This window comes from Micrococcoides hystricis, from assembly GCF_042434215.1.
Lineage (GTDB): Bacteria > Actinomycetota > Actinomycetes > Actinomycetales > Micrococcaceae > Micrococcoides > Micrococcoides hystricis.
The window spans coordinates 1-57,423 of the sequence record NZ_JBHLUB010000002.1 but is presented as its reverse complement, the minus strand read 5'-3'; the positions used below and the strand labels follow the sequence as shown (position 1 = coordinate 57,423).

The following is a 57,423-nucleotide window of genomic DNA, read 5'->3' as shown; positions in this document are numbered from 1 at the left end:
TCACGTCCGCGAACACGGTCGGTTCCACAAAGAAACCTGACTCGAGATCGCCCTCAAGCTCGGCCGGTTTGCCACCGGTGACGCAGCGTGCCCCTTCAGCTTCAGCCGAGTCGATGTACTCCAGCACCGTCCGGTACTGTGACTCGGTGGCGCAGGGCCCGAAAACGGTCCCGTTCGCCAGCGGATCGCCTTGGACTGAACCGCTGATCTCCTCGGCCACGAGCTGTACGATCTCCTCATACCTGGAAGCCGGAGCGATCAACCGCGTCGAAATGTAGCACGTCTGACCGGTATTACGCAGGCAGGAGCGCACAAGATTAGCGCGCAAGGTTTCGGTATCAACGTCCGGCAAAATCACGGCCGACGACTTGCCGCCCAACTCAAGGGTGACCGGCCGCAACAACTCACCGCAGGCAGCGGCGATCTTCCGTCCTACCGGAGTCGACCCGGTGAAAGCCACCTTGGCGACGTCGGGGTGCTTGACGAGCCTGTCACCTAGCTGACCGGAACCCGTCAGCATGTTCACCACACCTGCCGGCACGCCGGCGGCCGCAATGGCGTCCATGATGATGCGGATCGAAAGCGGGGTTGGCGAAGCAGGCTTGATGACCGCGGTGCAGCCGGCCAGCAGGGCTGGTGCCAGTTTGATCACGACTAGGTTAATGGGGAAGTTCCACGGGGCGATCAGCGCGCACACCCCGATCGGGTCCCGCTTCACGGTGGAGGAAAACCCGCCACGCGGAGCCGGCCGCACATCCGGTTCGTCGATCACGTGCGCCAGCGTCGAAAAATATCGGAAGATACCGGCGGCGTTGGCCGCAGCGCCCGCGGTCTCCGCGAGCGGGGAGCCGTTTTCCAACGAGTTCGTCCAGGACAGGATGTCAGCCCGGGCCTCGATCTCATCGGCGATCCGGTTCAGGTACTGCGCCCGTTCGGCGGCCTGAAGCCCGGACCAAGTTCCCGCATCGAAGGCAGTCTTGGCAGCGCTGACGGCCGCATTCAGGTCTTTCTCGTTCCCCTGCGGGACCGAACCCCAGACCTGACCGGTTGCTGGATCGACCACGTCGGCTCGGTCGACGGCATGAGCTTGCACCCACTGCCCGCCGATAAAGTGGGTGTCCACGTGCCGGTAAGGGATGGGCAGCTCCGCTCGCATGCTGCGTGGACTGCTGTGCAGGTTGACGGTACTCATCGCAGAATCCCCGTCTGCAGTAGTTCCTTGCTGCGGGCCAGATCGGCGGTGCCCATTTCGAAGCCCGCCTGCGTCAGCAGCTCCGGGACAATCTCGACCGTCAGTCGGTCGGTGTACCAGGCCGGGTCTTGGCTAAACCAGGAGGCGGCCAGCGCGATGCCCGCGTGGTCGAAGCGCCATAGCCGGTCGGCGTCGCGCATCAGCGCATCTTCCAAACTGTAGGCCACCGGACGAGTGTCGTGTCCGTCGATGATCTGGCAGACCTTTTCGATGAACTCTTCCGAGTAGTCGAGCTCGGCGAGCACCCGCCGGGCCACCTTGCAGCCCTGCTCTTCGTGCTCGTAGCGGATGGCGGCCTTACGCCAGTTGTCGCCGAAGCCCTCGGACAGGATCCGGGACTCATCGACGTGGGCCCACCCGGTGTCGTGCAGAATCACCGAGATCATCACCAAGTCGCGGTCCGCCTCCGGGTAAGCGTCGCACAACCGCTGCGCGAAACGCAGCGAGATCGGCAGGTGAATGTCATTGCCGCGGGTGCGAGACTCCGGAACGATCCGCTCCCAAATCGGGTTGTACTTGGCCAGCTCCTCTGCCGCGTCAGGGCTGAGCGGGCTGGAGATCGGGTCGGTGTTGATAGGTTGCTCGGTGGGGATGGGCCGGACCGGGTAGGCTGCTGCGAACGCCTTGGCCCGTGGGTCCGCCACCGCGGTGGTTTCTTCAGTGGTCGTCATGATGGCGCTCCTTAGCAGGTAACTTTCTTCAGCATGGTGTTCGGATCAGCGGCTGCGTCCGCGGGAATGTTCTTCCCTGCGGTCAAGGCCTGCCGAACGGCCATGAAGTCCAGGGGTGCATTGATGCAGTCTGCGGCTAGTAGCTCGTTGCCGCGGTAGTACAATACGGTGTGTTTGTTCTTCTCCGGTACGGACCGCGTCACGGTGTCGGTGTAACCGTCTTTCAGGCCCGCAATCTGCAGCCGCAGGTCTGCCTGGTTGGACCAGAACCACGGCACCGATTCGTAGCGAACGTGGCGGCCAAGAATGGTCTGGGATGCGGTCTTAGCCTGTTCGATCGCGTGGTTGACTGACTCGATCCGCACCTGATCGCTAGCAGGGGTGCCATGTACCGGCGGCACTTTCAGATGATCCGGCAGCGGGTTCGGCAGGGTGGTGCAGTCACCGACCGCCAGGGTGTGACCGTCGGAGGTACGGGCGTATTCGTCCACGACGATCCCGCCGTCCACCTTCAGCTCGAGTTGTTCGGCGAGTTCGGTGTTGGGGATGACCCCGATCCCGACCAGCAACAGATCGGCCGGGACCCGGCCACCGTCACTGAGATTCACCGCGGTGATCGAGTTGGTGTGCTGATCGACTTCGACGACTTCAAGCCCAGTTTCCAATCGGATGTCGAGTCCGCGTTCGCGGTGCTTATCTAGGAACAGTTCCGCGACTTCGGCCGAGACCGCCCGTCCGACGAGTCGGGGTCCGGCTTCGATCACGGTGACCGTCTTGCCCATGCCGTGCAGCGAGCAGGCGGCTTCCAAGCCGATGAACCCACCGCCGATGACTACGACGTGCTGCACGTCCGGCACAGCGGCCTTCAATTCCAAGGCATCGTCTGCGGTCCGCAAGTAGTGCACTCCGCTCGGATCGGTTTCCAGCCCCGGGGCGATCAAGGTTCGGGCGCGAGCACCGGTAGCCAAGACGAGCCGACCGTAGCGAATCTGCTCACCCGTATCGGTAGTTGCGGTTTTGGTGGTGCCATCCACCGCGGTGATCCGGGTGTTCTTGAGCAAGGTGATGCGTTGCTCGGCCCAGAACTCGTTGCTGCGGAAGATCAGCTGCTCGGATTCGACTTCCCCGGCCAGGAACTCCTTGGAGAGGGCCGGGCGCTGGTAGGGGCGGTGGTTCTCTTCGCCCACCATGGTGATGGTGCCGGTGAAGCCGTCTTCGCGTAGCGAGATGGCCAGCTGCACCCCCGCCTGGGAGGCACCGATGATCAGCACATCCGTTTTCATGTCTGTGTCCTAGATTCTTACTGTCGGCTAGACCTGGGTGGCCGGGGTGGTGATGTAGAGGGTTTCGGCAGCGTCGGCCGGCAGCTGGCAGGAGAGCCGGGAGTTGTCTTCCCGGTCCTCGGAGGTGCCCCAGAGCATCTCGTCTTCCAGTTCTTCCATGGGTTCGAATGCGTCTTGGCTGCGTTCATCCACGTACACATGGCAGGTGGCGCAGGAGAGCGACCCGCCGCATTCGGCGGTGATCCCGGGGATGCCGTTGCGTTTGGCGGTCTGCATGATCGAGTCTCCGGCCTGAGCGGTCGCGGTACGTTCCACGCCGGAAGCGTCCGTGAAAACTACGGTGCTCATAGTGTGTCCTTCCTTGAAATAAGAACAGTTCGAAAAGGTCTTTAGATGAATTGACGGCCGCCGTCGACCACCAGGGTCTGGCCGGCGACGTAGCCGGCCTGATCGGAGGCGAGGAATAGGGCGGCGCCGAGCATGTCTTCGGGTTCGGAGGCCCGGCGCAGCGCGCCACGGTCTACCCCGTAGTTGGCTGCGTCCTCCATCAGGCCCAGCGATGCTTCGGTGAGCGTGAAGCCAGGGGCGAGGGCGTTGACGCGGATATTGCGTCGACCCAGTTCCTTGGCCAGCACGCGGGTCAGACCGATCACCCCGGCCTTGGAGGCCACGTAGTGGGCCCATTGCTCGGAGCCAGAGTAGACGGTGGCCGAGGCAAGGTTCACGATCCGGGCGCCGTCCTGCATGTGCGGTGAACAGGCCTTGGACATCAACCAAGGCCCCTTGAGGTTCACGGCCATGACCTGGTCCCATTCGGCCGGATCAATGTCTTCGAACGGGGTTCGCGTGATGGTGGCGTAGATGGCCGCATTGTTGATCAACACATCGATCTTGCCGTCCCCGAACTCGGCGGCTGCGCTAGCGCAGGCCTCCGCCGACTCCGGATCCGTCACATCGACCGGAACGCCGATCGCACGATTGTCACCCTGTTCGGCGTTGACCAGCGCGGCGGTCTCTTCTGCGCCGGCCAGATTGCGGTCGGCGCAGACCACCCGGTAGCCGGCGGCGGCGAAGCCGAGCGCGAAGACTCGGCCTAGGCCGCCGGCTGCCCCGGTGATCAGAGCGGTTTGTGGGGAAGTGGCACTCATTAGAGCACGGCCTCCGCAACAGCTGGGTCAGTCACGGCATCCTCGGAGGTCGGTCCGTCCAGGATTTCCACGGTGCCGGCGGTGCCGTTCACGCGCAGGTACTGGCCTGTTTGGATGGTGGTGGATGCCGAACCGGTCCCCGTGACAGCCGGTAGCGCGTATTCGCGGCAGACGATCGCGGCGTGGGACATCATCCCGCCGATGTCGGTGACGGCGGCCTTGATCTTGCCGAAGATCGGTCCCCAGCTCGGAGCGGTCACCGGCGCCACCAGGATCTCACCTTGCTGGACTTGGCCGATGTCATCGGCGTCCATGACCACCCGGGCGTAACCTTCCACGGTGCCCGGGGAAGCGGCCATGCCCTTGAGTCCGGATTCGGCGTCGTCGTCCCCGGCCAGCCACTGTTGGACCTGTTCGGTGGTGATGCCCCAGAGCATGCGGGTGAAGGGCTCGGTGATGGCCTCCGGTGGCGTGTTCAATGCTGGTGCCGGTCGGGCCTGTTTCAGCGCGGTGACGATCTCCTTGCGTTCGGCGACGACATCCGGCCAGTACACCGGTCCGATCGCCTTGGCGCCGATCCCGTGTCCGTTGATCAGATCGAACAGCGCATCCCGGACCTCGTTGCGGGACAGGTAGAGCATGTCGTCGTCTTCAGGCCAGAAACCGGCCTCGGCGAACAGCTTGGACAGGGCGCGCACCTTGCGCCAGAAGATGCCCATGGTCCAGTGCTCGATGTAGAAATTGTGGTTCTCCACGTACGGGTAGGCGGTGGCGGCCAGCGCGCGTTTAGCATCGAAGACCGCGGCGGTGTCCGCGTCCAGCAGCTCCTGGTATTCGGCAACGATGCGCTCGCGTTCGGCCACCAGCTCGGCCATCGGGCGCAGAATCTGCTGGCCCTGATCCAGCCGGTGGATGTAGTCGGCGATGAAGCCAAGCGGGATCTCCAAGTGATCGCGCCAGTACTTGTCGTGACCGTAGAAGCCATTACCGATGGTGAAGTTGAACCACGGATCCTGAGCCTGTTCCCACTGGTCCAGCCATTCCTGACCGCCCTCGGCAGCAGCAATGGCCGCCAAGGTGGCTTCCACGTTATCCGGGTCGGTGAAGTGCTTCTGCAGGTTCAGTTCTACGGCCTTCACCGCGAGCTGTTTGAGCTCGTCGTCAGGGCGGAACAGTTCCATGTCTTCGCCTTGGACCATGACGGCGATGTTCTGGTCCGGAATGTTCGGGAAGACCTCCTTGCAGAAGTTGAAGAAGTCCAGGTAGGCGATGTACCCCAAGTTCAGGAACTCAAAGTGGTACTGCCAGTTCTGGTAGGCCAGCTGAATGAGCCGGTCGTAGTTTTCCAGCAGCTTCTCGGAGCCATCCTTGCCGACCCCGTCCAGAATGTCCTGCATGGGCACAATGTCAGGGGCGTGCTCGAACTCGAGCGCCTCCATCTCATACAGGGTGTCCTTGACCTTGGTGTGCCACTGGGCCAGCAGCGACTCCCAGTTCTGGAAGTAGTGACCGATGCGGGCCTCGAATTCCGGTACACGGGCGGGAATGTCCTCTTCCGGCACCGGGATCGGTGACATGTAAAGGTAGCCCAAGTGGATGCGGTAGTCGATGCCTTGGGCGGTCGGGATCATCAGGTGCCGGGCGTTGTATTGGCCCAGACACTTCACGGCGAACTCGGCGCCAATGGTCTCGAACGGTTTGAAGACGGTTGGCCAGTGCTGCGAGTCGCAGAACCAGAACTTTTCATCTTCTTCGGCCTTCAGTTTGTCCTGGAAGACCAGATAGTACGGGTAGATTTTCTCCCAGCCTTCGGCCCCGGCAGGGACCGGTAGCTCGGACGGCTTTGGAAAGGACTTCATCGCCATGGTGGATTCCTTAGTTTTTGATAAAAGCGGAGGTGATGGAGGACAGGGCGAACGCGCCGACGCTGCCGCCGGCCCCGGTCAGATTCGCGGCGTAACCGCCTGTGCTGACGGGCTTAGTGGCGGGTGCCTTGGCGGAGTGGACGGTTTCCGGGCGGGACTGTAAGAGCAGCAGGTTTTCCCCGTCCGGTAGGTCAGCATCCAGCGCCCACTCGATATCTTGCGGGCAGCCGTAGTGCTTCTCAGCACGCTTGGCCATGGTTGCGACCTGGGTGAGTTCCTCATCGTTCAGGGAACGGACGGCGCGGCGTTCGGCGCTGACTTCCTTTTCGATCAGGGTCTTGGCGCCGAGGTCCGGAACCAGTTCGGCGTGCTTGTCGCCGATGTGTTCGGACACCAGGCCCATGGTGACTTTGTCCACCATGATGTTGTCCGGGGTGACTTGGCCGGAGACGACCATTTCGCCCACGCCGTAGGAGGAGTCGACGGTGATTTTGGAACGGTCCCCGGTAGCCGGATCGAGGGTCATGGCGACCCCGGAGACTTTGGCGTTGACCATCTTTTGGACGACCACGGCCATGGAGAGCCCCTCATCGGGGATGTTGTTTTTCAGGCGGTACAGGATGGCTCGCGCGGTGTAGAGGCTGGCCCAGCATTTGCGGATGTGCTCGCCAACCGTGTCAAAGCCTTCTAGCCACAGGTAGGTATCCTGCTGGCCGGCAAAGGATGCGTCCGGTAGGTCTTCCGCGGTTGCGGAGGAACGCACGGCTACCGGGACGGGAGCATCGAAGCGGTCCATCAGGTCTTGGTGTGCTTGCCGGGTCAGTTCGGAGGAGGCCGGCGGGACTGGGGCGGAGAGAATTTTCTCGCGTACCTTCTTGGAGATCGCTTCAACCTCGTCAACATCCTCCGGGTCCAGACCCTTGAGGGCTTCCTGGACTTTCTCGTGGAGATTGTGCGCGGCCATGAACTCGTCGAACAGCGAGCAGGTGACCACGAATCCGGGCGGGACGGGCATGCCGGCAGCGGTCATGGAGACGAGGGACGCGCCCTTACCGCCTAGCTGCTCGAGCTCGGGCTCGATGCCGCCGTCAAAGAACTGGATCAACTCGTTAGATTTCATCGTTGAAAACTCCTTGTAGTTAGCTGTCCCAGCGCACAGGCACGGACTCGGGGACGCGGAAGGAAATGTTCTCCCGGAAGGTGATCTCTTCCGGGGCCACCAATTGCAGATGAGGGGCGATCTTCACGATCTCTTCCAGCGCGATCTTGGTCTGCAGCCGGGCCAGCATCTGACCGAGGCAGTAGTGGATGCCGTAACCGAAGGACAAGTGCTCGGAGGCGTTGGGCCGGGAAATGTCGAACTCTTCGCCGTTCTCGAACTGGCTCTCATCACGATTGGCTGAGCCCATCACCAGCAGCAGTTCGGCACCCTCAGGGATGGGCACACCCCCGACCTCGGTGTCTTTGAGGGCCTTGCGACGCCACGCGACGATCGAACCCGAGTAGCGCAGCACCTCGTTGATGGCACCGGAGATCTTCTTGGGGTCATCAATCAGGGCTTGCCACTGTTCCGGGTGGTTTAGCAGCACACGCATGGCGTTGGAGATCAACGTGGTCGTGGTTTCGTGGCCGGCAAACAGCAGCGAGTACAGCACGGATGCGATCTCGTGATCGGTGATCTCAGCCCCGTCTTCTTGGGCCTTGACCAGATCAGCCGTGAGGTTGTCGCCGCCGTTGGCATGCGCCTCGGCTACCAGACGTTGGCACTCCTGCCAGTACTCGACCAAGTTGTGGGCGTGCGGGATTTGTTCTTCATCGCTCAGGTCGCCCCATGTCATGGCGGCGCGCGAATCTGACCAACGTTTGAAATCGTCAATCTTCTCAACGTCTGCGCCGATCAAGGTCAGGATGGTGATGGTGGGCAAATCGTAGGCCAGGTCGCGCAGGATATCGCCCTGGTTTTCCGGGTTTTCCAGCATGGCGGAGAGCAAGTCGACCACGTTCTGCCGGATGAATGGTTCCATCACTTTGTAGCGGCGCGGGGTGAAAGCCTTCTGCACGATGGAGCGAATGCGGGTGTGCTCTGGCGGGCGGCGAGCCGACAGACCGGAGTAGGCGGTAAAGCCGCCTTCTTCCATGATCTTGGTGGCCTGTGGGCCCCGCTTGCGCACTGGTGCTTGGGCGTTTTCGGAGGAGAAGGTCTCCCAATCATCGAAGACAGACTTCACGTCATCGTAGCGGGTCACAACGTAGTAGCCCACGCGCTCATCGAACATGACGGGTGCCTCGGAGCGCAGCTCGGCGTAGGCGCCGAACGGGTCTTTCATCTCGAACGGCTGATAGCCGTGGTAGTCCTTGTCCGCGCCGGATGCGGCTGCGGCGAACGGGCAACCGGTCGTGGCAGTGGTTTCAGTCAAGACGACTCCTCGTAAAACCGATGGATGGATAACTGTTCCACTAAGTGTGGGCTAGCTCACGTCCATGCGGCGAGGAGAAACTTCCACTCAGTGGAAGTGACATTGTGGTGGGGTCTTGTCAGAAAGGTGGGACGGGTCAGTCCAACATGTCTTCTGGCCCACGGGGTAGGTCTTTGTGGGCGTCGTGGAGGGATTCCAGCGGGATGAACTCGGTGGCCTTCTCGATCTTGCGTGAGACAGCCTGCATCGCCGGGAGGTATTTCGTCATGTCAGGGGCTTGAGAGGAATAGACGACCAAGCCAATCGCGCCACCGAGCCTACCAGTATGAAAAATGGGCACGGCGATGGAGCTGGAGCCAATGGAGACTTCCTCGTGTGCCAGGGCGTAGCCTTGCGTGCGGATCTTGCTCAACTGGCTGGCCAAGCGTTGCGGGTTCACCTCGGTGTAAGGGGTGAAGCGCTTCATGGGCAGCTGCAGGTAGGCATCCCGAACCCAGTCTTCTTCGAAGGCCAAGATGCATTTTCCGACCGCCGTGGCGTGCAGCGGCAGTGAGCCGCCAACCTTGGCGGCCCGGGCCACGCGCTTGGTGGAGTACAGGCGCTCGATGTACAGGGCTTCGTTACCGTCGCGGATGGCCAGATGGGTGGTTTCTCCGGTCAGGGAGAAGAGGTCCTGCAGCAGGGGACTGGCGGCGTCCCGTAGTTGCCGGCCGGTGTTTTGGGCGAGCGCCCACAGGCGGATGCCGAGCTGGTAGCGGCCAGTTTCGTTCTTGGCTAGGAAGCGCCATTGGACCAACTCGCCGACCAAGCGGTGCACCGTGGATAGCGGTAGTTTTGTTTGCTCGGCAATGTCCGTCAGAGAGATGGAGCGTTGCCCTGACTCAAAGACGGTCAAAATGCTGAGGATTCGCCCGGTGACCGATTTCGGTGCGGACTCGTCTGGACTCACCGGATCGCGGACTACTTGATTCGTTCGGCGGTCACATCGAGGACTACCCAGTGCCCGAGAGTCTCATCAAAGCGCAGCGCCATTTTGGAGTCGTAGGTGTGCTCTTTTTCAACGACGCGGGCCACCCCATTTTCAACCAAGATGATCTCCGGTTCGAGGAACTCGAACGTTGCGATTTTCACCTTGGGGTCCGTCTGGGAAGGGCCAACACTGACCTGCTCGACGCTAACCCCGTCACCGACGTACCAATTGCCCTTGCTATAGGTCAGGAAGTTCACGCTCGCCGCATATTGCATACAGGCTTTGCACTGTTCGGTGACGATCTTGGACAACGGTTTGGCGTTGCCGGTCTGCTTGACGAAGTCTTGGGTCTGCACGTAGTACTTCACGGTGGCCAGCACCCCGGAGTCGTCTTGGTTTTTCGCTTCCTCATCAAGGGTCGGGATTGGCACATTGCGGGCCGGGTGCTCTTCTGTCGCCTCTTCGTAGTCACCTGCAGGCGGCGTCGGTTCGGACAGATCCGGTTCAAGAGCCGACACCGGAGGCGTCGAATTGTCTGGAGACGGGCTCGGACTCGGGGAAGGCGGCTCAGGTTGAGGCTGCGGGGATTGCGGCGGTTGTGCAGGAGGTTGCTGCTGACCGCCTTGGGGTGGTTCCGGCTGCTGTTGTGGCATCTGAAAGCAACCTGCCAAAGTCACGCTCAGGGCGAGTGCGGACAGGGCGGCGAGTGGGCGGCGCATGCGAGACCTTTCGTCATCCGGCAAGCCACGTGCGGACGTGCCTGCCACTATTCCACCACAGTCGAGGCGCATGGTTGCAGGTGCGAGGCCGAAATTGCGGCTATTCTTCGATCCTTCGGAGCAGCTCGGCGGGCACGTGTTCGGCTCCGTGCACCCCGTGCAATAGGTGTGGATCGATGGGTTCGCCACGTTTGAGGACCGAGATCTTCCCGCCAGGTTCCAAGATCACAGCCGCCACCTGGCCATAGTGGGAAACGCCTGCTTGGCGCAGCACAGAGTGTAATTCCGCCAAGGTCACCCGGGCGATGCGCATGCGGCGCTCTAGGGGCTGGTCTCCTGCCATCAGAACCTGGGCTGGCACATTCAGCAGCCGGTCCCCGCGGGTGAAGGAACGCATGGCTCCGAAGATGCCTTCCAAGATGAGCAGGCTCAGCAGGCCGATCACCCCGGACATGAGGGTAGGGGCGGTGCCGAGAATGACACGACCGGCGATCGCGCCGATCATGATGGTGACCAACGCGTCGAAGGTTGATAGACCCGCCAAGGTGCGTTGGCCAAAGATCCGGATGTAAAAAAGAAAGACGGCATAAATCACGCAGGCAGAAATGACCACCGCCACTGAGTGTTCCGGGGTCAGCAGAAGCTGGTCTGAAACCAGCGCCCAGTCGAAATCCTGCACATCGCCTCCTCGCCAATTCCACCGTACCGGATCGGGCTCGGCGCACCGGCCGATACAGTGGGCTGTAGCTGAAAACACGTAGTGTGAATCAGAAGATCATGATGGAAGGGACAGCGTGAAGATTTCCCGGCGTGGCCAAGTGCCAAGTTTCAAGGTCATGGACATCATGTCCAGAGTCGCCGAGCTCCGTGCCGAGCAACGTCCGGTGATCTCTCTCAGCGCCGGCGAACCGGCAGCCGGCGCACCTGCCGATGTGCGGCAGGCGGCGATCGACGTGCAGACTTCCGGAGTTCATCTGGGCTACACCGCGATCGCTGGCCGGGCCGAGCTGCGAACCGAGCTCGTTGAGCACTACCGTCGCTGGTACGGGTTGGAACTGAGCATCGATGACTTCGTACTGACCACCGGCGCATCGGGCGCTTTCCTGCTGACCTTCCTAGCTGCTTTCGACCCTGGCGACCGCGTCGCCCTTGCCTGCCCCGGGTACCCCGCCTATCGCAACATTCTGCAGTCGGTGGACTGTGTGCCGGTCGACCTGCCGGCCGGTGCCGAGTCACGCTTCCAACCCACCGTGGCGGGCCTCGAGGCCGAAGTGGCCGCGCATGGAGAACTCCAAGGGCTCATCATCGCCTCGCCCGCCAACCCGACCGGCACCATGATCACCCCGGATGAGTTCAGCAAGATCAGCCAATGGTGCCGAAAGAACGATGTGCTGCTCATCTCCGACGAGATCTACCACGGGATCACGTACCCGACGGCCCCGAAGACCATGAGTGCTTGGGAGCTAGATCGAAACCACGTGGTCATTTCCTCGTTCTCCAAGTTTTGGGGAATGCCCGGCTCACGGCTCGGCTGGATGCTGGTTCCAGAATTCTTGCGCAACTCCGTCAGCTCCTTGGCTGGCAATGTCGCGTTGTGCGCCCCGCATACCGCCCAGCTGGCTGCGGTGGCCGGGTTCACCGAAAGCTCGTACGCGGAGGCCGAAAGCCATGTCGCAACCTATGCCGCCAACCGCCAACGGTTCTTGGATGCACTACCTGAACTAGGTTTCGGCGAACCCGCCCCAGCTGATGGAGCGTTCTACGTCTACCTCCCGCTGGGCCGAATGGCTGAGCGCTACGAGAACTCCATCCAATACTGTTCGGCACTCCTTGAAGAGAAGTATGTGGCGATCGTGCCGGGACTCGACTTCGACCCAGTCGAAGGTGGCGACTATGTGCGCGTGAACTTTGCGGTCTCGGAAGAAGACATGACCGAGGCTATAGAGCGGATGATCGCCTTCAATAAGATCTAAGCGACGGCAAGGTGGGCAAAGACCCGCGGCCAAAGCTCAGCGGCGTCAGGGCGGAAGATGCCCATGTGATCGATTTTCGCGACGCCTAGCTCCGCCGGTTCGTAGCGGTGAGCCTGCATCAAATCTTGTGGATACCAGCTCTCCAGTGCCTTGGTGGCCCGGCCCGGCATGGTTCGATCGTCACTAAAGGAGACGCTGCGCACCGTTACTTTGACCTCAGCAAAGCGATCAGCAAGTTCCGGAAATTCACTGAACATGTAGTTCTTGCGCTTGCACCAAGCGCTCCACTGACGCATCACTTTCGACGGCACATCACCGAGGATCTTCAACTTTCGTCCCGGAAAATATCCGGTACGTGCCGTGGTGAAAGGGGCGATCACGTACCAGAGCAAGGGCGCTAGCAGAAGATTCTTGCTGTTGGAATGACCCCAAAACCCACTACCCGAGGCGACAATTGTTGCCGCATCCAATCTCGAGGTATCGACCAGAGGCAACAATTGGCCGCCCAAACTGTGGGCCAGATAGTGCAGTCTCGTCTCGGACTGTTCTTGTCCGGCCACATATTCGACCATGAGGCGTAGATCTTCGCCCCACGTCAGCATGTCGGCGTCAGTGTCCGCAAGAGTTGTGCCGGGCAGCATTGATGCCGCGTGCCCCTGATAGTCGAACGTGTACACCGTCCAGCCCTGCTCGTTCAGCCAGCCCACGATCGGGGTGTAGAACGTTGCCGGAGTCGCCATGGCAGGGGCGATTAGTAGGGCTTTGGTGGTGGGCTTTGTCGAGTCGGGTTTCCAACGGGTGCCGTGCAGTGGCTGGCCGTTAGCCCCTGAGGTGACAAAGGTTTCCGAGGTGGTGACGGGCATGAGAGCAGCCTACCTACCCGCAAGTAATTTAGGAAGAGGCTGCCGACGCCTGCCGAGTTGTCCGCTTAGGCCGCCGTCGGTACCGGTTTGATTGGGCAGTAGACCTGTCCGCGGAGTCGGTACAGCAGTGCGATTGCCGTCAGCAGTAGCGCTCCGACCGCGAAGAACGGTTGAATCGGCGCGAAGTACGTCATGGCTCCGGTGTAGCCCAGGGCGATCAACGCCAGCTTGTTGCACACCGGGCAGCCAACTGCGAAGAAGGCCAGAACGCCACCGACAGTGCCCATCTTGGCCGAGCGGGTTTCCGCAGTGCTGTCGTTCTCGATCTCTTCGGTCTGCGCCTCCGCGCGGGGACGAATGTAGCTGGCCGTGAGCATCCCAGCGAAGATCGACGTCAGGATCCAGACCGGATAGTTCCACCACAATGTGTCGATGTCGCGGGCAAAGATGTCGTTGGGAATTAGGACTGTCGGCAGCCCCAGCAGCAGGGCGTAACCAATACTCGAGCCGAGGGCGATGAGCCACTGGCGGCGGGTCCACAATTGCAGTCCAATGCGGGCAGTACGGAAAAGGTCAGCTGTCTTGGTCAACACGTGTTGGATCAAATTCTTTAGGTTGGTCGGTTCAAAAAGTAACCGCGGCGCCTGTGCTTTTCCCCTCGCCAAGCGCCGCGGCAACTCTTACCTCATCAGTTGCAAGAAGCTTACTTGCGTGTAACTTTACCGGAAAGTCTCGCCAAAGGCGCGATCAGCGCGGCTCGGGAAGCCAAGGTGGCCCCAATTGTCACGGCAACGGCGGCGATGGTGAGCCATACACCCAGCCAGGTATCTTGGTCTGTTCCGGCGAACATGTAGGCCAGTTGAGTCTTGGCATCCGGTACCAGCACGAGGATCACGTGCACCACGATGAAGGCCACGAAGAAGATCATGGTTGGCCAGTGGACGGCACGGGCCAGCTGCATGGGGAAGACCTTGTTGAGTCCCTCGGCACTCTTGGGCCAGAATTCGCTCGTGCGTAGACCAGTCAGGATCGCCACCGGGGAAGCGACAAACACCACCGTGAAATAGCTCAGCAGCTGCAGTGAATTGTAGTTGTACCAAGCATCCACGTTCGGCAAGTTGAAACTCAGGTACTGCATCGCAGCACTCAGCGCATTCGGGAACACATCCCAACTGGTCGGGATGATCCGCTTCCAATGCCCGGTGGCAAAGAGCAAGACCACAAAAATGAGGCCATTGAGCACCCACAGCACGTCAAGGAGTTGGTGGAACCACAGGTCAATGCTGATCTTCTTGCCGGTTTTGGTGCCGCGGCCACCGCGGGACTTCCTAGGTTTGGGTGTCCAATACGCTTCCGGACGCTGGACCGTACGGACGCGAATGCCGGTCCGGATGATCAGCGCCATCAGGAAGAAGTTGAAGAAGTGCTGCCAGCCAAGCCAGGCAGGGAAGCCGGTCGGCGTGTTCTCCGGCAGCTCGGCGTAACCCGGATAGGTGCCCACAAAGTCTTGACCCGCGCCGCTGTTAAGGAACATGATCGAGCCGGCGACGGCGAGGGCTAAAACGGCAACGGCGCCGACGATGATGCCGAGCAACCGCTTGTTGTGAGGCATGAAAACTCCACCTGTTATCAAGTCAGTGATCCACCTGAACTTTAGCAGGAACCTAAATGTAAAGTTTGCTTGACAGTGGCCTGTTCGATCTGTCAAGGTTGCTTTACACGTAAAGGAAAGTTTACATAGCTTGAATAGGGGTGGATCACCATGAAGACGTGGTCAAAGGCCAGGCGCCTAGTGTTTGTTGGGGGAGTAACGGGGCTGGTTGGCGCGATGCTCGGCTGGCTCTTTCATGTGGCGGATCCAACGCGGCCGCTGTGGCTGGCCATCCTAGTTTTCTCTGCCGTCATCATCCTCGGGGTCGCTCCGACGCTGTACATGGTCTTGTGGCCCAGCCCCAAAATCCAGCGCGGACAACGGGAGGCAGAACACTCGATCGAGCGAGTTTGGATCACTGAAGCCAGCTCCTCAGCGTTCTTCTGGCTCGCTGCAGGCCTCATCCTGTGCCTAGCGTTGGGTGACATTCTCAGCATTGATTGGCTCCGGCAGCTAACTATCATCCACGTGCTGGTCGTCGCCGCGCTGGCCTTTATCGTGAACTACGCCCTGGTGCGGCGGGAGTCTGCAGGATGAAAAACTCCGTTGCCGAACTTCGAATGGCCAGAGGACTATCGCAGCAGGCGCTGGCGGAACGTCTCGGTGTCTCTCGACAAACCGTGATCTCGATCGAGAAGGGGCGTTTCGACCCGTCGCTTCCGTTAGCCTTCAGGATTGCGGGCCTGTTTGGTCAATCGATAGAGCAGATTTTCACGCCGGACCCAGACGAGGGCTAGAGCCACGTTCGATGATTAGCGAGTAGACGCACATTGTCGTGTATTTGACGGGCATTTGAAGTTTTTCAACACATGGAATAGCTTCAATCTGGGGGTGTGATTCTTATCGGATCGTCTTAAGGGATGCCCATGCCTCTTTCTCTCACCGTTTTCGCTGCAATCTCTGCCGCGGGTTTGTGTCTCACGCTAGCTTTATTCTTTGCCGCAGGGATTTGGCGATATGAATGCCGACTGAAGCGAGTGCAAGAGTTCCCCGAGTATTCGGAATACCGAACGCGCCTGCAAGAAGTGCGTCAATACCTCTGGCCGGCGCTAGGAGCGGTTCTTGCTAGTTTCGTGGCAAGTATCGCCGCGACAAGTTTCTATGAAAAATTTCTTGCCGATGGTTTCAGCGGATTCTGGGAGAATTTCTTAGTAGATTCGCTTCTGGAAGAGACGATCTTGCTGATCATCGCGCTCCTAATTTTAGGTTTTGCGTTTTGGCCCTTCTTTGGTGCCAAAAACGAGATGAAGCAGATTCGCAGAAACCCATATCTCTTAGCTCGTGCGGCTGAAGACTACCAAAACAGAGGAGATGCGTCGCAACTTTCCGGTGCAGAATTGCGGGAGGCGCTAGAGGGCCTTGAGGCGGAAACTTTTTCCACAGTGCTTTCGCTCAAGCGGCCTAAGCCTGAAAAATATGATCGACTTAACTACCTCTTTCGAACATCCCGTTCTTTCAACTGGAAAGAACTCACTAAGAGGGACCTTCTAAGGTTTCACAGCAAGTTAGCGAAAATCCTGAAGGGCAGAACGTTTTGGATCTACCTAGGGGCGTCCTTGAACGTTCTCGCTTGGCTGACGTTGTTTGTAATTTACTTATTTGGTCAGTCTGCAGAGCCGATAGTTGCCATGAGGCTATGGTTTGTCATTTTGGTTTCTCTAGCCGTCGGTGCGAGTGCGTTATTCCTATTCGCAGTCACCCGCAGTAGGGTTTTGCTGCGACGATACAGCGAAATAACCGAGACACTAGCTAAAGCTCGAAGTGCGCTAGAAACCGCCCCAAGTGGTAGGCATTAATCTCGCTGGAGCTCGGTCGGGATTCGGTCACGATCGTAGGTGATGCAGTCGTAGCCGTGCGGGGTGGGTTTGCCGTTTTCATCGAGTGAGACGAAAACGATCCGTTCAATAGCCAGGATCCGCTGTCGGGTGATCATGTTGCGGACCTCGGCCCGCATGGTCATGGAGGTGCGACCAAAATGCGTGGCCTTCAAACCCATTTCGATCAGGTCGCCCTGCTCGGCGGAGGAGACGAACTCGATCTCGGACATGTACTTGGTGACCGCGCGATTGTTGCCCAGCTGGATGATCGCGTAAATAGCGGCCTCTTCATCGATCCAGCGCAGCAAGGAGCCACCAAAAAGTGTGCCGTTCGCGTTCAAATCCTCCGGGCGTACCCACTTGCGGGTCCGGAAATTGATGTTCTCATCTCGTGAAATTTCATCCGCCATGGCACAAGAATAGTGCCGTCCAACCTCAGGTGAACGATCGTTAAGTAAATATTTCGTCCGTTGCGAATCATCGTCACGAACTGTGACGGTCTGAACCAGATCCTCACGGAGTGTGGTTCAATGGACGGAAGAACACAATCGTGCTCCGGGGTCGGTGAAAGTCCGAACCGGCGGTGATAGTCCGCGACCTTCGCCCGCTAAAGCGGAAGAAGTTGAACCGGTGAAATTCCGGTACCGACAGTTAAAGTCTGGATGGGAGAAGCACGAAGGTCACCCGACCGAAACGCTTGTTCGGCGATCACTCGCAGGTTCATACCCGAAGCCGCCACAGCGTTTTTAGGCCGGTTAGTCACCTACACGCACCCCGGAGCAGTACTACTTCGGGAAGGACAAGCGTGCAGATGGGGCAACCATTACCGGCGACAGTCATCGACAATGCGCTGAATTATGCCGTCGCGCTCGCAAAACAAGGCACGCGCGGAGCGAACCCACTGGTCGGGGCCGTCATTCTGGACGCTGACGCCTCCACCGTCGCCACCGGCTATCACCGCGGGGCAGGAACACCCCATGCCGAAGTCGAAGCACTCAACGCCTTGGCCACCAAGTTTCCGGACAACGATCGTCCGAATCCCGCCGAGCTGACGATGGTCGTCACCCTTGAACCCTGCAACCATGTAGGTCGCACCGGACCCTGCAGCCAGGCCATCATCGATGCGGGCATCGGCACTGTGATCTACGCGGTGATCGACCCGGATCCTGCAGCCGCCGGCGGCGCCGATACCTTGCGAGCTGCCGGTGTCACCGTCCACCACCACAGCACCCACGCCGGGGCTAACGCGTTGAACGAACGCTGGTCGGCCGCCAAGAGAAACCATCGCCCGTTCGTGTCGGTCAAGATCGCGCAATCCTTGGACGGAAAGATCGCCGCCGCAGACGGTTCCAGCCAGTGGATCACCGGTGACCGCTCCCGAGACCACGCGCACCACGTTCGCTCCATTGTCGACGCCATCGTCGTCGGCACCGGAACGGTACTCGCGGACGACCCCGCACTCTCGGCCCGGCTGCGCACTCGCGGCAACTACACCCTAGGTGGAGAGCAAAACACCCACGTCTTGGCCGATCAGCAACCGCTGAGAGTCATCATGGGCGAACGCCCGATCGAGACAACAGCCAAGATCTTCACCGAACCGGGTGGCGAAACCCTGCAACTCAATACCCGGGAGCCGCGCACCGTGCTCACGGCCCTGGCCGACCGCGGCGTGGAACACGTGTTGATTGAAGGCGGTGCACACATCACCAGCGCCTTCCTTGCCGAAGGGCTAGCCGACGAAATCTACCTCTACCAAGCACCCCTGCTGATCGGTAGCGGGACCGACCAAGCCGCGCACAACTCCATCCGATCCCTGAACAACCAGAGCCTGCAGCAAGCATGGGACACCCAGGCGTACCAGATTGAAGACGCTCAACCGCTCGGCCCCGACATCCTCATCAGGCTGGTCCCCAAGCCGCCAGCGACACCGAAGAATTAATTCCGCTCACCTGAGTTATCGAAAGAGAAGAACACGCATGTTTACCGGAATCGTCACCGGCACCGGAACCGTCACCGACCTCGCCCCGCTCATCCGCGACGGGGCCACCGTCTCCGCCGACCAAGGCCGGACCATCACCCTGCACGCCCCCGGCCACGTTGACGCGATGGACCTAGGAGCCTCCCTCGCCGTCAACGGGGTGTGCCTGACCGCCACCGAGATCGACGAACAGGCCGAGACACTCAGCCTTGAAGTCATGGGGGAGACCCTGCGCCTGACCAACATCGGTCAGCTGGACAACGGTTCCACCGTCAACCTAGAGCGCTGCGTCCGGGCCGCCGACCGACTCGACGGCCACGTCGTCCAAGGTCACGTCGACGGGCTAGCCACCCTCGTGGAACGTGAAGACCTTCAAGGGTGGGAACGGTTCCGCTTCGAACTGCCCACCAGCCTCGCCAAATACGTGGCGACCAAAGGTTCCATCGCGGTCAACGGTGTCTCCCTGACCGTCACCGCCGTCTCCGAACCGGATGCCGCCACACACTTCTTCGAAGTCGGGCTCATCCCCACCACACTGAACGAGACAACTCTCGGCCAGCTGCGCGTCGGCGACGCCGTGAACATCGAAGTCGATGTCCTAGCCAAATACGCCGAACGCCTCGCCGCCTTCCTCAGCCCAGCCGTCCCACCCCACACCGAGACCACCCAGTGATCACCATGACAAACACTCTTCAACCCTTCAGCTACACCTCGAAGACCGGCAGCGACGACTTCCGCGCCTACGACCGTGACGGCGCCGACACCCCGCTCGAACTCGACCCCATCGAAGACGCGCTCGAGGCGCTCGCGGCCGGCAAACCCGTCGTAGTCGTCGATGACGAGTCCCGGGAAAACGAAGGCGACATCATCTTCGCCGCAGAAAAAGCCACCCCGGAGCTGATGGGCTTCACCATCCGCTACACCTCCGGTGTCATCTGCGCGCCGATCACCGCAGCCCGCGCCGACGTACTCGGCCTGCCACCCATGGTGCGTAACAACCAGGACGCCAAAGGCACCGCCTACACACTCTCCTGCGACGCCGCCGCCGGCATCACCACCGGGATCTCCGGTGCCGACCGGACCGTTGCCGTGAAACTGCTCGCCGACGAACAGGCCAGCGCGGCCGATCTGGTCCGGCCCGGGCACATCTTCCCGCTGCGGGCCGTCGACGGCGGAGTCCTCGCTCGCCGCGGCCACACCGAAGCCGCCGTGGATCTGTGCCGGTTGGCCGGGCTGACCCCGGCCGGGGTCATCGCCGAGTTGAACCACGACGACGGCACCATGATGCGCCTGCCCGCGCTTCGCGCGTTCGCCGACGCCTTTTCCCTCCCGCTGGTCTCCATCGAAGACCTTGTCCAATACATTGAGCAGTGCGAAGACGCCACCCGTTTAGTGGACGCCGGCGAAGACGATCTCACCGCGGACACGGTCGCAACAGCCGGGGGTTCAGGACAGCCGGAGATCCCGCCGGCCATCCAGCTGGTGCCCTCGCCGGTTGTGCCGATCCCAACTCCGTTCGGTACCCTCTCCGGACAAGCGTTCGCCGAGGCCGGGACCGGCATCGAACACTTCGTGCTCTCTGCCCCCTCACCTGCAGGCGCCACCCTGCTGGTGCGCCTGCACTCCGAGTGCCTCACCGGAGACATCTTCGGCTCCCAACGCTGTGATTGCGGCGAACAACTCACCGCAGCTTTAGCCCAGATTGCCGCCGAAGGCGGACTGCTGGTCTACCTGCGCGGACACGAAGGCCGCGGCATTGGCCTGGCCCAAAAGATGCACGCCTACGCCCTCCAAGACGAAGGCGTGGACACCGTCGACGCCAACGTCCACCTCGGCCTGCCCGTGGACGCCCGCGACTACACCGCCGCCGCCCAAATCCTGCGCCAATACGGCCTTGACTCGGTGCGGCTGCTGACCAACAACCCGACCAAGGTCGAGGCTTTGCAATCCGCCGGGATCGCCGTGGCAGAACAGGTCCCCACCGCCATCGCGGCCCGAGCCTCCAATGAGGCGTACCTGCGCACCAAGGTCGCACGGATGGGCCACACCATCAGTGAAGACCTGCTCAAACACAGCAACTAAACTTTCCTTTCAAGACCACTTCCATTCCAAGGAGAACTTCATGGCCGGACACGGCGCACCCCAAACGGACACCCATCAGCTCAAACAGGCCGGCGAAGCCGGCATGCGCGCGGTCATCGTCGCCGCCAACTGGCACCAGCAAGTCATGGACGGCCTCGTCGCCGGCGCCGAACGCGCCGCAACCGAAGCCGGGATCGAATACAAGATCGTCCGCGTGCCAGGCACCTTCGAACTGCCCATTGCCGCCGCCCGGTTGGCCGCAGAATATGACGCCGTGGTCGCCCTCGGTGTGGTCATCCGCGGTGGCACCCCGCACTTCGACTACGTATGCCAGGGTGCGACGGCCGGACTCATGGATGTCTCGCTGCTGACCGGAAAACCGGTCGGCTTCGGGGTCCTGACCTGTGACACAGAGGAGCAGGCTCTGGACCGTGCCGGGCTGGAAAACTCCTCCGAAGACAAGGGCTACGAGGCCATGTCCGCCGCCCTCGAAACCGCCGTGACGCTGGCCAAGAACCAGTCCTTAGACGGGCTGATCTAGCCGGAATTAAGCTGCTAGCGGGTTCGGTCCTTTAAGGGTCGAACCCGCTCTTGTTTAACTCCTGAAACGCGGCCTAATATGAGCATATTGTGACCGCCCTCACAGTCGCGGGCGGATCCATGGCTGCACACCCACAGGAGTCACCGTGTCCACACGCATCGCCATCCTCGGGGCCGGTCCCTCCGGTCTCGCCCAACTTCGTGCCTTCGATGCCGCCCGCCGCAAAGGCATCGAACTGCCGGAGATCGTCTGCTACGAAAAACAAGAAGACTGGGGCGGCCAGTGGAACTACACCTGGCGCACCGGACTGGACGCCAACGGGGAGCCGGTCCACTCCTCCATGTACCGCTATCTGTGGTCAAACGGCCCCAAAGAATGCCTTGAATTCGCCGACTACTCCTTCGAGGAACACTTCGGCCGGCCCATCCCGTCCTACCCGCCACGGGCCGTGCTACTGGACTACATCAAGGCCCGCGTCGAACAATCCGATGTGCGCCAATATATCCGCTTCAACCACGCCGTGCGCTGGGTTGAATACAACGAGGACACCGAAAAGTTCACCGTCTCGGTCATGAACTACACCGAAGACAAGATGGAGACCGACCAGTTCGACTACGTGGTGGTCGCCACCGGGCACTTTTCCATCCCGAACGTGCCCGAGTTCGAAGGCCTCGAGCACTTCACCGGCCGGGTTCTGCACGCCCACGACTTCAAAGACGCCTGCGAATTCGAGGGCAAGAACGTCCTGATGATTGGTGCCAGCTACTCTGCCGAGGACATCGGTTCCCAGTGCTACAAGTACGGTGCCAAGTCGGTGACCTTCTGCTACCGCACCGCGCCCATGGGCTTCGACTGGCCCGATGGCTGCGAAGAGAAACCCCTGATGACCCGTGCCGAAGGTCGCACCATCCACTTCGCCGACGGCAGCAGCAAAGAGATCGACGCCATTGTCATGTGCACCGGATACCTGCACCACCACCCGTACCTGCACGATGACCTTCGGCTGGTCAGCTCCAACCGGCTCTACCCGCCCAACCTGTATAAAGGGGTGCTGTGGGTGGACAACCCCAAGCTCATCTTCCTAGGCATGCAGGACCAGTACTACACCTTCAACATGTTCGACGCCCAAGCGTGGTACGCCCGGGACGTCATCCTCGGGGAAATCCAGGTCCCGGACCACGCCACCCGCCGCGCCGATGCCGACGCCTGGCTGGCAAAAGAAGAGGCCCTAGCCGATCACGACGCCGAGATCGACTTCCAGGCCGCCTACATCCGGGACCTGCTCGCCTATAGCGACTACCCGGACTTCGACGTCGAAGGCCAAGGCGAACTGTTCAAACTCTGGCTGCAGCACAAGCAGGAAGACATCATGGGCTTCCGCAACCGCTGCTACGCCTCCACCAACACCGGCACCATGGCACCGGAACTGCCGGACACCTGGCTCGCCATCAAAGACGACTCCCTGGAGACCTTCATGGCCATCACAGATCCCAATTATCGGCCCGACGACGCCGCCGAACGGCAGCCCGAACCTGCCCCACACACCTAGCGCCCCCGCATCAGTTACAACGTAGGAGCTGACTCACCATGACTGCGCCACTGGACATCGCCCGCCCCCGTCTCATCCAACCCGGGTTGTTGCCCCTGGCCCCAGGCCACGAACGTTATTGGGTCCGCCCCGGCGGCGTGACCGGCCTGCAATTAGAAACCGGTGACAAGATCACCATCGTCGACCGCCAAGGCGCCCAACGCGCCGAGGTGACGGTGCTCGGCCAAGGCGGCGTGGACTTCGCCGCCCTGGGCCTGCACGGCGATGCCCCCGCCACCGTGCTCACCAACATGGACGCCACCTCCCACCGGCAGAACCCGCAGCACGCGGACGTCATCGCCGCGCTCGCCGACCGTGGCCTGCGCCCAGACAAAGCCACCGCCGTGCACCTGTTCGGGGAAAGCTCCCGGGCCGGCTCCCAAGAGTCCTTCGTCGCGCAACGAGACATCACCGTCGTGGTCGCGGCACCCACGTGGATGATGGACTTAGATGAGGCGAACCCGCCCTCGGACCTGATGGTGGAAATCATCCGGGCCAACCCACCGGTCAGCACGCACCGGGACCTGCCACCGCCGCTGGCCGAGCCCATTCTGGACGTGCGGATCAACCGGGCCACCGCCTTCAGCTACGAGGTCAAAAAGGGCGACTACATCCAAGTCATCGACGTGGAAGGCCGGCAATGCTCCGACTTCCTCGCCTTCGACCTGCGCAAACTGGAGAAGGGCCAAGAACGCGGCCTAGACTCCATCGCCACCCACTACTTCATGGGCAACGCCTACCCGCAACCGGGCCTATGCGGAAAGTTCTACGACCAAGACTTTGACCCGCTTGTGGAGGTCGTCCATGACACCGTGGGCCGCCACGACACCTTCGGGCTGGCCTGCAACTCCAAGTTTTACGAGGACTTCGGCTACCCGGGCCACGTGAACTGCACGGACAATTTCAACGCCGTCCTCAAGCCCTACCAGGTGGAAGAACGCAAGGGTTGGCCAGCGCTGAACCTGTTCTACAACACCATGTTTGACGCCCACAACCTGCTCATCTTCGATGAGCCGTGGTCACGGCCGGGCGACTACGTGCTGTTCGAAGCCAAAACCGACCTCATCTGCGCATCCTCCGCCTGCCCGGATGACATCGACCCCTCCAACGCATGGGTCTGCACGGACATCCACCTGCGTGTCTACCCAGCAAAGAAGAACTTCTCCATGGCCATCTCCCACCGCGTGACCCCAGAATCGGAACCCACCATGACCCGTGAATCCGGCTTCCACCCGCGCACCAGCGCCCTGACCAGCCAGTTCGTGGACTACCGCAACTTCTGGTTGCCCACCCACTTCGACGGCCACGGCGCCATCGACGAATACTGGGCCTGCCGGGAAAAAGCGGCCATCATGGACCTGTCCGCCCTGCGCAAGTTCGAGGTCCTCGGTCCCGACGCCGAGGCCCTGCTGCAGTACGCGGCCACCCGCAACATCCGCAAACTCTCCAACGGCCAAGTGGTCTACACCGCGTTCTGTAATGACACCGGCGGCATGATCGATGACGGCACCATCTTCCGGCTCACCGACACCCGCTTCCGGGCCGTCGTCGGGGACGACTACACCGGCCGCTGGCTGCGCGAACTGGCCGAAAAGCTCGGCCTCGACCGGGTCTGGGTCAAAGACTCTACCGACCAGCTGCACAACATCGCCATCCAAGGCCCCGCCAGCCGGGACATCCTGCGCCCGCTGATCTGGACCAATGACAAAGAAACCAACTTCGAGGACGTCGGCTGGTTCCGCTTCGTCATCGGTCGGATCGGCGACCACCAGGGCATCCCGGTCATCGTCTCCCGCACCGGCTACTCCGGCGAGCTCGGCTACGAGATCTTCTGCCACCCGGACCACGCCGTGGACGTGTGGGACGCCGTCTGGGAGGCCGGCCAAGAATACGGTCTCACCCCGCTGGGGCTGGACGCCCTCGACATGCTGCGCATCGAATCGGGTCTGGTCTTCGCCGGGTACGACTTCGATGACCAAATCGATCCATTCGAGGCCGGCATTGGGTTCACCGTCCCGCTGAAAACCAAGGAAGATGACTTCTCCGGCAAGGAGGCGCTCATCAAGCGTAAGGAGAATCCGCAGCGGACCCTCGTCGGACTCGAGGTCGCCGGCAACGAGCCCGGCGGTCACGGCGACACGGTGCACTCCGGCCGCTTCCAAGTCGGAGTCGTCACCAGCGCGACGCGTTCGCAAATCCTGCGCAAGAACATCGCCCTGTGCCGGATGATGGTCGAATACGCCGAACCAGGCACCGAAGTCGAGATCGGCAAACTCGACCGGCAACAAAAGCGCATCCCGGCCACCGTCGTGAAGTTCCCCTTCTACGACCCGGAAAAGAAACGGCCGCGCTCCTAACCAACAACGCTGAGACGGAAGACCACGGCAGGGACTCCCCGCCGTGGTCTTCCGCTGCTGCCCTTTAGTTTCCTCAGTTCCTCATAATGGATGCTGATAAAATTATGAGTAACTGAGTTCCTCATAAACTGAGGGGAGGAAATTATGACTGTTCCCCCGCTGATCCGAAATGCTGTCCCTCAGCTTGAAAGCGCCACGCTGGCACGGGCGGAAACCGCAGCGTCAGAGCTGGCCCGGTTCGATGCGCAACTTGGTGAGCGGGTCAAGAACTTCGCGCCGGTACTTTTGCGGTCTGAAGCCGCGTCCTCGTCGCAGATTGAAAACTTGACGGCTAGCGCGCGAAATATATTCAGTGCCGATCTCGGGCTGAACCGGGGGAGAAACGCAAAAGACATTGCCGCGAACACCCGCGCCATGGAGGCTGCCCTGCAGCTGGCCAGCAAAATCGACGAAACATCGATTCGTACGATGCATCAAGTTCTACTGGAAGACCACCCCGAACACACTCCTGGCAGCTGGCGGCAGGAGCCGGTCTGGATTGGGCGCAGCGCATCCTCCCCGGTCGGCGCTGACTACGTGGCGCCCGCGCATGAACGAATCCCGGACCTCATCGACGACCTCACTGCCTTTGCCGCTCGGACCGACCTGCCGGTTTTGGTGTCGGTGGCACTTGCGCACGCTCAATTTGAAACGATTCACCCATTCAGCGATGGAAACGGCCGTGCCGGACGCGCCTTCGCCCAAGCTATGTTGCGTAACCGAGGCGTCACCCAAAATGTATCCATCCCGGTCTCGGCGGGGTTACTTGCGGAAGTCGACGGTTACTACGCGGCGCTGACCGAATACCGTGCAGGCGATCCAACACCCATCGTTGAGGCCTTCGCACAGGCGACATTGGACGCAATCGAGAATACCCGTCAATTAGTGGCGGAAATTGATGCTATACGTGTCTCGTGGGAAGACCGGCTCACTGTACGCCGAAACAGCAACGCCTGGCGGCTGCTGGATATCATCACCGAGCAGCCGGTGCTCACCGCAGCTAAAACCGCCGAACTACTCGGCTCCAAAATGCCCAACGTCTACCCGCCATTGAAGGCTCTCGTCGATGCTGGCATCCTCCAAAGTAAGCACGAACACAACATGGGTCCGTTCTGGCGCAGTGACGAAGTGTTGCATGCCATCGATCGGTTCGCAGAACGTGCCGGCCGCCGCACAACCGCACGCTAGCGGGTAATGAAGTCAGGGCCTAGCCCCGGCGGTCAGCGAACCAGTCAACACCGATTGATAGCGCCAGCATATCAATACCGGCAATAATGGTATTTCCCTTGTCTTAGTGCGGGTCCGTAGTCTGGTCAAAAGCACCACTGCCCGCACTGGAAGACGCTAAGGAGGGGGAGCCACTCGTGGAGACTCGGCAACTGAAATACTTCATCGCGGTCGCGGAAGAAAAACACTTCGGCCGGGCAGCCGAGCGCCTCATGATGGCCCAACCCCCGCTCTCCCAGCAGATCAAAAACCTGGAGACCGAGCTCGGGGTCCAACTCTTCAACCGCACCACCCGCAAAGTTGAGCTGACCGAGGCCGGTGAACTCATGCTCGAACGCGGCCAATCCATCATCAACGCCATCGAAGCCCTCGAACAAGACGTCAAACACGTCGCCGACGGTGCCCAAGGCGTCCTACGGGTCGGCTTCACCGGGGCCGCCACCTACCGGCACATGCCGTGGATGGTCGAACAGGCCCGGCTCCACTTTCCACGCCTGCGCCTAGACATTCAAGGGGAGATGCTCACCCCGCAAATGGAACAAGGCCTGTTGGAGCACCGCTTCGACGTGGCTGTGCTGCGCCCGCCGGTCCACTCCCAAGAGATCGAGACCATGCTGATCGAAGAAGAAGAGCTGGTCGTCGCACTCCCCGAAGAATCCGAGCTCGCCGCCAAAGGTACCATCGACCTCGCAGACTTAGCCACCGTCAACTTCGTCGCCTACCCGCAAGGCTCAGCCGTCCACCAAGTCACCTTGCGTGCCTGCCAAGAACACGGCTTCGTGCCCAACGTTGTCCAGCGGGTCAGGGAGACCTCCACCATGCTGGCCCTGGTCGCCGCCAACGTCGGCGTCGGCCTCATCCCCGCCTCCACCAAACACTCCGTCATCCGCGGCATGGTGCTGCGCCCACTGCGCAACCCACCCCGGGTCGACCTCTCCCTAGCCTGGCTGAAATCCAATACCTCACCACTAGTGAAAAACTTCCGCACCCTGTACGCAGACTACGAATCGACCAGAAAGGCGGTGCGTTGATGCGGATCTCCCACATTGAGACCATCCCGTACGCCATCCCCTACACGCACCCGCTCAAATTCGCCTCCGGGCAGGTGCACACCGCAGACCACGTCTTGGTTCGGATCCACACCGACGACGGGCTCACCGGCATCGCCGACGTCCCGCCACGGCCCTACACCTACGGGGAAACCCAAGCCTCCGTCCTCTCCGTCATCCAAGACATCTTCGCGCCCCAGCTCACCGGGCTTCAGGTTCACGACCGGGCCAAGGCCTGGCAGATCATGAACCGCACCGTGCACAATGAGACCGCCAAGGGCGCCGTCGACATTGCCCTGTGGGACCTGATCGGCAAAGCCGCCGGCCAACCGGTACACAAACTGCTCGGCGGGTACACGGACAAACTCCGGGTCTCCCACATGCTCGGCTTCCGCCCGGCCGAGGAACTGCTGCGCGAAGCCCAGCGCTGCCTCGAGCATTACGGCATCGCCACCTTCAAACTGAAGACCGGGCAGCGGCCCATCGACATCGACGTCGAAGCCGCCCGCGTGCTCTGCGAGGGGCTACCGGCCGGCGTGGAAATCTACGTGGACGCCAACCGGGGCTGGAGTGCCAACGAAGCCATCGAGTTCCTGCGCCGCACCGCGGACCTGCCCATCACCCTGCTGGAAGAACCCAACGACGCCAAAGAAGCCATGGGCCGACGCCGCCTAGTCACCCAATCGCCGATCCCGGTGGTGGGGGACGAGTCCGTCCCAACCCCGGGGGACGTCTCCCGGGAACTGCTCTCCGGCGGCTGCACCGCCGTGTGCATCAAGACCGCACGCTCCGGTTTCACCCAAGCCCAGACCATCCTCGGACTGTGCGAGGGCCTCGGGGTGGACGTCACCATGGGCAACCAGATCGACACCCAAATCGGCACCACCGCTACCATCACCTTCGGCGCCGCCCATGAGGCCACCAGCCGTCGGGCCGCCGAACTGTCCAACTACTTGGACATGAGCGATGACCTCATCGCGGAGCCGCTACAAATCCGCGACGGCGCCATCGCCGTCCCAACCATCCCGGGCGTCGGCGTGCAGATCGACGACGCCAAACTCGAACGCTACCGGCTGGACAAGTCCCCGGCCAAGCAAACCATCTAGCCCCAGACCCCAAGGAGTAAGCCATGAAGTTCCTCGTCCGCATGGATGTACACCCGCCGCTGGACATGCCCGCTGAAGAGTTCGACAAGATCAAGGCCACCGAGAAGGAGTACTCGCAGCAGCTGCAGCGCGAGGGCGTTTGGCCTGAGATTTGGCGCGTGGTGGGGGAGTACTCAAATTACTCCATCTTCGAGGTGCGGGACAACGACCACTTACACGAGGTCCTTCAGGGGCTCCCACTGTTCCCCTACATGGACATCGAGGTCACCCCGCTGGCCAAGCACCCCTCCGACATCAAATAACGGCGGCGAACAGCAGCATGTCCCTGCGCTCGCCTTCGATTTCCGTGTAGCTGCGCAACAGCCCCTCTCGTTCGTAACCCGCCCGCACGGCGGTGCGAATGGAGGCGGTATTCCACGGTTCAATCAGGAGCGCGACCCGGTGCAGCCCAGGAATCGTCCACGCAAAATCGGTCAGGGCCGTCAACGCCGCAGCTGCCAGGCCTTGGCCCCGTTTCGAGGGAACCACCGCGTACCCGGCGGTTGCCCTTCCCTTGTCCAGTTCGCTGAGCCACAAACCACAGTGTCCCACCGCGGTGCCGGAATCTTTGAGGACAATCGTGAACGAGAAGCCGGTCCTCGCAGCGTGCCTGCTTTGCTGCCGCCTGATCCAGCCCAGCGCCTGGTCGGCAGAAGCGTTCAGCGGCAGCGTCCCCACGAGCGGGACGTACGGATCCGTTGACAATTCTCGGGCCATCTCAAGGTCGTCATCCTCGACGGCGCGCAAGAAAACGGGGCCGTGCGCCGGCGGTACTGCCGGCCACTCGGGCAATGCGGAAAGAGCCATGACAGAAAGTCTGTCGCGATTACGGCGCAGAATCTAGCTCTTGCCGGGTAAGCCAAACAGTCCTGGCACCTGCAGCAGCTTCTGACCGGCACCGCGAAGCGTGGCTTCCACCTGTTCCGCGGACCCGATGACGGCCCCGGCCGCTGGCCCCGGCGCCCAGGCCCAGCCAAACTTCCCTGCGAGCTCTGTAAGATGCCGCCGGTTAATCTCGTGCAGCGCATCCGGTTTTGCGGGCCAACTGCCCAAGACCAGCACCCCGGCGTTGAGTCCACGCCGATCGGCCGCCTCCAGCGTCAATTCGGTATGATTCAGCGTCCCCAAGTTCGGACGGGCGACGACGATGGGCCGCGCCCGGACCAGTTGTGCCAGCTCGGCGATCGTCTCCCCGGCTTCGGTCAGCTTCACCAGCAGCCCGCCGGCTCCCTCAACAAACACAACATCGTGCTGGGCTGCCAACGTCTGGATCGTAGCGGCATGCTCCTGCAAAGTCGGCAGGACGGGCAAAGACGTACCGGCCTCAGCCGCCGGCTGTCCCTCCTGCCGAGCTTCCTGATGACGCAGCGCGTCCACCGGGGCCATGGGATGGATCAACCGGACGCCCTCGGCCGTGGTGAGCTGCTCCGGGCTTCCCAACCAGCCGGCCACCGAGTCCACATCGCCGGCGTCCTCGGGACCCACCCCGGTCTGAGTGGGCTTGTAGACCGCGACGGTCTTACCCGCTTCCAGCGCCGCGGCAGCAAACATGGCCGTCACGACCGTCTTGCCGATCTCGGTGTCAGTACCGGTCACTGCGAAGATCATGCCTTCGCTCCATGTCCATGCAGGTTCAGGCGGACCGGCACCGTCACCGGCGCCTGAAAGGACAACAGGTGCAGCCACGGAGGATCCTCAGCTGCCAGTTCTAGGTCCGGTAGCAGACGAGAAAGGGTCTGCACCACGGCTTCCGTTTCCATCTGAGCCAGACCCGCGCCCAAGCAACGGTGCAGCCCAAAACCGAACGCCAAAGAATCATCGGAGTCCGCCAGATACTGCTCCCCGGAAAGCTGCAACACCAGCTGCTGGCCGGCAGGGTAGTGGACCCCGTCCACCTCCAGGTCCGTGGAAGCGAGTCTTCGCCACGTCGGTACCGAAGACTTGCCAGCCAACACGTCGGTCACGAACGCCGAGGTCGCCGCAGAGGACTCGCCGTACTGCTTCCACTGACCACCGCGCAGCGCCGTATCGAGTGCCGTGTTGATCAGCAGCGCCGTGGTCTCCTGTCCCGCAATGGTCAGGAAATACCCCAGAGAACGAATCCGGTCCACGTCCACCCCGGCCGCGTGCAGCTGGGCAAAAAGGTTGCCGTCATCGGCCGCGATCGCCTCGGAGATCGAGCGGCGCAACCACTGATGGAACTCCACAGCCGTGTGTGCCAACTCAAGCTGGCGGTCCGGTTCCGGCCAACCCCAAAACAGTTCCAGCGAATGCCGGCTGAAACGCTTCAAATCAGCCAGTTCGGGAGCAGGCACCCCGGTCATCCGTTCCATGACCTCCGGCGGGATCAGATCTGCCAGCCGAGGGGCCAAGTCAACCGTGGCAGCATCGTCCCCAGCGGCACGAGCCTCGGTCACCAACTCGGAAACGATCTGTGTCACGCGGGACTCCACGTACTCGCGCTGGGCGGCCACCTTCTTGGGGCTGAAGAAGCCGGCCACAATGCCGCGCACCTGACGGTGAGCTGCGCCGCTGGCGCTCGCGAGCACCGGAGGTAAAGAGAATCGTTCGGCAGCCAAAATACGCAGGGTCGCCGGCTCCAAATCAATACCCGTCAACAAAGCGTTATCCGGGGTGAACAAATCCGGCTGCAACAAAATCTGCTTGACCTGATGCGGGTCGGAGACCACCCGGTAGCGATCGTTGATCTGCGCGGGGAACCCGGCCGCTATGTCACCGGCCAACGGGCTGGGCTGCGTCGTCGTTGCCGGCCCGGAGAGGTCCAGTTGCGTGTGGTCGAATGGGCAGCTCACGCCTTCTCCTCCTTCTCGATGCACCTAATGATTCTCTCCGCGGCTTCCACCAAAGTGGCCGGCTCATGCTGGGCATGACTTGTTAGCCGCAACCGGGAAATCCCGTCCGGCACACTCGGCGGTCGGAAGACGGCGACGGCGATACCGGCGGCACGAAGCGCAGCAGCTGTGCGAACAGCCGCGGCCGGAGTTGCCATCCGAATCGACAGGATCGGCCCAGCCCCATGCTCAACCCGGTCTGCCAGCCACGGCACCGACGTCAGCGTCCGTGCCAACAGGTCAGTGTTCTCCCGCAGCCGCTCGAGCAGCTGGGCATCGGCAAGATCAAGCGCCGCCGTTGCCGCACCAGCCGCTGCCGGGGAAAGCGCGGTATCAAAGATAAACGTGCGGGCCGTATTGATGATGTGCTCCCGCAGCAGTTCCGCCTCCGAACCGCCAAACAGAATGGCACCACCCTGAGCGGCCAATGACTTAGACAAGGTGGCCGTCACGATCACATGGCTCGCTGCGGACAGACCGGCCGCTGCCACAGCGCTTCCGCCGGTGGTGGCCGCCAACGAATGCGCCTCATCCACCAGCAGCAGCGCATCGTGTTCGGCACACAGATCAGCAAGGGGCTTCAGCTCGGCGGCGTCCCCCAGAACCGAATACAGGGACTCCACCACCACCAACGTCCGGTGCCGTCCCGAAGATCCATTCGCCAGTAGCTTGAGTTTCAGGTCGTGCAGATCATTGTGGGCAGCGGTCTCGATGCTGGCGCCGGAAAGTTTTGCGCCATCGACCAAACTGGCGTGCGCGTGCTCATCCAGAATGATGTGACTGCCCGGCCCACCCAAGGCCTGCAAGGCACCCATATTTGCGGTGTAACCACTGGAGAAGGCCAGAGCGGCAGCCCGACCGGTGTAACGGCACAGCGCTTCCTCCAAGTCTCGGTGCGCGGCCAAGGTCCCGGTCGCGACGCGGCTGGCCGAAGCCCCGGCCCCTTGCGCCTGAAGAGTCCGCGACGCGGCGGCGCGCACTGCCGGGTGCTGGGCCAGACCCAAATAGTCGTTGGAGGACAGATCTAGCAGATCCTCCCGGCTGGTTTCAGCCCGGCGGAAGTTACGTTTGGCCCGGACCTGAGCCCGCTGCTGGAGCCAACCTTGCCACACCGCCGGGAACTGAGCGTCGTTGCTCATCCCCGCATCTTCGCTAGCGGCCATGGACTTCACCCACCGCAGTGACCACCGCTCGCGTGAGTTGTGCCAGATCTTCTGAGCTGCACACATACGGGGGCATTACGTACACCAGATCACGGAAAGGGCGGACCCATGCACCGTTCTCGACGGCGATCTTGGTGACCTCGGCGACCCGCACCGGTTCGGTAAGTTGAACGACGCCCACGCCGCCGAGCTGGCGGACTTGGCGGACCCCGGAGAATTCTGCAGCTGGCGCCAAGCCCTCCCGTAACCCGGTCTGAAGTCTCTGCAATTGTTGTTGCCAGCGTTGTTGGCCGGGGTGTTCCGGGTCGTCTTCGGTCAGCAAGCTCAAGGAAGCATTAGCCACCGCGCAGGCCAGCGGGTTACCCATAAAAGTGGGTCCGTGCATCAGCGGGGAACCGCTGTCATCCAGAACCTGTGCCACTTCCGAGGTGCACATCATGGCCGCCAGCGTCAGATAGCCGCCGGTCAAAGCTTTACCGACGCACATCACGTCAGGGGTGATGTCCACCCAATGGGTGGCGAAGAAGCGGCCGGTCCGTCCGAAACCGGTCGCGATCTCATCGAAAATCAACAGCAAGCCATGTTCGTCGGCCAGCTCGCGCAGAATAACGAGCACGTGCGGATCGTAAACATACATGCCGCCGGCGCCCTGCAAGATCGGCTCGCAGACGATCGCCGCAAGCTCCTGAGCATGGGCTCCAATCAGCTCGCGCGCCTGTGTCTCCCAGGCGGCCAGCGCGTCCGCGTCAGCGTCCCATGTCCCAGCAGAATTCAGGGCGGCAGCCGGCGGACGAGGCAGGAAGACGTTGTCCGTGCCCTGACCTGCGAACTGGCTGTGCATCCCATCAACCGGGTCACAGACCCGCATCGTCGCAAAGGTGTCGCCGTGGTAGCCACCACGAAGAGCGGCAAACCGTTGCCGGTGTCCTTGCCCTCTCTCGTACTGGTATTGCAAAGCCAGCTTCAGCGCGACTTCAACAGAAATGGATCCGGAGTCAGCGAGGAAGACATGTTGCAGGCCTGCCGGGGCCAACTCGATCAGTTTCTCGGCCAACTCGACGGCCGGTGCGTGTGTCAGCCCGCCAAACATGACATGGCTGAAATCCTCTAACTGGGCGTGCGCAGCCGCATCAAGACGGGGGTTCCGGTACCCGTGCACAGCAGACCACCAAGAGGCCATGCCATCAACCACGGTGTGTTCGCCGTCGGCCCCACTCAGAGAAAGACGAACCCCTTCTGCGCCGGTCACAGCGTAGGACACCCCGGCAGCCAGCGTGCTGTACGGGTGCCAGAGCAGTCCCGAGTCGCGGTTGAGGATGTCGGGGCCGTGCCCAGTCAATCGTCTGCCCTCCCACAAGCAAAAGCGCCCAAGCGGTGAAAAACCGCTGCGCAAAAGGGCGCGTACGCAGTCGGTGTGCTGTCAGATGTACTCACCAATTCAGCCTACTAAAGGCGCACACAAGACAGGGTCTGGTCACGGGCAACTATACACCCGTGTAAACGATGTGAAGTCGAATAAGAAGATACTCGAGCCCGCTTGAATGAGATATCACGCACCATCAATGCGGGAGCATTCAGACCCCGGCGCTATCAATCAAGGTGAAACAAGTATTTCCCGTATCATCGGTCAGCTCATAGTGTTTAACACATCAACAGTGACGCAGGCCACATTGAGGGAGCTTTGCCGTTCGCCTCCCACCGACCACCACGGCCCGAGAATCAATTCGGGTCACCTGCGTAAATCATGAGGAGTAACACCATGACTGCAACTCAAGACACCTACCAGACAGCCGCCGCGGCAGGCAGCGCCGCCACCGCGCGCTTCCGTGACTCAGGCAAGCTGGCCGGCGGTAAAGAAGTCGACGTCGAACGCGTCAACCGCCTCGCCACCCGCGCCGTCAAGGCCCTGAACGACATCGTGCTGGAAGAGCGCGTCACCTACGACGAGTACAACGCGCTCAAAGCCTGGCTGATCAAAGTCGGCGAGGACGGGGAATGGCCACTGTTCCTCGATGTGTGGTTAGAGCACTCCGTCGAGGAAGTCGCCACCGACCACCGCGAAGGAAACAAGGGCTCCATCGAAGGCCCGTACTACGTGCCAGACGCGCCAACCTCCGAAACCCCGATGACCATGCCGATGCGGGAGAACGAAGAAGGCACCCCGCTGGTCTTCAAGGGCCAACTGCGTTCCACCGACGGTTCACCGCTGTCCCAAGGCAAGGTTGAACTCTGGCAGGCCGACGCCAAGGGTCTGTACTCCCAGTTCGCCGAAGGCGTCCCGGAGTGGAACCTGCGCGGCATCGTCATCGCCGATGACAACGGCAACTTCGAGATCAACACCATCGAGCCGGCTCCGTACCAGATCCCGACCGAAGGTGCCTGCGGTCAGCTGATCGCCGCCGCCGGCTGGCACGCCTGGCGACCAGCCCACCTGCACCTGAAAGCCGTGGCCGACGGGCACGAATTGCTCACCGCCCAGCTGTACTTCCCGGGCGATGAGCACAACGACGACGACGTTGCCTCCGCCGTGAAGCCAGAGCTCATGCTGGATCTGCAGGATGACGGCTCCGGTGGCAAGGTCACCACGTACGACATCGTGCTGGACCCAATCAAGAAATAACCCTCTCCGACTCCATCATTCGCTGTTGCTCTCCCGCCTCGGGATACGTCTCCACAACCATTCATTGATCCCGTACCCCGAGGCGGGAACCCCAAGCAACACCACAGCGACCAACCACATGCCCCCGCATGCGAGGAGCACCCCCATGACCGCCACCTCCAGTACCGAGACCACGCTGGAAGCCATCGACCCGCGCCAGCTGCGGAACACCTTCGGTACCTTCGCCACCGGCGTCACCGTGGTCACCACCACCGGCGCGGACGGCGTCCCGCACGGGGCCACCGTCAACGCGTTCACCGCCGTTTCCCTCGACCCGCCACTGGCCCAAGTCACCCTGACCCGCCAGTCCAAGGCCGCAAAGTATTTAGAAAATAGCCACTTCGCCATCAACATCCTGGCCTCCGACCAGCTCGACGTCGCCATGCACTTCGCCGGCCGTCCCATGGAACAGGACCCAGATTTCGTGCTCGATGGCGACGTCCCCATCCTCAACGGCAGCGCCGCCGTTCTGGAATGCAAACCCTGGAACATTTACGACGGCGGAGACCACATCATCGTCGTCGGAGAAGTCACCCGGCTGGACTACACCACCAAGCCACCACTGCTGTTCTACTCCGGCAAGTTCCGGGAAGTCGGCAACTTCTGCGAAGGAACCCCGTGGGACCACAGCGCTGACTCGCTGTCCTCCGGCTGGTTCGACGGCGCCAAATGTTTCAAAAAATTTAGCTAACCCAACGCCCTAACCACCACACCTGTAGCCATACCTTCAAGCCCTCCCGCTTTCTTGGGCGCACCTTCGCGCACCCAAAAACGGGTTCCGTGTAGGAGAACCACACCATGACTGACACCCAGGCCACCACCGAAACTGAGAGCATCAACCCGCAGGACATCCGGGACGAGCGCATCACCCCGGCCAACCCAAAGCTGCCGATGACCGGGGACGAGTACATCGCCTCCCTCCAAGACGACCGTGAAGTCTGGATCTACGGCGAACGCGTCAAAGACGTCACCACCCACCCCGCCTTCCGCAACTCCGCCCGCATGGTCGCCCGACTCTACGACGGCTTCCACAACCCGGAGACCGCAGACAAACTGTTGACCGACACGGACACCGGCAACGGCGGCAAAACCCACCCGTTCTTCCGCAAGCCACACTCCGTGGAGGACCTGAAGAAGGACCGCACCGCCATCGAAACCTGGGCGCGCATGTCCTACGGCTGGCTTGGCCGCTCCCCGGACTACAAGGCGGCCTTCCTCGGCACCCTGGGCAGCATGCCGGACTTCTACGAACCGTTCAAAGACAACGCCATCCGCTGGTACAAGGAATCCCAAGAGAAAGTCCTGTACTGGAACCACGCCATCATCAACCCGCCGGTCGACCGGCACCTGCCGCCGGACCAGGTGGGGGACGTGTTCATGAAAGTGGAGAAGGAGACCGACGCCGGCCTCATCGTCTCCGGCGCTAAGGTCGTCGCCACCGGGTCCGCGCTGACCAACTACAACTTCATCGCCCACTACGGTCTGCCGATCAAGAAGAAGGAATTCGCCCTGATCTGCACCGTGCCGATGGACGCACCGGGCGTCAAACTCATCTCCCGCACGTCCTACTCACACCAGGCCGCCGTCATGGGCACCCCCTTCGACTACCCGCTCTCCTCACGCCTAGATGAGAACGACGCCGTGTTCGTCTTCGACAAGGTACTCATCCCGTGGGAAAACGTGTTCGCCTACGGCGACGTGGAGAAGGTCAACACCTTCTTCCCGCAGACCGGGTTCCTCAACCGCTTTACCTTCCAAGGCGTCATCCGCCTGGCCGTCAAGCTCGACTTCATTGCCGGGCTGCTGCTGAAAGCCCTCGAAATCACCGGCACCGACCAGTTCCGCGGCATCCAATCCCGCGCCGGTGAAGTCATCGGCTGGCGCAACCTGTTCTACGCGCTCGCCGACGGCATGGCACTCAACCCCGACGAGGGCCCGAACGGCACCGTGTTGCCGAAGCTGGACTACGGGCTGGCCTACCGCATGTTCATGGCGCAGGGCTATCCGCGCATCAAGGAGATCATCGAACAAGACGTGGCCTCCGGCCTGATCTACCTGAACTCCTCGGCCATGGACTTCAAGACCCCGGAGATCCGGCCGTACCTGGATAAGTATGTTCGTGGCTCCCACGGTGTGGAAGCCGTGGACCGGGTGAAACTGATGAAGCTGCTCTGGGACTCCATCGGCACCGAGTTCGGTGGCCGCCACGAACTCTACGAGCGCAACTACTCCGGCAACCATGAGAACGTGAAGTCCGAGCTCCTATTCGCAGCCCAAGGCCAAGGCCACACCGACGTCATGCACGGCATGGTGGAACGCTGCATGAGTGAATACGACCTAGACGGCTGGACCGTGCCGGACTTGATCGGCAACGACGACGTCTTCCTCTTCGGTAAGAAGTAGTTCCCAGCAGTAGTCGTCACCACAGCTACTCGCAGCAACGCCAAAGGCCGGTGCCCGCCCCGAGAAAATCAGGGGATGGACACCGGCCTTCGGTGTTTTAGCTGTCAGACTTATTTGTTGTCCGACTTCTTGTCGCCTGACTTCTTGTCCTCTTTGGTTCGGCCTTCTTTGCTGCGCTGCTTATTCACAGTCCGGGCGGCGATCTCCTCGGCCCGTTCTTCACTGCGGCCGCGGTCCTCTTCGCTTTCCTTGACGTGCTCGTACTGACGCTCATCCTTATTTGACCAAGCCTTCTGCGGCATCACTGTCTCCTTTCGACTCTGTTTTCCAGTCTGCAGCACTTGCGGCCAAGACGGAACCCCTCCGGCACAACCCGCGCTGACTAGGTCAGTCACCCGAGACGGGCGGATCCAGTTCGATGATCCGGTCATCACCCTCGGCCGGTTCCCCGCGACCATCGGTATTATTCGTCAGCACCCACAGCTTGTTATCCGGGCTCACCACCACATCCCGGATCCTGCCGTAGTCGCTCAAGACGACCTCAGATTCGGTAAGTTCGGCAAGCGGAACCGTGCGCACGGATTGCCCGCGCAGATTGGCAATATAGATGTTCCCGTCCACGATGGCGACACCGCTGGGGCTCGCCTCGGCCGGTTTCCAGACCTGCAGCGGGGCAGTGCTGTCAGCGTCCTCGTCGGCTGGCATGCCCTCAACCTGCGGCCAACCGTAGTTCTTGCCCGGCTCGATCAGGTTCAGCTCGTCCCAGTCGCTGGCCCCAAACTCGGAGGCGAAGAGCCGACCGTCCTCATCCCACGCCAACCCTTGAACGTTCCTGTGCCCTAGGGAGTACACCGGCGAATCCGGGTTCGGGTTGTCAGCTGGGACCGAGCCGTCAGGGTTCAGCCGCAGAATCTTGCCCGCCAAGGAATCCTCATCCTGAGCCAGCGACCCGTTAGAGGCGTCCCCGGTGGCCACATACAGCTTGCCGTCCGGACCGAAATCGATGCGCCCACCGTTGTGAATCCCAGCCGCAGGGATCTGCTCAATGACGGTGACCGGTTCCCCCAAACTCAGCTGCTTACTCTCCGCCTCAAGCGGGTACCGCTGAACCCGGTTGCCGTCCTGACCCGTGGAATACACGTACAGGCTCTCACTGTCCGCCGGGTCGACGGCCAAGCCCAACAAGCCACCCTCACCACCGGTACGCACACCGGCGATGGTCGCCACGTCGGCCGTGGAACCATCCTCAGCCAGCTGCAGGATCTTGGCGCTATTGCGCTCACTGACCAACGGCACGGGGTCCTGGTCTTCCTGGGGCACGAAGACGATCGACCACGGGGCTTCCAAGCCGGTCGCCACCTCGACCGGACCGGAGCTTTCGGGCTCGGGGGAATCCTGTGGGTCCTGCTGGCAACCGGCCAACAGCAGCCCCGTCGCCACCGCGAGTGTCGTGAAAATGTAGGCGGAGGAACGGGTTTTCATGATCAAGCCCCTGAAATCGATACCAAACGTTTACTGCAACGGAATGTCCTGACCCGCCTCGGCCTCGGTGCGAGGCCCGGTGAAACGACGCTCCGACTCCTGAATCTGCACGTCGTTGATGGAGGCCTCCCGGCGGGCCATCAGCCCCTCATCGGTGAACTCCCACAACTCGTTCCCGTAGCTGCGCCACCACTGCCCGGTCTCGTCATACCACTCGTACTGGAAACGCACCCCGATCCGGTTTTCAGAGTAGGACCACAGGGACTTGCGCAGCACGTACCCGTTCTCCTTCTCCCATTTGCGGGTCAGGAACTCGACGATGGCCTCCCGCCCGGCAAAGAATTCCTCCCGGTTCCGCCACCGCGAATCCGGGGTATACGCCAGCGCCACCTTGTGCGGATCCTTGGTGTTCCACGCGTCCTCGGCCGCCTGCACCTTCTTGCGGGCACTCTCCTCGGTGAACGGTGGAAACGGCGGGCGCGGCTCGGCCACACTCAGATCAACGGAAGCATCACTGTGTCCCATGGGTCCCTTTCGCAAACAAACCTCGTGACTCCACCCTAGCCAAGCCCTCCGCTAGGGCAACAGGGGCAACACTGGGGCAGGTTAAACGCAACGGCCGGGACATCGAACCACAGGGTCCGCGTCCCGGCCATCGATAGGATTATTCGGCAGGATCGAGCTTAGATTGCGTTCCAGCCGTCGGCGGAGGCTAGGGTCACACCGGTAATGTTCTTCGCCTCATCCAGCAGCAGGTAGATGATGTTCGCGGCGACCAGCTCGGCCGAAGCCATCCGGGTACCTGCCCCCTGCATAATCGGGCCCAAGGTCTCCCCGGTGTAGGCCGAACGGAACTGTCCATCAACGTTGGTGATGGTGCCGCCCGGGGCCACCGCATTCACGCGGATGTTGTGCTTGCGGTACAGCAGCGCCGCGTTGCGGGTCAGCCCGATCATCGCGTGCTTGGAGGTGGTGTACGCGGTGCCAGCCGCGCCACCGGAAATACCGGCCAGCGAGGCCACGTTCACGATCGCACCATCGTTCTGCGCCATCATTTTCTGCAGCGCCGGCCGGGTCATCTTGACCACGGAACCAACGTTGACCGCCATGATCTTCTCGTACCAGTCATCCTGAAGCTCATGCAGCGGAATGAATCCGTCCATGATGCCGGCGTTGTTGACCAGCCCGTCCAGCTTGCGTTCGCCCACGGCCTCGTAGACCCGCGCAATGTCCTCGTTGCTGGTCACGTCCGCGGTCACCGCGATGAACTCGCCGACGCCCTCGGTCGAATCATTCGCCAGCACGCCGCCTAGCTCTTCTAGGCCTTCCGGGTTCAGGTCGACGCCGACGACGGTGCCGCCTTCACGCACAATCCGGGATGCGGCAGCGCGGCCAATGCCGGACCCGGCGCCGGTGACGATGATGGTCTTGCCCTTGAAGCGGCCGGGGTTGATGACCTCTTCCCACTCCAGCAGCGGTGGCATCTGCAATACCTGTTCTTCGGACATGATGACCTCTTTCCCGTCGATGATGGTCTTCATCTCCAGCCTATCCAGCTATCTCGATCCACCGCAGTGAGCAGCACCACCGTTACACGCTTTCGGCAACTATTCACGAGGTGTTTAACAAAGCTTCAGGGGATCAGATTCTTTCAATGAACTGGCGATTACCCCATTCGAAACTATGGGTCGGTTACCTAGATGAACGTTGAGAATTTGAGGGGTCATTGGTGAGCAACCTTTGAGTGACAGCGACAAAGTCTAGATACCTGCGTGTACTCCCGAACTACCGCGAGCCGAGATAAGCTCAGTAGTTATGGCAACGGACATTGGAGACTGGGTAGATTCGATCTCTTTAGAGGGAGTTTTGCAGCTTTTGTCTGATTCTGGTTGCGTAACGGGAATTGCAAAAGTTCTTGGGCGGAATAACAACTCCAAACAGCAGCTTTATTTAGCACCAGACTTGGCTAACCTAAGCATGATTCCGATTGGCGAGATCGAGGAATTTGAGACATCGTCACGAAAGCCTGCCAAGAACCGCATCCGTTATCGAACAGGGATTGATTGGTATTGGGTTTCGCCGTCAGGCATGTATCACGCGCCTGAGACCAAACTAATTTATTACCCGCAGTATCCAGAGGTCCGTTTATCTGGGTTCCTAAGTGGTGCAGATGTTGCTCCCCGACACCTGATGGATTATCACGGTCGTGGCAAAGAACCGGGCCGTGTGCTTTTCATGGGCTTCACACCCGAGGAGAATGTCATCTCCGTCGTCGTTGGTGCGGATTCGCCTGCCGCTAAGGAGTTCATGTCTAAGGCTGATGAGGATCCGGATAAGCTTCTCATTCCGCTAAATCTGACAGACTCAAGCGCGCCAACAGTAGTCGACACGAAGCGTGAGCTACTCAGAATTTTAGAGCAGGTATTCCGGAAAGGGCCGATCGCCAGTAAGCAATTGACTGCTGCTGGTGTAGAGGTTGAATGTAGAGGCCCCCGATGCTCTGGGCATACGTTGGAAGCAGAGTTCGGGATCGTTCCTAATGGAGTGCCGGGCCCCGATTTCCTCGACTGGGAACTCAAAACCTTGCAAGGAACGACGCCGAGTAAGGCTGTGACGTTATTTACTCCCCAGCCAGATACGGGAATGTTCCTCGAAGAAGGCTTAGCGAGTTTTGTCTTGAAACACGGGATACTTACTCCAGATGGTAACCGCGTAAATCTCACGGGACGACATTTCCTAGGATCCAAAAAGGTCATGCCTTCGGGCCTTAATCTGCAATTGATCGGGTATCAGCAGGGGAGCAAGCTTAAGGACGATGTCATCGAGCGAGGTGGGGTGCTTGCTTTGGTAGATGCTAAGACTCAAGAAGTCGCTGCTGGCTGGAGCTTTGAGAAGCTTTTGAAGCTCTGGCATGACAAGCATGGAAAAGTTGCTTATGTTCCCAATATTCGTAGGACATGTCCAAAATCGGGGCAACCGTCTTTTGCGTACGGACCTTATGTAGATCTAGCTGAAGGTACATCGTTCAAGCTGCTGTTGCGAGCAATATCGGCTGGCGCAGTCTACTACGATCCAGGAAACAAACTAGAGAGAACAGACTCTAAAGCGCGCTGGGTGCCCAAATATCGTAATCAAATCCGAATCGGATATGGAAAACTCGGACTCCTGTATGACCAAATGGAGCGACATGTGCTTGTCTGATCAAGCTCTTATGAGTGAGTGAGCTAATCGTTTTGAAACATCCGTGAGCAAAGGTACAACTACACTGTTGCCAAACTGTTTGTAAGCTTGGGTATCTGAGACGGGGATCCTGAAATGTTCAGGAAAGCCCATTAGGCGGGCTGCCTCACGAGGGGTGAGCTTCCGGGGAACTTGGTTTTCTCCCCTCGAGATTAGTATTTCTGAACCGTCCTTGTAGTACCGTGCAGACAACGTTCGGGCTACTGAATCTTTGTTGACCATTCCATAGCCAAAGCCATTGCCCGCCGAGCGATGCTTGGCAGCATAGTCCTGCAGATAGCGCCACAGATTGTTCGTCAATGTATACTTTTCCGCTACTGTGGCGTCCGGACCCTCCGTGTAAGGCGATTCAGAAGTTTCCGTCCCGTTTTCCGGATGCAAGACTTCAGCCATAGTTGGCCCTGGGTGTCGATTTCCTCGAATTTGCGGCTGAATGTCGTCAAAATTAAATGCATCACTGCCTATAAACTTCGATGCATCTCTGAACCCCACAATGATGATCCTGTTCCGAGTTTGCGGCACATACGGGGTAGCCGACAATACTCTATAGGTGATGCTGTAACCTAGGTCACTCAGGGTGCGAGAGATGACTTTGAATGTGTGACCCTTGTCATGTGAGACAAGATTTTTCACATTCTCGAGCAAGAACGCTTCGGGCTTTTTCTCTTCAATAATCCGAGCGATGTCGAAGAATAGTGTTCCTTGGGTCTCGTCGAGGAATCCATGTTTGCGTCCTAGTGCATTCTTCTTAGAAACACCCGCGATAGAGAACGGTTGGCAGGGGAATCCTGCAACTAAGACTTCATGGTCGGGAACGTCGGATGCGGCTACCTTCGTAATGTCACCAGCGAAGAGATGACCATCTGAAGTCTTTGTCAGATCTGAAATTGGGCTCGAACCTAGTACGTGTGAAAAGTTAGCAGCATAAGTTTGTTGAGCAAACTTGTCCCACTCCGACGTAAAAACACATTCTCCCCCAGCCGATTCCATCGCAAGACGGGTGCCGCCTATTCCGGCGAATAGATCGATGAAACGAAACTTTGCACTCGAAGACGATACATGGCTAGAAGGCACAAACCCATATTGAAGCTCAAGTCTCGAAAGAGTGTCATCAAGAATCTTTGGTGGTGTAGAGAGCGAATTTATCCAGCGATTGAGCGTTTTCGGCGTGATCTTTAGGTCTGAAGCTAATTGCTGCTTGCCGACAAGTTGCTGCAAGCTAAGCAGTCGTTCCATCTGCGCCGAAGTTTCTACCGACAATGTCGCTCCTAGTCCGTGGGGAATTAAATGGACAATATGTCTATATTATTCCCCACCGCCTACAGGTTAAGGGAAGGCTGGTCCTACAGACCAGTTTGTTTGAGATTCAGGTGAAAACGACCTAATCCCACCCAAGCTTGTCGGTTTCCTAGATCGCCAAATATGTCTGCATGGAATGCCGTATGTCGTCCATGCGGTGAAATAAGAATTCTTACCAAGAGCCTAGCCACTTGGCATTTGCTAGTTCATTAGCCTAGATGTCTCAGCCGTGATCCAGAGTGGCGAATATTGGGTCGAAATCAACTTTGAAGGAGCTATAAAGAACATCAATTTCTGTTGCCCCGACTGTAATTGAGTCGGCGATCAGATCTGACACAGTTGTTTCGGAGCTGCAACCGACTGACCTTGTCGATTCAATGAGTCTAGGACGTGGAAGTATTTCTATAGCCGACACTCCGCGTCTTGTTGGCGCGAGTGCGCAACTACTGGTCGGCTCCACATCTGCGGTCGTGGACGCTCTAGGTGTANGAGTATCTCTCAGATCCGGGGCCTCAAGAACCTCGCCGAGGGTGCCCCACTCGTTGCGGCCCAGCCGAGTCAGTGGCGCCAGCTTTTTGGCATCAGGTAGTACGCGGTCCCGGTCATCGTGACGCAGCACGGCGTTGTCGATCTCAATGTGGACCACTTCGCCCAGCACCAGCTGACCCGCCCCCACCTCGACCACATCGTGCAGGGTGCACTCGATGGAAACCGGGGTGTTCGCTAGCCGGGGGACCGACACGATAGTGGACGGCTCAGTCTCCAACCCGAGGGCGGCAATCTCCGACTCCTCGGGCGGGAAGTTGGCCGAGGACTCATTACAGATATGGAACTCGGGCTCGGTCGGGATGTGGACCACGAATTCTTTGGTCGCGTTGATGTTGTTCAAGGTGTCCTTGAACCCCACCGAAGAAAATGCCAGCACCGGAGGCTTCGGGGATACCAGATTGAAGAACGAATGCGGTGCCAAATTCAACACCCCATCGGCTGAGGCGGACACCACCCACGCGATCGGCCGCGGGATCACCGCCGCCTTCAGGACGTTGAAGAACTCAGGCGGGGTGAAATCCTCCGGACGGTAAACTCTGCGCTCACTCACGCCGAGTACTCCTGAGCCAGCTGCGCGGCCACACCGATGTAGCGGTCCGGGGTCAGTTTCAACAGGCGAGCCTCAGCGTCGGCCGGCAGACCGAGGGAGGAGACGAACTCCTGCATCCGTTCGGCATCCACGCGGTGCCCACGAGTCAGATCCTTCAACCGCTCGTACGGGTTCTCCATACCCTCGGCGCCACCAAGGCCCTCGGCGCGCATCACGGTCTGGATCGCTTCGCCCAGCACCTCCCAGTTCTGGTCTAGGTCCTCGGCCAACCGGTCGGTGTCCACCGCCAGCTGTCCCAGGCCCTTGAGCACATTGGACAGCGCCAGCACCGAGTGGCCATACGCCACCCCGATATTGCGCTGGGAGGAAGAGTCAGTCAGATCGCGCTGCCAGCGGGACTGGACCAGCGTCGCGCCCAGAGTGTTCAGCAAGCCGTTGGAGATCTCCAAGTTCGCCTCGGCGTTCTCAAAACGGATCGGGTTGACCTTGTGCGGCATGGTGGAAGAACCGGTGGCACCCTCCACCGGGATCTGCTTGAAGTACCCGATGGAGATGTAGGACCAAATATCCACCGCGAAGGAGTGCAGGATCTGGTTGAACCGGGCGATGTCGGCGTACAGCTCGGCCTGCCAGTCGTGGTTCTCGATCTGCGTGGTCAGCGGGTTCCAGGTCAGTCCCAGCCCGGAAACGAAGGTCCGGGAAATCTCTTGCCAGTCCACAGCCGGGGCTGCCGCCACGTGTGCGGCATAGGTGCCGGTCGCGCCATTGATCTTGCCTAGGTATTGCTGGTTCTCGATCCGGTTGATCTGCCGGCCCAGACGGTAGGCGAACACCGCCATCTCTCGGCCCAGCGTGGTCGGGGTGGCTGGCTGGCCGTGGGTGCGGGAGAGCATCGGAGTCTCGGCGTGCTCGGCCGCCATCTCCTTGATCTTTGCGACGACGTCCTTGGCCGCAGGCAGCCACACCTCTTCGGTGGCGTCCTTAATGCCCAGCGCGTAGGAAAGGTTGTTGATGTCCTCGGAGGTGCACGCAAAGTGCACCAGCGGGATCAGTTCCGCCAAGCCTAGTGCTTCCAAGCGGCGGCCGATGTAGTACTCGACGGCCTTCACATCGTGCACCGTCACGGCCTCGATCTCCGCCAATTCCTTGGCCGAATCCGCATCGAAGTCCAGCACGATGGCGCGCAGACCATCCTTCTGCTCGGCGCTCAGCGGGGACAGGCCCGGCAGCACGGAGCGCTCGCACAGGTGAATGAACCACTCCACTTCCACGTGGATGCGGTCACGGTTCAGCGCCGCCTCAGACAGGTAGTCCACCAGTGGCGCTGCGGCCGAACGGTAGCGACCATCCAGCGGCCCAAGGGCGATGTCGGTGCTGGCAAGGCGGGTGCGGCCATCGGCAATACGGTCAGAACTCACGGCAGTAAGACTCCTTGGAGGCAGGGTAGGTGGCGATAATCGCTCCCATTCTCCCACTTTTGTGCGCAAGGTGTCGCTTCCCCCAACATCCATGACGCGTACGAGGGCGAGGCGAGTGCCGCACACGGGCGTTCGTTTCAGCTCTGCGGACCCTCCACATGATGACCGGCTTACCGATTGCATCCACGTCCTCCAGGCCAAGCCCTGCTATCCCGGGGTCCACACTGGCAACCTCGATGAGGAAGCGCGCACATCGAAGCAGAACGGAGCCAGCGTCCATGTTGCAAGAGGAGATCAAGGCGGTACTGACCGGCACCGTGGCCGTGGTCAGCGCCCAACAGCAGCTCGTGCACGCCACAGCCGTCGCCGCACTGGCCCACCTCAATGCAGAAATCGACGCCGCGCTGCGGCCGCTGAAACAACTCCGAGCGCACCTCGTCGCCGCCGAACCGTCCCTGTTCACGGCCGTTAGAACCGGAGCCAGGGCCGGCAATATTCACTGGCAGTCAAGGGCCGCCAACGCCTTCCGCAGCGCCCTGTCCCTGCACCAGTTGGACCTAGGTGCGCTGACCAAACAGCACGCCGCCCACCTCCGCTGGATCGACCAGCAACTCCTAGCCCTAGAGCGGACCGCCCGCGCACTCACCCTGACCCACCCCATCGTGCTAGCCATGGCAGCCGTCCAGCTGGCCGGGATAGAACTGACTGCAGCGGTGGGCAACACCGTCAGCCAAGCTGCGGCCGCGGTCCCGGAAGCCATCACCATCCCCGTGCCCGTACCCATCAACGTCGCCGGGGCTCACCATGGTTAAGTCGATCGTTGCGAGCCTTGGCACCGGCATGGCAGGAAACGGGGTTGTGGTCCACGGTGGGCCAAATTCCGTGAGCGCTGTTCTCGAAGAACTCGGCACCGCCTCCATTGCGCTCAAGGCTGTGTCCACCTCGCTCAACGGCTACCAGAGCCACCTTGTGAGGGCCCAACTGTTGAACATCACCAATCCGCCACCCCGGATCGCCCTCCTTGCCCCCTGGTGGGGCGCGGCCATGCTCAGCTGCACCAACACGCTGACCCAACTCCAAGCCGGTGCCACGAAGACCCAAGCGCAAGCCGCGCTCATCGCGGCCGGGCTCACCCGGGCAAAAGAAGCGTACGCACGCGTTGAGCTGGAGGTCGCCCGCAGCTTCAACGAACTCAACAAGTACCCGGCGCTACTGCGTTCCGTCACCGCCATCGCAACAGGTAACAGGCCCGGCGGCCGAGACGTGGAAACCGTCATCGAAAACATGCCCGCCTATGCCGGCGACCTGCTCTACCTAGCGACCCCGCTGGCCTTCAGCATCGGCACCCTCGTCGGCGGTCCCGCCGGCGGACTGATCCTTGGCGGTGCCGCGCGAGCCGGGGCCCACGTGCTGCCCCAACTGCGGCACAAACGCTACGGCGGGCTCTTCGACCGCACCGTCGCGGACCGGCTCTACGGTGTCATCACCAAGACCGGCGGGCAAGCGCTGCGGCTCTCCGTAGAACCGGTCGAGGTCGCGGCCATCAGCCAACCCACATCCCACAGGGTGGATGCCAGTTTCTCCGGGCTCATGGCCCTGGTGCCCACCAATGACGGGACCGACGCCGGCAGCATCACCATCAGCACCATCAACAAGGCCGACGGAACCACCCATACCGTCATCGCGTTCCCGGGTACCGAGGGCGCGGCCGCCGCCGAGGCCTCGGGTGGAACCTCACCGTTCTCCATCAACGGACTGGCCGAAGCCACCACGCTCGGCAGCCAGCACGTCAACGCTGGTGTCATGGAAGCACTCGAACAGACGGCCATCCCTGCCGGCAGCACCGTGACCCTGATCGGCTTCAGCCAAGGCGGTAAGCACGCCATGAACTTGGCCGCAGACGAACGATTCGCCAAGAAATACAAAACCCAGATGGTGATCACCGCCGGGTCCCCGGTGGCACAGACAGCAGCGCAGCTACCCACCTCCGTCAAGACTCTGCACCTAGAACACAAGGATGACCCGGTACCCGGGCTCGATGGCGCCGCCAACCCACATTCCATCAACCGGATCACTCTAGGTCTGTCCGGTTACGCGGTCCCCACATCCAAGGACACCGTGTTCGGTGCCGGCCACAACTTCGACAACTACGTCGCCACGTTGCGCTCGGTCGAGGCGCAAAACCTCCCGGACCTGCACGCGCACCAAGCCCAATTGGCTCAATCGCTGGGCACACAGACTCCAGCGGGGACTGCTCCTGCGGACGGCATTGTCGAGGTCAGCACACAGACCGTAAAGCTGCGCCACATCAGCGCCAAAGAAGCGGAGCTGCAGGGCGGCCCACACCTTCTTCAGCAGCGCCAATAAGTGCAACACACATACAAAAGTCACTTCAAATCCCTGCTGAAAAACTCATTTTTGTGGTGAAAAATTCTCGGGCAAAAACCTTTGAGGTCGTCAGAATTAGCTTATATATCAGTAATATGCTAGAATCGTATATGATCTTCCCGGTGAGATAGTCCGGATTCCACCTGAAGTGTGAGTGCCGTATGGTCGGCCCCCTTCAGGCAGCGCGGTCGCAAATGAAATGTGCGTGGCGCCGCGTTAACAGTCGTCGTGCGAGGACGACATGTCGCATGTCAGAAATGCCCTAAATATGGGCGGAAAAGGATATTTTGACCAAGCGTATTGCCATTATTGGTGCAGGCCCGAGTGGTATGGCACAGTTGCGTGCCTTCGAATCGGCGAAGGCCCAAGGCGTCGACATCCCAGAACTGGTTTGCTACGAAAAACAGGACGATTGGGGTGGCCAGTGGAACTTCAGCTGGCGCACCGGTGTTGACCAGTACGGTGAACCAGTGCACTCCTCCATGTATCGCAACCTCTGGTCCAACGGGCCAAAGGAAGCATTGGAGTTCGCCGAGTACAGCTTCGACGAGCACTTCGGCAAACCCATTTCTTCATACCCGCCACGTGAAGTGCTGTGGGACTACATCAACGGTCGTGCCGAAAAATCCGGTGTCAAGGACTATGTACAGTTCGCTACCGCAGTGCGCTGGGTGGACTACGACGAGGACGCCGGCACCTTCGCCGTGACGGTGGAGGACCTCAAGACCGGCAAGACCAGCACGGACACCTTCGACCACGTCATCGTCGGCTCCGGTCACTTTTGGAGCCCAAACACTCCGGAGTTTGAGGGAATTGAGACATTCCCGGGTTACCTCGTCCACGCGCATGACTTCCGCGGGGCAGAAAACCTAGCCGGCAAGGACGTCCTGCTGATCGGTGCCAGCTACTCGGCGGAAGATATTGGTGTGCAGGCGTTCAAGATGGGCGCAGACACCGTCACCTTCTCCTACCGGACCGAACCCATGGGCTTCGACTGGCCCAAAGGCATGGAAGAGCTGCCCCTGGTGAGCCGTTTTGAGGGCTCGACGGCGCACTTCTCCAACGGTGAGACCCGCAGCTTCGACGCGGTCATTCTGTGCACCGGGTACAACCACAACTACCCGTTCCTGCCGCAAGATTTGGCCCTAGACTCACCGAACAACCTCTACCCGGACACCCTGTACCGGGGCGTTGTCTCCGAGCACAACAACAAACTGTTCTACCTCGGCGCCCAAGACCAGTGGTTCACGTTCAACATGTTTGACGCCCAGGCCTGGTACGTCCGTGACGTGATTCTCGGTCGGATCCAGCTGCCGTCCAAGGAAGAGCAACGCCAGCACATGGACCAATGGCTGGGCCGGTTTGGTCGCCTGAAATCCGGCGACGACGAGATCGACTTCCAAGCCGATTACGTCCGCGACCTGATTGAGCAGACCGATTACCCGATGTTCGATCTGGACGAGGTCGCCCGCATCTTCAAGTCGTGGCAGCAAGACAAGATGGAGAACATCTTGGGCTACCGCGACCGCACTTACCGCTCAGTGATGACCGGAACCATGGCCGCGGAGCACCACACCCCGTGGCTGCGCGAACTCGACGCCAGCCTCACCCGCTACCTCTCCGAACCGGAGCAGGACGAAATTGCTGACATGCTCGCTGGCCGCCGCACCGGCAGCAAGCACTAATCAGCCACGCACAGCAATGCCCCCGGAAAGCTACCTGCTACACGGTAGCCTTCCGGGGGCATTGCCCTGTCTGCATATTCGTCTTACTCTGCCGGGCCCAGTCTGCGGGTGAAGAAATCCAGCACCGCTGATGTCAGGGAGATGATGATGCTGGCGCCCAGACCCCACCAGAAGTTCTCCACGCTGAGCACCGCAGGAGTGTATTCGGATAGCCAGGCGGTCAGCAGGACCATCAGCGTGTTGATGACGAGGGCGAACAGGCCCAGCGTCAGGCAGGTCAGCGGCAGGGACAAAAACTTCACGATGGGACGCACCAGCGCGTTCACCACACCAAAAATCAGCCCGACCAGCAAGAAGGCGAGCACGTTCGCGAGGGTCTCATCACCGCCGATGGCCTCCACCATGCCGGCGGAAGCGGTCAGGTCCACTCCCGTGAGCACGAGGACGGCGACGGCCAGCGCCAACGCGTTGATGATCACTTGGACAATGATTCGGATCATAGGCCAATAATTTCACAAAGTGTCTGCCCGCAGCAGCTTCATCGAAGAAAAAATAGGGAGTTTAGGGCACAGCTCTGAGCAAAAACGTGATCTGCGACATAGGCTGTTGTCTAAACGTTTCGCGAACTATCGCCCCACCACACCCGCAAGGAGTCACACGGATGAGCAACCAGCCAGCACAGCACCACGGTGTCTACCCCCGCCCGGTACTGGGGCAGTTGCCCAAATACGCCGCCGGCAAGGTGGCCACCCCCGTGGAGGGGCTGACCCCGTACAAGCTCTCCTCCAACGAGAACCCGTTCGGCCCGGTCCCGGCCGTCCATAAGGTCCTTGCGGAGTTCACCGACTATTGCCGGTACCCGGACCCGATGAGCACTGCCCTGCGCGAGCGGATCGGCACGCACTTGGGTGTGCCTGCCGATGACATCGTTACCGGCGCCGGTTCGCTCGGTGCCTTGACCCAGCTGATCTCCACCTTCGCCGGCACCAACGAGGACGGCAGCAAGGATGAGGTCATCTACCCGTGGCGTTCCTTCGAGGCCTACCCCATCGTGGTCCGCACCGCCGGCGCCCAAGATGTCCAGATCCCGTTGCTCCCGGACCACCGCCACGACTTGGACGCCATGGCCGCCGCCATCAATGAGCGCACCCGGGTCATCATCCTGTGCACCCCGAACAACCCGACCGGGCCGGTGCTGACCACCGCCGAGGTCGAGGACTTCATGGCCAAGGTCCCCAACCACGTGCTCGTCATCCTCGATGAGGCCTACCTGGAGTTCATCCGCGACGAGAACGCCGTCGAGGGCGTGGAAATGTACCGCAAGTACCCGAATCTGGTCGCACTGCGGACTTTCTCCAAGGCACATGGGCTGGCCAACCTGCGCGTCGGCTACAGCCTGTCGAACCCGGACCTGACCCAATACCTGCGGGTCATCCAGACCCCGTTTGCCGTCTCCACCGTGGCGTCCAACGCCGCCATCGCCTCCCTAGATGCCATCGAAGAGGTCATGGAACGGGTCAATCAGGTGGTCGCCGAACGCGATCGTGTTCAGGCCGGTCTTGCGGAGCTGGGTTGGGATATCCCCGAATCGCACGCCAACTTCGTCTGGTTGCCGATGGGGGAGCGCACCCAGGAGTTCGCGGCCAAGGCCGACGAAGTTGCGCTGTCTCTACGCGCCTTCGGCGATGAAGGATTGCGGGTCTCCATTGGTGAGGTCGAAGCCAACGACCGCTTCCTGCAACTGTGCGCGGATAACCGCGACTTCCTAGCCGCAGACTAAACCCGCGTGCCCGCAGCGGCTGGGTCCGAAGAGGGGCTAGTGCGCATCGAAAAGCGCGATTTTGTAAGGAAGTCACAAAATCGACGGAACAATCCTGAAACCAAAATGTTCCGACTTTGGCAGGCGAAGCCCGATACGCTGAAGAGAAGGTTAAATCTCTGCCGCCTACAAAGGAGCCTGAGTGCCCGCAAGTTCTGAGCCCAACAACGTGGCGCCCCGACCCGAGCTGGAACAGACTGTGCCCATGGTGCAGCTGCTCAGCGAGGACGGCACCTACACCGCCGATGACCGTTTCTCCCCCTATCTTGAGGGGCTCGACGATGCCGGTAAGATCCAGCTCTACCGCAACATGGTCATTCCGCGGCGATTGGACCAGGAAGCTACCTCTTTGCAGCGGCAGGGTCAGCTGGTGCTCTGGGCGCCGGGCCAGGGCCAGGAGGCCGGTCAGGCGGGACTGGTCGCGGCACTAGAGGACCGGGACTACATTTTCCCGACCTACCGGGAGCACACCATGGCCCACGCCCGTGGCGTGGACATGGGTGCGCTGATGCGCCTGTTCCGTGGCGTCGCCCACGGCGGCTGGGACTCGGCCGCGCACAACTTCCAGATCTACACGCTGGTGCTGGCCGCCCAATCCCTGCACGCCACCGGCTACGCGATGGGCATTGCCCGGGACCAGCAAGACTGGGACGCGGACAAGCTCGCGTCCGAGGGCACCATCTCGGTGGCCTGTTTTGGTGATGGCGCGTCCTCCGAGGGCGATGTCCACGAATCCATGGTCTTCGCCTCTTCGTACAAACTGCCGATCATCTTCTTCCTGCAGAACAACCAGTGGGCCATCTCCGTGCCGGCGGATACCCAGTCCCGCTTCCCGTTTGCGTTGCGCGCCAAGGGCTACGGGTTCGAGGGGATCCGTTTTGACGGTAACGACGCCCTCGCCGCCTACGCCGTCGGCCGCTACGCCGCCGAACAGGCCCGCACCGGCAACGGGCCGGTGCTGCTGGAGTCCTACACCTACCGCATGGGCGCCCACACCACGGCGGATGACCCCACCAAATACCGGACCAAGGACGAAGAAGTCGACTGGTCCACCAAGTGCCCCATCGCCCGCTACGAGAAATACCTGCGGGCAGAAGGTCTGCTGACCGATGAGGACGTGCAAAAGTTCCAGGACGAGGCCGAAGAGGCAGCCATGGCGCTGCGCGAAGCGGCACTGGCCGCCAAACCAGAGTCGATGGCAACCTACTTCGATCAGGTTTACGCCGAGCCGCACGCACTGATCGAACAAGAAAAGCGCTGGCATCTGGAGTATCAGGCCTCCTTCGCCGATGAAGAATCCGGCGGCAGCGACGCTGAGGGGCAGGCCTAAGAGATGAATACCAACACACAGCACACCGCGAAACCAACCTCCGCCCAGAACTCCCACGCCGAAGACGTGGTGGAGCTGACCGTCGCCAAGGCCATCAACTTGGCGCTGCGCCACGAGTTGGAAAGCGACGAAAAAGTCATGCTAATGGGCGAGGATATCGGCTCGCTCGGCGGTGTCTACCGCATCACCGAGGGCTTGAAGGCCGACTTCGGACCGCTGCGCGTGGTCGACTCCCCGCTGGCTGAGTCCGGCATCGTCGGCACCGGCATCGGGTTGGCCATCCGCGGCTACAAACCGGTGTTGGAGATCCAGTTTGACGGGTTCGTGTTCCCCGCCTTCAACCAGATCACCACCCAGTTGGCCAAGATGCACTCCCGCAGCGGCGGCAAAATCACCGCGCCGGTGACCATCCGGATCCCGTACGGCGGTGGCATCGGTTCCGTGGAGCACCACTCCGAGTCCCCGGAAGCCTTGTTCGCGCACACCGCTGGGCTGCGCATCCTGACCCCGTCCAACGCGCATGACGCCTACTGGCTGACCCGGCAGGCCATCCAGTCCGCGGACCCGGTCATCATTTTCGAGCCCAAGCGCCGCTACTGGCTCAAAGGCAAGGTCAATCTTGCCTCCCCGGAACTGCCCCGAGAGGCCGCCCAAGTGGTTCGGGAAGGCACCGACGCGACTATCGCCTGCTACGGCCCGCTGGTGCCGGTGGCGTTGGCCGCAGCGCTGGCCGCCGAGGAAGAGAATAAATCCGTGGAGGTCATTGACTTACGCAGCATCTCCCCGGTGGACTACGTCACCCTGGCTCACTCCGTGGAGAAGACCGGCCGCATGATCGTGGCGCACGAGGCCCCGACCTTCGGCGGCATCGGCGGCGAGATCGCCTCCCGGCTGACCGAAGAACTCTTCCTCGCCCTCGAAGCCCCCATCGTCCGGGTGGGCGGCTTCCACATGCCGTACCCGGCCGCGGCCATCGAGGACCAGTACCTACCGGACATCGACCGCATGCTGGAGGCCCTAGACCGTGTCTTCAGCTACTAGAAGCGACGTGCAAACAGCTCCGACCGCCGCAGAAGTGAGAAGCAAGAGTGCAAACCTTTAACCTGCCCGATGTGGGAGAAGGCCTGACCGAGGCGGAGATCGTCTCTTGGAAGGTCTCCCGTGGTGACACCGTGACCCTGAACCAGGTGCTGGTGGAGATCGAGACCGCCAAGTCCTTGGTGGAACTACCCTCCCCGTACGCCGGGACCGTGGACGCGTTGCTGGTGTCCGAGGGTGAGACCGTCGATGTCGGTTCCCCCATCATCCGGATTGCGACCGGTGCCGCCGAGGACAACCAGATCGAATTGCCGGTTCCAGGGGACGACGTGGCGGCCGCAACCGGCCCCGCCGAGGCAGAAGCGGTGGCCGAAGACGCCCAACCGCAGGGCCAGGCGCTCGTCGGATCCGGCCCCAAGGCGGACGCCGTCAAACGCCGTCGCCGCCGCAACCGGCCCGCTGCCGGGGCTGCCAGTCCGAAGCGGGACGCAAGCCAAAAAGCTCAGGCCACCGCGCATCTTCCGCTGCAAGACCCAACCCTGGTGACCACCGATGACCGGGCCAACTTTGTGCCCGGCCGGGTCGCCGCGCTCTGGGGCAAAGTCATGGCCAAGCCCCCGGTACGCCGGATTGCCAAGGAACTGGGCATCAACATCGCGGACGTGACCGGCACCGGTGCCCGGGGCGAGGTCACCCGCGAGGACGTGGAAAACTACCTGCTGGAGCGGGACCGCAATTTGGAGGCGGCCCCCACCTTCTGGATGCCGGAGACCGCCGGTCAAGATCAGCGCGTGGAGCGGGTACCGGTCAAGGGCGTGCGCAAAGCGACCGCCAAGGCCGTGGCGGATTCGGCGTTCAGCGCCCCACACGTGTCCATCTTCGTCGACGTGGATGCTTCCCGCACCATGGAGTTTGTCCAACGCCTGAAAGAGTCCAAGGACTTCGAGGGCGTCAAGGTCACCCCGCTGCTGATTTTGGCCAAGGCCGTGATTTGGGCGGCCGCGCGCAACCCGCACGTGAATGCCTCCTGGACCGACGAGGAGATCCTCGTCAAGCGCTACATGAACCTCGGCATCGCGGCCGCTACCCCGCGGGGTCTGCTGGTGCCGAACATCAAGAACGCGCACGAGCTTTCCCTGAAGGAACTGGCCATCGAGCTGAACAACCTCGCGCGCCGGGCCCGGGACGGGAAGACCCAGCCGGCGGAGATGTCCGATGGCACGATCTCCATCACCAACATCGGTGCGCTCGGGATCGACATCGGTACCCCGATCATCAACAAGGGCGAGGTCGCTATTGTGGCCTTCGGTACCATCAAGCAGAAGCCGTGGGTGGTTTCCGGGGAGGTCATCCCGCGTTGGATCACCACCCTTGGTGGCTCCTTTGACCACCGCGTGGTGGATGGGGACCTGTCCGCCCGCTTCATGGCCGACGTCGCCGCCATCATGGAAGAGCCGGCACTGCTGCTGGAGTAGGGGCGCACACCCGTGACACACCAGTTGGCCGTCATGAACTCCACGCTGCCGGCCTTGCTGCCGGCCCAGTTCGCTGCGGCCGCGGCCGATGCCGGCTACGAATCCGTCTCGCTGCGGATCGCGACCAGTCGTGCCGGGGAACCGTTCCGGCTGCTGCCCGGCAGCCCGGAGCTGGCCCAGACCAAGCAGGTCTTGGCGGATCGCGGGCTTTCTGTCTTGGATCTGGAGTTCGTCACCTTCACCGCCAAGACGCGGCCCGAACACTGGCGGTGGATGGTTGAGACCGCCGTCGAGCTGGGTGCCAAGTACTTGAACGCCGGCTGCAAGCATGAGGACCGGGAGCTGTTCGCCGAACAGGTGGCTGCGCTGGACGCCGCCGCCGGCGAGGCTGAAATCAGGGTCTTGTTAGAACCCATCAAGTTCTACTCCACGGTGGATTACCAGGAGATGGCCCAACTCGCGCAGAACCTGCCGAATACGGGCATCTTGTTGGACGCGCTGCAGTTGTACCGGTTCGCGGTGCGTGCCGCCGATGACATATCTGCTGACACCTCTGGTGACACGGTGGAGCAGTTGCGTGAACGAGCCGCCGCAGATGTCCTAGCCGTCGCAGACCACACCGGTGTCTTCCAGCTGTGCGATATGGCGGTGCTGGATGCTCCGGCCGAGGATCCCGAGTTCTTCGAGCGCGAGGCCCGGTTCGAGCGCCCGTTGCCGGGCACCGGCATCGTCGATATTTCAGGAATCGTGCGGTTGCTGCCGGAGCAGACTCCGATCAGTATTGAGTCGCCCAATATGGAGGCGGCGCGTCAGCACGGGAACGTCGGTTATCTAGCGGAGCTACGGCGCCGTGCCCAGCAGATCTTGGGACACTGACCGAGCTTGGCCCGTTCCTTTCCTTGATTAGAAGGGTGGCTCGACTGTGTTTTCAACACGGTAGGCTTCCCACGCTTTCGGGTCCATGGGGAAAGGCGGCGTACTGGTTCGTCGCTGTCCGCTGCGGGGGTCTTCGAACGTCAAAGAACCATCTCCGGCCTCGGGCTCAAACTGATCTCGATACCAACCCGCCGTTTTGCCGCGATGATGCTCGGGGCATTTGGCCACCATCTCTGCGTACCCGGTATGACCACCATTGGCCCACGGGTCGACGTGATCCATTTCCGCTGCGGCAGCGGGCCGTTCACAACCCGGATGTCGGCACTGCTGGTCGCGAAGCATGATCAGCTCCCGGATATGGGCGGGAACGCGGTAGCTCTTGCGTCCGACGCCGAGGGGGTAACCAGTGATCGGGTCAGTGAGCACAGCCCGGAAGGCGGTGGCGCGACCGATTAATTGGCTCATCGTAAAAATGCGTGTAGTTGGGTTCGGAATCCGCCGGTGTCGAGCAGTGCTCTGGTGATGTAGTGGGTGAGGTTTCTGAAGCCCAGGGCGGTGCCGC

The 57,423-nt window shown here is 61.2% G+C and carries 55 protein-coding genes and 1 riboswitch (1 of these 56 only partly in view); of the genes, 26 read left to right on the top strand and 29 right to left on the bottom strand.

The genetic code is table 11. From position 1 onward, the window contains the following. The 11 genes from ACFFFR_RS02440 to ACFFFR_RS02390 form a co-directional block, all read right to left on the bottom strand. A protein-coding gene (locus tag ACFFFR_RS02440) for an aldehyde dehydrogenase family protein (RefSeq protein WP_377457939.1) crosses the window boundary here: on the bottom strand, positions 1-1,192 show its 5' portion. 323 nt of this gene lie to the left of the window's left edge; the window shows 1,192 of its 1,515 coding nt (coding positions 1-1,192); the start codon lies at positions 1,190-1,192; its stop codon lies off the left edge, out of view. Further along, a complete protein-coding gene (locus tag ACFFFR_RS02435; RefSeq protein ID WP_377457938.1) occupies positions 1,189-1,923 on the bottom strand; it encodes an HD domain-containing protein in 735 nt (244 codons plus the stop codon). Before ACFFFR_RS02435 ends, ACFFFR_RS02440 begins: the two co-directional genes overlap by 4 nt. Before the next feature lie 11 nt (positions 1,924-1,934). Next, positions 1,935-3,206 carry an NAD(P)/FAD-dependent oxidoreductase gene (locus ACFFFR_RS02430; protein ID WP_377457937.1) on the bottom strand — a complete coding sequence of 424 codons (1,272 nt, stop codon included), beginning with the start codon at positions 3,204-3,206 and terminating at the stop codon, positions 1,935-1,937. Between the two features lie 27 nt (positions 3,207-3,233). After that, complete coding sequence (locus tag ACFFFR_RS02425; protein ID WP_377457936.1) at positions 3,234-3,554, bottom strand: 2Fe-2S iron-sulfur cluster-binding protein; 321 nt, start codon at positions 3,552-3,554, stop codon at positions 3,234-3,236. A 41-nt stretch (positions 3,555-3,595) separates the two neighbouring features. Further along, positions 3,596-4,354 (bottom strand): SDR family NAD(P)-dependent oxidoreductase, encoded by a 759-nt coding sequence (locus tag ACFFFR_RS02420; RefSeq protein WP_377457935.1) that lies wholly within the window; start codon positions 4,352-4,354, stop codon positions 3,596-3,598. Then, complete coding sequence (locus ACFFFR_RS02415; protein ID WP_377457934.1) at positions 4,354-6,213, bottom strand: PEP-utilizing enzyme; 1,860 nt, start codon at positions 6,211-6,213, stop codon at positions 4,354-4,356. Before ACFFFR_RS02415 ends, ACFFFR_RS02420 begins: the two co-directional genes overlap by 1 nt. A 16-nt stretch (positions 6,214-6,229) precedes the next feature. After that, positions 6,230-7,339 (bottom strand): PEP/pyruvate-binding domain-containing protein, encoded by a 1,110-nt coding sequence (locus ACFFFR_RS02410; RefSeq protein WP_377457933.1) that lies wholly within the window; start codon positions 7,337-7,339, stop codon positions 6,230-6,232. 19 nt (positions 7,340-7,358) lie between these two features. Beyond that, positions 7,359-8,636, bottom strand: coding sequence for a cytochrome P450 (locus ACFFFR_RS02405; protein ID WP_377457932.1), 1,278 nt, complete (start codon positions 8,634-8,636; stop codon positions 7,359-7,361). Between the two features lie 136 nt (positions 8,637-8,772). Then, positions 8,773-9,585 carry an IclR family transcriptional regulator gene (locus tag ACFFFR_RS02400; RefSeq protein ID WP_377457931.1) on the bottom strand — a complete coding sequence of 271 codons (813 nt, stop codon included), beginning with the start codon at positions 9,583-9,585 and terminating at the stop codon, positions 8,773-8,775. A gap of 11 nt (positions 9,586-9,596) precedes the next feature. After that, on the bottom strand, positions 9,597-10,325 hold the full coding sequence (locus tag ACFFFR_RS02395; protein ID WP_377457930.1) for a DUF6318 family protein: 729 nt from the start codon (positions 10,323-10,325) through the stop codon (positions 9,597-9,599). Between the two features lie 100 nt (positions 10,326-10,425). After that, positions 10,426-11,004, bottom strand: coding sequence for a DUF421 domain-containing protein (locus ACFFFR_RS02390; RefSeq protein WP_377457929.1), 579 nt, complete (start codon positions 11,002-11,004; stop codon positions 10,426-10,428). A gap of 115 nt (positions 11,005-11,119) precedes the next feature. On the opposite strand from ACFFFR_RS02390, the gene ACFFFR_RS02385 reads away from it, so the two are divergent. Next, positions 11,120-12,298, top strand: a complete 1,179-nt coding sequence (locus ACFFFR_RS02385; RefSeq protein ID WP_377457928.1) for a pyridoxal phosphate-dependent aminotransferase — start codon at positions 11,120-11,122, stop codon at positions 12,296-12,298. Here ACFFFR_RS02385 and ACFFFR_RS02380 read toward each other — a convergent pair. From ACFFFR_RS02380 to ACFFFR_RS02370, 3 genes are all read right to left on the bottom strand, one after another. Continuing rightward, positions 12,295-13,161 (bottom strand): alpha/beta hydrolase family protein, encoded by an 867-nt coding sequence (locus tag ACFFFR_RS02380; RefSeq protein ID WP_377457927.1) that lies wholly within the window; start codon positions 13,159-13,161, stop codon positions 12,295-12,297. The two genes, ACFFFR_RS02385 and ACFFFR_RS02380, sit on opposite strands and share 4 nt — an antisense overlap. Before the next feature lie 65 nt (positions 13,162-13,226). Next, complete coding sequence (locus ACFFFR_RS02375; protein ID WP_377457926.1) at positions 13,227-13,754, bottom strand: hypothetical protein; 528 nt, start codon at positions 13,752-13,754, stop codon at positions 13,227-13,229. A gap of 110 nt (positions 13,755-13,864) precedes the next feature. Then, positions 13,865-14,773 carry a cytochrome b/b6 domain-containing protein gene (locus ACFFFR_RS02370; protein ID WP_377457925.1) on the bottom strand — a complete coding sequence of 303 codons (909 nt, stop codon included), beginning with the start codon at positions 14,771-14,773 and terminating at the stop codon, positions 13,865-13,867. Positions 14,774-14,923: 150 nt separating this feature from the next. Here ACFFFR_RS02370 and ACFFFR_RS02365 point away from each other — a divergent pair, with 150 nt between their 5' ends. The 3 genes from ACFFFR_RS02365 (at position 14,924) to ACFFFR_RS02355 (ending at position 16,608) form a co-directional block, all read left to right on the top strand. Further along, positions 14,924-15,349, top strand: a complete 426-nt coding sequence (locus ACFFFR_RS02365) for a hypothetical protein (RefSeq protein WP_377457924.1) — start codon at positions 14,924-14,926, stop codon at positions 15,347-15,349. Then, on the top strand, positions 15,346-15,549 hold the full coding sequence (locus tag ACFFFR_RS02360) for a helix-turn-helix transcriptional regulator (RefSeq protein ID WP_377457923.1): 204 nt from the start codon (positions 15,346-15,348) through the stop codon (positions 15,547-15,549). The genes ACFFFR_RS02365 and ACFFFR_RS02360 overlap by 4 nt, the downstream gene beginning before the upstream one ends. 129 nt (positions 15,550-15,678) lie before the next feature. After that, positions 15,679-16,608 (top strand): hypothetical protein, encoded by a 930-nt coding sequence (locus ACFFFR_RS02355; protein ID WP_377457922.1) that lies wholly within the window; start codon positions 15,679-15,681, stop codon positions 16,606-16,608. Here ACFFFR_RS02355 and ACFFFR_RS02350 read toward each other — a convergent pair. After that, positions 16,605-17,039, bottom strand: a complete 435-nt coding sequence (locus tag ACFFFR_RS02350) for an acyl-CoA thioesterase (protein ID WP_377457921.1) — start codon at positions 17,037-17,039, stop codon at positions 16,605-16,607. The genes ACFFFR_RS02355 and ACFFFR_RS02350 overlap by 4 nt on opposite strands. A gap of 136 nt (positions 17,040-17,175) precedes the next feature. Then, positions 17,176-17,308, top strand: a riboswitch (FMN riboswitch). Between the two features lie 132 nt (positions 17,309-17,440). Here ACFFFR_RS02350 and ribD point away from each other — a divergent pair. The 10 genes from ribD (at position 17,441) to catC (ending at position 28,898) form a co-directional block, all read left to right on the top strand. Then, the gene (ribD, locus tag ACFFFR_RS02345; protein ID WP_377457920.1) at positions 17,441-18,568 is read left to right on the top strand and encodes a bifunctional diaminohydroxyphosphoribosylaminopyrimidine deaminase/5-amino-6-(5-phosphoribosylamino)uracil reductase RibD; all 1,128 of its coding nucleotides are present in this window, start codon (positions 17,441-17,443) and stop codon (positions 18,566-18,568) included. A gap of 37 nt (positions 18,569-18,605) precedes the next feature. After that, positions 18,606-19,280 carry a riboflavin synthase gene (locus tag ACFFFR_RS02340; RefSeq protein WP_377457919.1) on the top strand — a complete coding sequence of 225 codons (675 nt, stop codon included), beginning with the start codon at positions 18,606-18,608 and terminating at the stop codon, positions 19,278-19,280. Positions 19,281-19,285: 5 nt separating this feature from the next. Next, positions 19,286-20,689, top strand: a complete 1,404-nt coding sequence (gene ribB, locus ACFFFR_RS02335) for a 3,4-dihydroxy-2-butanone-4-phosphate synthase (protein ID WP_377457918.1) — start codon at positions 19,286-19,288, stop codon at positions 20,687-20,689. Between the two features lie 40 nt (positions 20,690-20,729). Beyond that, positions 20,730-21,230 (top strand): 6,7-dimethyl-8-ribityllumazine synthase, encoded by a 501-nt coding sequence (gene ribH / locus ACFFFR_RS02330; protein WP_377457917.1) that lies wholly within the window; start codon positions 20,730-20,732, stop codon positions 21,228-21,230. Positions 21,231-21,375: 145 nt separating this feature from the next. After that, the gene (locus ACFFFR_RS02325; RefSeq protein WP_377457916.1) at positions 21,376-22,779 is read left to right on the top strand and encodes a trimethylamine monooxygenase; all 1,404 of its coding nucleotides are present in this window, start codon (positions 21,376-21,378) and stop codon (positions 22,777-22,779) included. Between the two features lie 38 nt (positions 22,780-22,817). Next, positions 22,818-25,175 carry a trimethylamine N-oxide demethylase gene (locus tag ACFFFR_RS02320; RefSeq protein ID WP_377457915.1) on the top strand — a complete coding sequence of 786 codons (2,358 nt, stop codon included), beginning with the start codon at positions 22,818-22,820 and terminating at the stop codon, positions 25,173-25,175. Positions 25,176-25,319: 144 nt separating this feature from the next. After that, the gene (locus ACFFFR_RS02315) at positions 25,320-26,402 is read left to right on the top strand and encodes a Fic family protein (RefSeq protein WP_377457914.1); all 1,083 of its coding nucleotides are present in this window, start codon (positions 25,320-25,322) and stop codon (positions 26,400-26,402) included. Positions 26,403-26,578: 176 nt separating this feature from the next. Then, positions 26,579-27,472: a LysR substrate-binding domain-containing protein gene (locus ACFFFR_RS02310; RefSeq protein WP_377457913.1), complete on the top strand. Its 894-nt coding sequence runs from the start codon at positions 26,579-26,581 to the stop codon at positions 27,470-27,472. Continuing rightward, entirely contained in the window at positions 27,472-28,596 is a 1,125-nt protein-coding gene (locus ACFFFR_RS02305) for a mandelate racemase/muconate lactonizing enzyme family protein (RefSeq protein ID WP_377457912.1), read from the top strand. The genes ACFFFR_RS02310 and ACFFFR_RS02305 overlap by 1 nt, the downstream gene beginning before the upstream one ends. 23 nt (positions 28,597-28,619) lie before the next feature. Beyond that, a complete protein-coding gene (catC, locus tag ACFFFR_RS02300; protein ID WP_377457911.1) occupies positions 28,620-28,898 on the top strand; it encodes a muconolactone Delta-isomerase in 279 nt (92 codons plus the stop codon). Here catC and ACFFFR_RS02295 read toward each other — a convergent pair. Genes ACFFFR_RS02295 through bioA form a run of 5 tightly spaced genes read right to left on the bottom strand, consistent with a single transcriptional unit; the run spans position 28,891 to position 33,989 of the window. Further along, entirely contained in the window at positions 28,891-29,442 is a 552-nt protein-coding gene (locus ACFFFR_RS02295) for a GNAT family N-acetyltransferase (RefSeq protein ID WP_377457910.1), read from the bottom strand. The two genes, catC and ACFFFR_RS02295, sit on opposite strands and share 8 nt — an antisense overlap. Positions 29,443-29,475: 33 nt before the next feature. Then, on the bottom strand, positions 29,476-30,243 hold the full coding sequence (gene bioD / locus ACFFFR_RS02290) for a dethiobiotin synthase (protein WP_377457909.1): 768 nt from the start codon (positions 30,241-30,243) through the stop codon (positions 29,476-29,478). After that, entirely contained in the window at positions 30,240-31,448 is a 1,209-nt protein-coding gene (locus ACFFFR_RS02285) for a cytochrome P450 (RefSeq protein WP_377457908.1), read from the bottom strand. Before ACFFFR_RS02285 ends, bioD begins: the two co-directional genes overlap by 4 nt. Continuing rightward, a complete protein-coding gene (locus tag ACFFFR_RS02280; protein ID WP_377457907.1) occupies positions 31,445-32,650 on the bottom strand; it encodes an aminotransferase class I/II-fold pyridoxal phosphate-dependent enzyme in 1,206 nt (401 codons plus the stop codon). Before ACFFFR_RS02280 ends, ACFFFR_RS02285 begins: the two co-directional genes overlap by 4 nt. Beyond that, on the bottom strand, positions 32,640-33,989 hold the full coding sequence (gene bioA, locus ACFFFR_RS02275) for an adenosylmethionine--8-amino-7-oxononanoate transaminase (RefSeq protein ID WP_377457906.1): 1,350 nt from the start codon (positions 33,987-33,989) through the stop codon (positions 32,640-32,642). The genes ACFFFR_RS02280 and bioA overlap by 11 nt, the downstream gene beginning before the upstream one ends. A gap of 420 nt (positions 33,990-34,409) precedes the next feature. Between bioA and catA the strand changes: the two genes are divergently transcribed. From catA to ACFFFR_RS02260, 3 genes are all read left to right on the top strand, one after another. Beyond that, positions 34,410-35,270: a catechol 1,2-dioxygenase gene (gene catA / locus ACFFFR_RS02270; protein ID WP_377457905.1), complete on the top strand. Its 861-nt coding sequence runs from the start codon at positions 34,410-34,412 to the stop codon at positions 35,268-35,270. A 145-nt stretch (positions 35,271-35,415) separates the two neighbouring features. After that, positions 35,416-36,000, top strand: a complete 585-nt coding sequence (locus ACFFFR_RS02265; protein ID WP_377457904.1) for a flavin reductase family protein — start codon at positions 35,416-35,418, stop codon at positions 35,998-36,000. Between the two features lie 107 nt (positions 36,001-36,107). Continuing rightward, positions 36,108-37,712: a 4-hydroxyphenylacetate 3-hydroxylase family protein gene (locus ACFFFR_RS02260; RefSeq protein WP_377457903.1), complete on the top strand. Its 1,605-nt coding sequence runs from the start codon at positions 36,108-36,110 to the stop codon at positions 37,710-37,712. Between the two features lie 110 nt (positions 37,713-37,822). Here ACFFFR_RS02260 and ACFFFR_RS02255 read toward each other — a convergent pair whose 3' ends face one another. The 4 genes from ACFFFR_RS02255 to ACFFFR_RS02240 all read right to left on the bottom strand — a co-directional run bounded on the left by ACFFFR_RS02255 (position 37,823) and on the right by ACFFFR_RS02240 (position 40,735). Beyond that, positions 37,823-38,014, bottom strand: coding sequence for a hypothetical protein (locus ACFFFR_RS02255; protein ID WP_377457902.1), 192 nt, complete (start codon positions 38,012-38,014; stop codon positions 37,823-37,825). 85 nt (positions 38,015-38,099) lie between these two features. After that, positions 38,100-39,194: a PQQ-dependent sugar dehydrogenase gene (locus ACFFFR_RS02250; RefSeq protein WP_377457901.1), complete on the bottom strand. Its 1,095-nt coding sequence runs from the start codon at positions 39,192-39,194 to the stop codon at positions 38,100-38,102. 30 nt (positions 39,195-39,224) lie between these two features. After that, complete coding sequence (locus tag ACFFFR_RS02245) at positions 39,225-39,719, bottom strand: nuclear transport factor 2 family protein (RefSeq protein ID WP_377457900.1); 495 nt, start codon at positions 39,717-39,719, stop codon at positions 39,225-39,227. Positions 39,720-39,877: 158 nt separating this feature from the next. Continuing rightward, entirely contained in the window at positions 39,878-40,735 is an 858-nt protein-coding gene (locus ACFFFR_RS02240; RefSeq protein ID WP_377457899.1) for an SDR family NAD(P)-dependent oxidoreductase, read from the bottom strand. Between the two features lie 274 nt (positions 40,736-41,009). Here ACFFFR_RS02240 and ACFFFR_RS02235 point away from each other — a divergent pair, with 274 nt between their 5' ends. Then, positions 41,010-42,395, top strand: a complete 1,386-nt coding sequence (locus ACFFFR_RS02235) for an MvaI/BcnI family restriction endonuclease (RefSeq protein ID WP_377457898.1) — start codon at positions 41,010-41,012, stop codon at positions 42,393-42,395. Here the strand turns inward: ACFFFR_RS02235 and dcm are convergent, their stop codons facing one another. From dcm to purB, 3 genes are all read right to left on the bottom strand, one after another. Continuing rightward, positions 42,396-43,694: a DNA (cytosine-5-)-methyltransferase gene (gene dcm / locus ACFFFR_RS02230; RefSeq protein ID WP_377457897.1), complete on the bottom strand. Its 1,299-nt coding sequence runs from the start codon at positions 43,692-43,694 to the stop codon at positions 42,396-42,398. Between the two features lie 262 nt (positions 43,695-43,956). Continuing rightward, positions 43,957-44,760, bottom strand: coding sequence for a flavin reductase family protein (locus ACFFFR_RS02225; RefSeq protein WP_446686090.1), 804 nt, complete (start codon positions 44,758-44,760; stop codon positions 43,957-43,959). 68 nt (positions 44,761-44,828) lie between these two features. Continuing rightward, positions 44,829-46,250, bottom strand: a complete 1,422-nt coding sequence (gene purB, locus ACFFFR_RS02220) for an adenylosuccinate lyase (protein ID WP_377457895.1) — start codon at positions 46,248-46,250, stop codon at positions 44,829-44,831. A 278-nt stretch (positions 46,251-46,528) separates the two neighbouring features. Here purB and ACFFFR_RS02215 point away from each other — a divergent pair, with 278 nt between their 5' ends. The 3 genes from ACFFFR_RS02215 to ACFFFR_RS02205 all read left to right on the top strand — a co-directional run bounded on the left by ACFFFR_RS02215 (position 46,529) and on the right by ACFFFR_RS02205 (position 50,323). Then, positions 46,529-47,062 (top strand): hypothetical protein, encoded by a 534-nt coding sequence (locus tag ACFFFR_RS02215; RefSeq protein WP_377457894.1) that lies wholly within the window; start codon positions 46,529-46,531, stop codon positions 47,060-47,062. A gap of 70 nt (positions 47,063-47,132) precedes the next feature. Beyond that, complete coding sequence (locus tag ACFFFR_RS02210; protein ID WP_377457892.1) at positions 47,133-48,617, top strand: hypothetical protein; 1,485 nt, start codon at positions 47,133-47,135, stop codon at positions 48,615-48,617. Between the two features lie 308 nt (positions 48,618-48,925). Continuing rightward, the gene (locus ACFFFR_RS02205) at positions 48,926-50,323 is read left to right on the top strand and encodes a trimethylamine monooxygenase (protein WP_377457890.1); all 1,398 of its coding nucleotides are present in this window, start codon (positions 48,926-48,928) and stop codon (positions 50,321-50,323) included. Positions 50,324-50,406: 83 nt separating this feature from the next. Here ACFFFR_RS02205 and ACFFFR_RS02200 read toward each other — a convergent pair whose 3' ends face one another. Then, positions 50,407-50,823 (bottom strand): phage holin family protein, encoded by a 417-nt coding sequence (locus tag ACFFFR_RS02200; protein WP_377457889.1) that lies wholly within the window; start codon positions 50,821-50,823, stop codon positions 50,407-50,409. Positions 50,824-50,984: 161 nt separating this feature from the next. On the opposite strand from ACFFFR_RS02200, the gene ACFFFR_RS02195 reads away from it, so the two are divergent. From ACFFFR_RS02195 to ACFFFR_RS02175, 5 genes are all read left to right on the top strand, one after another. Continuing rightward, the gene (locus tag ACFFFR_RS02195) at positions 50,985-52,103 is read left to right on the top strand and encodes a histidinol-phosphate transaminase (RefSeq protein WP_377457887.1); all 1,119 of its coding nucleotides are present in this window, start codon (positions 50,985-50,987) and stop codon (positions 52,101-52,103) included. A gap of 181 nt (positions 52,104-52,284) precedes the next feature. Next, entirely contained in the window at positions 52,285-53,472 is a 1,188-nt protein-coding gene (locus tag ACFFFR_RS02190) for a thiamine pyrophosphate-dependent enzyme (RefSeq protein ID WP_377457885.1), read from the top strand. Positions 53,473-53,538: 66 nt separating this feature from the next. Then, complete coding sequence (locus ACFFFR_RS02185) at positions 53,539-54,513, top strand: alpha-ketoacid dehydrogenase subunit beta (protein ID WP_377457985.1); 975 nt, start codon at positions 53,539-53,541, stop codon at positions 54,511-54,513. A 47-nt stretch (positions 54,514-54,560) separates the two neighbouring features. Beyond that, positions 54,561-55,985: a dihydrolipoamide acetyltransferase family protein gene (locus ACFFFR_RS02180; protein WP_377457883.1), complete on the top strand. Its 1,425-nt coding sequence runs from the start codon at positions 54,561-54,563 to the stop codon at positions 55,983-55,985. 12 nt (positions 55,986-55,997) lie between these two features. Continuing rightward, complete coding sequence (locus tag ACFFFR_RS02175) at positions 55,998-56,861, top strand: TIM barrel protein (RefSeq protein WP_377457881.1); 864 nt, start codon at positions 55,998-56,000, stop codon at positions 56,859-56,861. A gap of 27 nt (positions 56,862-56,888) precedes the next feature. Here the strand turns inward: ACFFFR_RS02175 and ACFFFR_RS02170 are convergent, their stop codons facing one another. After that, on the bottom strand, positions 56,889-57,326 hold the full coding sequence (locus tag ACFFFR_RS02170) for an HNH endonuclease signature motif containing protein (protein ID WP_377457879.1): 438 nt from the start codon (positions 57,324-57,326) through the stop codon (positions 56,889-56,891). Positions 57,327-57,423: the final 97 nt, after the last annotated feature.

Excerpts from the sequence above, each read along its gene's own strand:
- ACFFFR_RS02435 (WP_377457938.1), bottom strand. The coding sequence starts at position 1,923 with ATGACGACCACTGAAGAAACCACCGCGGTGGCGGACCCACGGGCCAAG.
- ACFFFR_RS02430 (WP_377457937.1), bottom strand. The coding sequence starts at position 3,206 with ATGAAAACGGATGTGCTGATCATCGGTGCCTCCCAGGCGGGGGTGCAG.
- ACFFFR_RS02425 (WP_377457936.1), bottom strand. The coding sequence starts at position 3,554 with ATGAGCACCGTAGTTTTCACGGACGCTTCCGGCGTGGAACGTACCGCG.
- ACFFFR_RS02420 (WP_377457935.1), bottom strand. The coding sequence starts at position 4,354 with ATGAGTGCCACTTCCCCACAAACCGCTCTGATCACCGGGGCAGCCGGC.
- ACFFFR_RS02415 (WP_377457934.1), bottom strand. The coding sequence starts at position 6,213 with ATGAAGTCCTTTCCAAAGCCGTCCGAGCTACCGGTCCCTGCCGGGGCC.
- ACFFFR_RS02410 (WP_377457933.1), bottom strand. The coding sequence starts at position 7,339 with ATGAAATCTAACGAGTTGATCCAGTTCTTTGACGGCGGCATCGAGCCC.
- ACFFFR_RS02395 (WP_377457930.1), bottom strand. The coding sequence starts at position 10,325 with ATGCGCCGCCCACTCGCCGCCCTGTCCGCACTCGCCCTGAGCGTGACT.
- ACFFFR_RS02380 (WP_377457927.1), bottom strand. The coding sequence starts at position 13,161 with ATGCCCGTCACCACCTCGGAAACCTTTGTCACCTCAGGGGCTAACGGC.
- ACFFFR_RS02370 (WP_377457925.1), bottom strand. The coding sequence starts at position 14,773 with ATGCCTCACAACAAGCGGTTGCTCGGCATCATCGTCGGCGCCGTTGCC.
- ACFFFR_RS02365 (WP_377457924.1), top strand. The coding sequence starts at position 14,924 with ATGAAGACGTGGTCAAAGGCCAGGCGCCTAGTGTTTGTTGGGGGAGTA.
- ACFFFR_RS02360 (WP_377457923.1), top strand. The coding sequence starts at position 15,346 with ATGAAAAACTCCGTTGCCGAACTTCGAATGGCCAGAGGACTATCGCAG.
- ACFFFR_RS02355 (WP_377457922.1), top strand. The coding sequence starts at position 15,679 with ATGCCTCTTTCTCTCACCGTTTTCGCTGCAATCTCTGCCGCGGGTTTG.
- ACFFFR_RS02350 (WP_377457921.1), bottom strand. The coding sequence starts at position 17,039 with ATGGCGGATGAAATTTCACGAGATGAGAACATCAATTTCCGGACCCGC.
- ribD (WP_377457920.1), top strand. The coding sequence starts at position 17,441 with ATGGGGCAACCATTACCGGCGACAGTCATCGACAATGCGCTGAATTAT.
- ACFFFR_RS02340 (WP_377457919.1), top strand. The coding sequence starts at position 18,606 with ATGTTTACCGGAATCGTCACCGGCACCGGAACCGTCACCGACCTCGCC.
- ribB (WP_377457918.1), top strand. The coding sequence starts at position 19,286 with ATGACAAACACTCTTCAACCCTTCAGCTACACCTCGAAGACCGGCAGC.
- ribH (WP_377457917.1), top strand. The coding sequence starts at position 20,730 with ATGGCCGGACACGGCGCACCCCAAACGGACACCCATCAGCTCAAACAG.
- ACFFFR_RS02320 (WP_377457915.1), top strand. The coding sequence starts at position 22,818 with ATGACTGCGCCACTGGACATCGCCCGCCCCCGTCTCATCCAACCCGGG.
- ACFFFR_RS02315 (WP_377457914.1), top strand. The coding sequence starts at position 25,320 with ATGACTGTTCCCCCGCTGATCCGAAATGCTGTCCCTCAGCTTGAAAGC.
- ACFFFR_RS02305 (WP_377457912.1), top strand. The coding sequence starts at position 27,472 with ATGCGGATCTCCCACATTGAGACCATCCCGTACGCCATCCCCTACACG.
- catC (WP_377457911.1), top strand. The coding sequence starts at position 28,620 with ATGAAGTTCCTCGTCCGCATGGATGTACACCCGCCGCTGGACATGCCC.
- ACFFFR_RS02295 (WP_377457910.1), bottom strand. The coding sequence starts at position 29,442 with ATGGCTCTTTCCGCATTGCCCGAGTGGCCGGCAGTACCGCCGGCGCAC.
- bioD (WP_377457909.1), bottom strand. The coding sequence starts at position 30,243 with ATGATCTTCGCAGTGACCGGTACTGACACCGAGATCGGCAAGACGGTC.
- ACFFFR_RS02280 (WP_377457907.1), bottom strand. The coding sequence starts at position 32,650 with ATGGCCGCTAGCGAAGATGCGGGGATGAGCAACGACGCTCAGTTCCCG.
- catA (WP_377457905.1), top strand. The coding sequence starts at position 34,410 with ATGACTGCAACTCAAGACACCTACCAGACAGCCGCCGCGGCAGGCAGC.
- ACFFFR_RS02265 (WP_377457904.1), top strand. The coding sequence starts at position 35,416 with ATGACCGCCACCTCCAGTACCGAGACCACGCTGGAAGCCATCGACCCG.
- ACFFFR_RS02260 (WP_377457903.1), top strand. The coding sequence starts at position 36,108 with ATGACTGACACCCAGGCCACCACCGAAACTGAGAGCATCAACCCGCAG.
- ACFFFR_RS02255 (WP_377457902.1), bottom strand. The coding sequence starts at position 38,014 with ATGCCGCAGAAGGCTTGGTCAAATAAGGATGAGCGTCAGTACGAGCAC.
- ACFFFR_RS02250 (WP_377457901.1), bottom strand. The coding sequence starts at position 39,194 with ATGAAAACCCGTTCCTCCGCCTACATTTTCACGACACTCGCGGTGGCG.
- ACFFFR_RS02245 (WP_377457900.1), bottom strand. The coding sequence starts at position 39,719 with ATGGGACACAGTGATGCTTCCGTTGATCTGAGTGTGGCCGAGCCGCGC.
- ACFFFR_RS02240 (WP_377457899.1), bottom strand. The coding sequence starts at position 40,735 with ATGAAGACCATCATCGACGGGAAAGAGGTCATCATGTCCGAAGAACAG.
- ACFFFR_RS02235 (WP_377457898.1), top strand. The coding sequence starts at position 41,010 with ATGGCAACGGACATTGGAGACTGGGTAGATTCGATCTCTTTAGAGGGA.
- ACFFFR_RS02215 (WP_377457894.1), top strand. The coding sequence starts at position 46,529 with ATGTTGCAAGAGGAGATCAAGGCGGTACTGACCGGCACCGTGGCCGTG.
- ACFFFR_RS02200 (WP_377457889.1), bottom strand. The coding sequence starts at position 50,823 with ATGATCCGAATCATTGTCCAAGTGATCATCAACGCGTTGGCGCTGGCC.
- ACFFFR_RS02195 (WP_377457887.1), top strand. The coding sequence starts at position 50,985 with ATGAGCAACCAGCCAGCACAGCACCACGGTGTCTACCCCCGCCCGGTA.
- ACFFFR_RS02170 (WP_377457879.1), bottom strand. The coding sequence starts at position 57,326 with ATGAGCCAATTAATCGGTCGCGCCACCGCCTTCCGGGCTGTGCTCACT.